At 71.6% G+C, this 56873-nt stretch carries 51 protein-coding genes (1 of these 51 running past the window's edge); 16 read left to right on the top strand and 35 right to left on the bottom strand.

Annotated elements, in window-relative coordinates; translation table 11 throughout:
* From STSP_RS21780 to STSP_RS21750, 7 genes are all read right to left on the bottom strand, one after another.
* Positions 1-155, bottom strand: the start of a protein-coding gene (locus STSP_RS21780) for an acyl-CoA dehydrogenase family protein (RefSeq protein WP_067280663.1). Its footprint begins 1021 nt before the window's first position; only the first 155 of its 1176 coding nucleotides appear in the window; its start codon is at positions 153-155; the stop codon falls past the left edge of the window.
* 110 nt (positions 156-265) lie between these two features.
* Positions 266-1507, bottom strand: coding sequence for a CaiB/BaiF CoA transferase family protein (locus tag STSP_RS21775; protein ID WP_078067394.1), 1242 nt, complete (start codon positions 1505-1507; stop codon positions 266-268).
* Between the two features lie 376 nt (positions 1508-1883).
* The gene (locus STSP_RS21770; RefSeq protein WP_067280660.1) at positions 1884-3524 is read right to left on the bottom strand and encodes a glycoside hydrolase family 13 protein; all 1641 of its coding nucleotides are present in this window, start codon (positions 3522-3524) and stop codon (positions 1884-1886) included.
* Positions 3525-3675: 151 nt separating this feature from the next.
* Positions 3676-4608 (bottom strand): carbohydrate ABC transporter permease, encoded by a 933-nt coding sequence (locus tag STSP_RS21765; RefSeq protein ID WP_078067393.1) that lies wholly within the window; start codon positions 4606-4608, stop codon positions 3676-3678.
* Positions 4605-5585, bottom strand: coding sequence for a carbohydrate ABC transporter permease (locus STSP_RS21760; protein WP_067280657.1), 981 nt, complete (start codon positions 5583-5585; stop codon positions 4605-4607). Before STSP_RS21760 ends, STSP_RS21765 begins: the two co-directional genes overlap by 4 nt.
* A 106-nt stretch (positions 5586-5691) precedes the next feature.
* Positions 5692-6987 carry an ABC transporter substrate-binding protein gene (locus tag STSP_RS21755; protein ID WP_067280654.1) on the bottom strand — a complete coding sequence of 432 codons (1296 nt, stop codon included), beginning with the start codon at positions 6985-6987 and terminating at the stop codon, positions 5692-5694.
* A 234-nt stretch (positions 6988-7221) separates the two neighbouring features.
* Positions 7222-8295, bottom strand: coding sequence for a LacI family DNA-binding transcriptional regulator (locus STSP_RS21750; RefSeq protein WP_067280652.1), 1074 nt, complete (start codon positions 8293-8295; stop codon positions 7222-7224).
* Positions 8296-8411: 116 nt separating this feature from the next.
* Between STSP_RS21750 and STSP_RS21745 the strand changes: the two genes are divergently transcribed.
* Complete coding sequence (locus STSP_RS21745) at positions 8412-8891, top strand: DUF6098 family protein (protein WP_067280650.1); 480 nt, start codon at positions 8412-8414, stop codon at positions 8889-8891.
* A 171-nt stretch (positions 8892-9062) separates the two neighbouring features.
* Here STSP_RS21745 and STSP_RS21740 read toward each other — a convergent pair whose 3' ends face one another.
* The 7 genes from STSP_RS21740 to STSP_RS21710 all read right to left on the bottom strand — a co-directional run bounded on the left by STSP_RS21740 (position 9063) and on the right by STSP_RS21710 (position 13661).
* Positions 9063-9290: a DUF6480 family protein gene (locus tag STSP_RS21740; RefSeq protein ID WP_067280648.1), complete on the bottom strand. Its 228-nt coding sequence runs from the start codon at positions 9288-9290 to the stop codon at positions 9063-9065.
* Positions 9291-9343: 53 nt separating this feature from the next.
* A complete protein-coding gene (locus tag STSP_RS21735) occupies positions 9344-10309 on the bottom strand; it encodes an LLM class F420-dependent oxidoreductase (protein ID WP_067280646.1) in 966 nt (321 codons plus the stop codon).
* Between the two features lie 126 nt (positions 10310-10435).
* A complete protein-coding gene (locus STSP_RS21730) occupies positions 10436-10654 on the bottom strand; it encodes a DUF5133 domain-containing protein (RefSeq protein WP_067280643.1) in 219 nt (72 codons plus the stop codon).
* A gap of 360 nt (positions 10655-11014) precedes the next feature.
* Positions 11015-12049 carry a non-homologous end-joining DNA ligase gene (ligD, locus tag STSP_RS21725; RefSeq protein ID WP_067280641.1) on the bottom strand — a complete coding sequence of 345 codons (1035 nt, stop codon included), beginning with the start codon at positions 12047-12049 and terminating at the stop codon, positions 11015-11017.
* Positions 12046-12810: a DNA polymerase ligase N-terminal domain-containing protein gene (locus STSP_RS21720; RefSeq protein ID WP_078067391.1), complete on the bottom strand. Its 765-nt coding sequence runs from the start codon at positions 12808-12810 to the stop codon at positions 12046-12048. The genes ligD and STSP_RS21720 overlap by 4 nt, the downstream gene beginning before the upstream one ends.
* A 52-nt stretch (positions 12811-12862) precedes the next feature.
* Positions 12863-13051 carry a hypothetical protein gene (locus STSP_RS21715; protein ID WP_067280639.1) on the bottom strand — a complete coding sequence of 63 codons (189 nt, stop codon included), beginning with the start codon at positions 13049-13051 and terminating at the stop codon, positions 12863-12865.
* A gap of 76 nt (positions 13052-13127) precedes the next feature.
* Positions 13128-13661 (bottom strand): type 1 glutamine amidotransferase domain-containing protein, encoded by a 534-nt coding sequence (locus STSP_RS21710; RefSeq protein WP_067280763.1) that lies wholly within the window; start codon positions 13659-13661, stop codon positions 13128-13130.
* A gap of 187 nt (positions 13662-13848) precedes the next feature.
* Between STSP_RS21710 and STSP_RS21705 the strand changes: the two genes are divergently transcribed.
* On the top strand, positions 13849-14061 hold the full coding sequence (locus STSP_RS21705; RefSeq protein ID WP_067280631.1) for a DUF6381 family protein: 213 nt from the start codon (positions 13849-13851) through the stop codon (positions 14059-14061).
* A 653-nt stretch (positions 14062-14714) separates the two neighbouring features.
* Positions 14715-17216: a SpoIIE family protein phosphatase gene (locus tag STSP_RS21700; RefSeq protein ID WP_067280629.1), complete on the top strand. Its 2502-nt coding sequence runs from the start codon at positions 14715-14717 to the stop codon at positions 17214-17216.
* A gap of 70 nt (positions 17217-17286) precedes the next feature.
* Here STSP_RS21700 and STSP_RS21695 read toward each other — a convergent pair whose 3' ends face one another.
* Positions 17287-20217 (bottom strand): HAMP domain-containing protein, encoded by a 2931-nt coding sequence (locus STSP_RS21695; protein ID WP_067280626.1) that lies wholly within the window; start codon positions 20215-20217, stop codon positions 17287-17289.
* A gap of 446 nt (positions 20218-20663) precedes the next feature.
* On the opposite strand from STSP_RS21695, the gene STSP_RS21690 reads away from it, so the two are divergent.
* On the top strand, positions 20664-21725 hold the full coding sequence (locus STSP_RS21690; RefSeq protein WP_078067390.1) for a SigB/SigF/SigG family RNA polymerase sigma factor: 1062 nt from the start codon (positions 20664-20666) through the stop codon (positions 21723-21725).
* Here the strand turns inward: STSP_RS21690 and STSP_RS21685 are convergent.
* A complete protein-coding gene (locus STSP_RS21685; protein WP_232789744.1) occupies positions 21673-22161 on the bottom strand; it encodes an ATP-binding protein in 489 nt (162 codons plus the stop codon). The two genes, STSP_RS21690 and STSP_RS21685, sit on opposite strands and share 53 nt — an antisense overlap.
* Before the next feature lie 106 nt (positions 22162-22267).
* A complete protein-coding gene (locus STSP_RS21680) occupies positions 22268-22627 on the bottom strand; it encodes an STAS domain-containing protein (protein ID WP_232789743.1) in 360 nt (119 codons plus the stop codon).
* 241 nt (positions 22628-22868) lie between these two features.
* Between STSP_RS21680 and STSP_RS21675 the strand changes: the two genes are divergently transcribed.
* The 4 genes from STSP_RS21675 to STSP_RS21660 are packed head-to-tail and all read left to right on the top strand — an operon-like array spanning position 22869 to position 26292.
* Positions 22869-23039 carry a hydrophobic protein gene (locus STSP_RS21675; RefSeq protein ID WP_067280622.1) on the top strand — a complete coding sequence of 57 codons (171 nt, stop codon included), beginning with the start codon at positions 22869-22871 and terminating at the stop codon, positions 23037-23039.
* A 10-nt stretch (positions 23040-23049) separates the two neighbouring features.
* Entirely contained in the window at positions 23050-24582 is a 1533-nt protein-coding gene (locus tag STSP_RS21670; RefSeq protein ID WP_408646342.1) for an FAD-dependent oxidoreductase, read from the top strand.
* Positions 24583-24634: 52 nt separating this feature from the next.
* Positions 24635-25120: a hypothetical protein gene (locus STSP_RS21665; RefSeq protein ID WP_067280616.1), complete on the top strand. Its 486-nt coding sequence runs from the start codon at positions 24635-24637 to the stop codon at positions 25118-25120.
* On the top strand, positions 25117-26292 hold the full coding sequence (locus STSP_RS21660; protein ID WP_067280614.1) for a zinc-dependent alcohol dehydrogenase: 1176 nt from the start codon (positions 25117-25119) through the stop codon (positions 26290-26292). The genes STSP_RS21665 and STSP_RS21660 overlap by 4 nt, the downstream gene beginning before the upstream one ends.
* On the opposite strand, the gene STSP_RS21655 is transcribed toward STSP_RS21660, so the two are convergent.
* From STSP_RS21655 to STSP_RS21630, 6 genes are all read right to left on the bottom strand, one after another.
* A complete protein-coding gene (locus STSP_RS21655; RefSeq protein WP_078067389.1) occupies positions 26210-27601 on the bottom strand; it encodes a glycosyltransferase 87 family protein in 1392 nt (463 codons plus the stop codon). The two genes, STSP_RS21660 and STSP_RS21655, sit on opposite strands and share 83 nt — an antisense overlap.
* Entirely contained in the window at positions 27598-29052 is a 1455-nt protein-coding gene (mptB, locus tag STSP_RS21650) for a polyprenol phosphomannose-dependent alpha 1,6 mannosyltransferase MptB (RefSeq protein ID WP_107441366.1), read from the bottom strand. Before mptB ends, STSP_RS21655 begins: the two co-directional genes overlap by 4 nt.
* 167 nt (positions 29053-29219) lie before the next feature.
* Positions 29220-29555, bottom strand: a complete 336-nt coding sequence (locus STSP_RS21645) for a hypothetical protein (RefSeq protein WP_067280611.1) — start codon at positions 29553-29555, stop codon at positions 29220-29222.
* A gap of 27 nt (positions 29556-29582) precedes the next feature.
* Entirely contained in the window at positions 29583-30866 is a 1284-nt protein-coding gene (locus STSP_RS21640; protein WP_157902880.1) for a hypothetical protein, read from the bottom strand.
* Between the two features lie 30 nt (positions 30867-30896).
* Entirely contained in the window at positions 30897-32384 is a 1488-nt protein-coding gene (locus STSP_RS21635) for a PepSY domain-containing protein (RefSeq protein ID WP_157902879.1), read from the bottom strand.
* 155 nt (positions 32385-32539) lie between these two features.
* Positions 32540-33607, bottom strand: coding sequence for an RNA polymerase sigma factor (locus STSP_RS21630; protein ID WP_078067388.1), 1068 nt, complete (start codon positions 33605-33607; stop codon positions 32540-32542).
* Positions 33608-33733: 126 nt separating this feature from the next.
* Here STSP_RS21630 and STSP_RS21625 point away from each other — a divergent pair, with 126 nt between their 5' ends.
* On the top strand, positions 33734-34180 hold the full coding sequence (locus tag STSP_RS21625; RefSeq protein WP_067280607.1) for an SRPBCC family protein: 447 nt from the start codon (positions 33734-33736) through the stop codon (positions 34178-34180).
* A 55-nt stretch (positions 34181-34235) separates the two neighbouring features.
* Here STSP_RS21625 and STSP_RS21620 read toward each other — a convergent pair whose 3' ends face one another.
* From STSP_RS21620 to STSP_RS21600, 5 genes are all read right to left on the bottom strand, one after another.
* Positions 34236-35453, bottom strand: coding sequence for a glycoside hydrolase family 6 protein (locus tag STSP_RS21620; RefSeq protein ID WP_067280605.1), 1218 nt, complete (start codon positions 35451-35453; stop codon positions 34236-34238).
* 180 nt (positions 35454-35633) lie between these two features.
* A complete protein-coding gene (locus STSP_RS21615) occupies positions 35634-36785 on the bottom strand; it encodes an XdhC family protein (protein ID WP_067280604.1) in 1152 nt (383 codons plus the stop codon).
* Between the two features lie 290 nt (positions 36786-37075).
* Positions 37076-39460: a xanthine dehydrogenase family protein molybdopterin-binding subunit gene (locus STSP_RS21610; RefSeq protein ID WP_067280595.1), complete on the bottom strand. Its 2385-nt coding sequence runs from the start codon at positions 39458-39460 to the stop codon at positions 37076-37078.
* Positions 39461-39462: 2 nt separating this feature from the next.
* Positions 39463-40062, bottom strand: a complete 600-nt coding sequence (locus STSP_RS21605) for a (2Fe-2S)-binding protein (protein WP_067280593.1) — start codon at positions 40060-40062, stop codon at positions 39463-39465.
* On the bottom strand, positions 40062-40961 hold the full coding sequence (locus tag STSP_RS21600) for an FAD binding domain-containing protein (protein ID WP_067280590.1): 900 nt from the start codon (positions 40959-40961) through the stop codon (positions 40062-40064). The genes STSP_RS21605 and STSP_RS21600 overlap by 1 nt, the downstream gene beginning before the upstream one ends.
* A 280-nt stretch (positions 40962-41241) precedes the next feature.
* Here STSP_RS21600 and STSP_RS21595 point away from each other — a divergent pair, with 280 nt between their 5' ends.
* Both STSP_RS21595 and STSP_RS21590 read left to right on the top strand, forming a co-directional pair.
* Entirely contained in the window at positions 41242-42972 is a 1731-nt protein-coding gene (locus STSP_RS21595) for a PucR family transcriptional regulator (protein ID WP_067280588.1), read from the top strand.
* A gap of 140 nt (positions 42973-43112) precedes the next feature.
* Positions 43113-43901: a hypothetical protein gene (locus STSP_RS21590; RefSeq protein WP_067280747.1), complete on the top strand. Its 789-nt coding sequence runs from the start codon at positions 43113-43115 to the stop codon at positions 43899-43901.
* A 160-nt stretch (positions 43902-44061) separates the two neighbouring features.
* Here STSP_RS21590 and STSP_RS21585 read toward each other — a convergent pair whose 3' ends face one another.
* Both STSP_RS21585 and STSP_RS21580 read right to left on the bottom strand, forming a co-directional pair.
* Positions 44062-44265 (bottom strand): hypothetical protein, encoded by a 204-nt coding sequence (locus STSP_RS21585; RefSeq protein WP_067280585.1) that lies wholly within the window; start codon positions 44263-44265, stop codon positions 44062-44064.
* Positions 44262-45098 (bottom strand): L-histidine N(alpha)-methyltransferase, encoded by an 837-nt coding sequence (locus STSP_RS21580; protein WP_067280744.1) that lies wholly within the window; start codon positions 45096-45098, stop codon positions 44262-44264. Before STSP_RS21580 ends, STSP_RS21585 begins: the two co-directional genes overlap by 4 nt.
* A 121-nt stretch (positions 45099-45219) precedes the next feature.
* On the opposite strand from STSP_RS21580, the gene pdxR reads away from it, so the two are divergent.
* Positions 45220-46734, top strand: coding sequence for a MocR-like pyridoxine biosynthesis transcription factor PdxR (pdxR, locus tag STSP_RS21575; RefSeq protein WP_067280581.1), 1515 nt, complete (start codon positions 45220-45222; stop codon positions 46732-46734).
* Positions 46735-46827: 93 nt separating this feature from the next.
* Here pdxR and STSP_RS21570 read toward each other — a convergent pair whose 3' ends face one another.
* The 5 genes from STSP_RS21570 to STSP_RS21550 form a co-directional block, all read right to left on the bottom strand.
* Positions 46828-47319 (bottom strand): nucleoside deaminase, encoded by a 492-nt coding sequence (locus tag STSP_RS21570; RefSeq protein WP_067280736.1) that lies wholly within the window; start codon positions 47317-47319, stop codon positions 46828-46830.
* Between the two features lie 727 nt (positions 47320-48046).
* Positions 48047-49006: a glucose-6-phosphate dehydrogenase assembly protein OpcA gene (opcA, locus tag STSP_RS21565; RefSeq protein WP_067280577.1), complete on the bottom strand. Its 960-nt coding sequence runs from the start codon at positions 49004-49006 to the stop codon at positions 48047-48049.
* Positions 49003-50538 carry a glucose-6-phosphate dehydrogenase gene (zwf, locus tag STSP_RS21560; RefSeq protein WP_067280574.1) on the bottom strand — a complete coding sequence of 512 codons (1536 nt, stop codon included), beginning with the start codon at positions 50536-50538 and terminating at the stop codon, positions 49003-49005. Before zwf ends, opcA begins: the two co-directional genes overlap by 4 nt.
* A 454-nt stretch (positions 50539-50992) precedes the next feature.
* Positions 50993-51634 (bottom strand): bifunctional 4-hydroxy-2-oxoglutarate aldolase/2-dehydro-3-deoxy-phosphogluconate aldolase, encoded by a 642-nt coding sequence (locus STSP_RS21555; RefSeq protein WP_067280562.1) that lies wholly within the window; start codon positions 51632-51634, stop codon positions 50993-50995.
* A 623-nt stretch (positions 51635-52257) separates the two neighbouring features.
* A complete protein-coding gene (locus STSP_RS21550; RefSeq protein WP_067280559.1) occupies positions 52258-52644 on the bottom strand; it encodes a hypothetical protein in 387 nt (128 codons plus the stop codon).
* A gap of 325 nt (positions 52645-52969) precedes the next feature.
* On the opposite strand from STSP_RS21550, the gene STSP_RS21545 reads away from it, so the two are divergent.
* The 4 genes from STSP_RS21545 (at position 52970) to STSP_RS21530 (ending at position 56856) form a co-directional block, all read left to right on the top strand.
* Positions 52970-53344: a hypothetical protein gene (locus tag STSP_RS21545; protein WP_067280556.1), complete on the top strand. Its 375-nt coding sequence runs from the start codon at positions 52970-52972 to the stop codon at positions 53342-53344.
* 180 nt (positions 53345-53524) lie between these two features.
* A complete protein-coding gene (locus tag STSP_RS21540; RefSeq protein WP_067280553.1) occupies positions 53525-54115 on the top strand; it encodes a carbonic anhydrase in 591 nt (196 codons plus the stop codon).
* A gap of 23 nt (positions 54116-54138) precedes the next feature.
* Complete coding sequence (locus STSP_RS21535; RefSeq protein WP_232789742.1) at positions 54139-55674, top strand: SulP family inorganic anion transporter; 1536 nt, start codon at positions 54139-54141, stop codon at positions 55672-55674.
* A 216-nt stretch (positions 55675-55890) separates the two neighbouring features.
* Entirely contained in the window at positions 55891-56856 is a 966-nt protein-coding gene (locus tag STSP_RS21530) for an acetylxylan esterase (RefSeq protein WP_067280548.1), read from the top strand.
* Positions 56857-56873: the final 17 nt, after the last annotated feature.

Here is a 56873-nt window from a genome sequence, read left to right as displayed (position 1 = left end):
GCGAAGTGCGCGTTCTCGAACCACTCGCCGATGTGCGGGCGCACCCGGTCGGCGAGGAACTTGGCGACGGTGGCCTGGATCTCGCGCTCCTCGTCGGAGAGGACGGAGGCGATGTCGAGCAGCTCGAGGGGGTCCTGCAGCGGCTTGCCGCTCATGGTGGGCTCCTAGTGATCAGGGTTGGGAGATCGGGTGGGTTGGTTCGGTCGTGGCGCGCCAACGCTGACGACGCTGACGACGCTTCGAACGGTCAGGTGACCGCTCCGTGTCACGCGGAGGCGTGGTCGGACGGTTCGGACAGGTCGGACGGGCCATGCAGGATCTGCGCGGTGTGCTGGCCCAGGCCGGGCGGGGGCAGGCGGTACTGCGCGGGTGTCCCGCTCAGCGTGATGGGGTGCGCGACCTGGCGGGACGGCCTGCCGCCTTCTCCGTCGGCCGCCGCGGGGATGTCGACGATCCCGGGAAGGCCGAGCTTCTGGGCGAAGGCGAACGCCTCGTCGAGGGTGTTGACCGGTCCCGCGGGCACCCCGGCGGCCAGCAGGACGGCCGCCCAGTGGTCGGCACCTGCGGCGCTCAGCCGCTCGGTCAGGATGTCCCACAGCTCGGCGCGGTGGGCGACCCGGTCGGAGTTGGTGCGGAAGCGGTCGTCGAGAGCGAGGCCGGGATCCCCGACGACCTCGGCGAGCGCCGCGAACTGCCGGTCGTTGCCGACCGCGAGGGCGAGCGGACGGTCGGCGGTCGGGAGGGTCTCGTACGGGGCAATGCTCGGGTGCGCGTTGCCCATGCGTCCCGGGACGACACCGGCGACGGCGAATGCCGACGCCTGGTTGACCATGGCCGACAGCAGCGAGCCGAGCAGGTTCACCTCCACGAGCTGTCCCTCGCCGGTGGCGTCCCGGTGCCGGAGGGCCGCCAGGATGCCGAGCGAGGCGTGCAGTCCGGTGATCACATCGACCAGGGCCACGCCTGCCTTCACCGGCTCCCCGTGCACGTCCCCGGTGACGCTCATCAGGCCGCCGACGGCCTGCACGAGCAGGTCGTATCCGGGGATCGCGGCGCCCGCGCCGCTGCCGAAACCACTGATCGAGCAGTAGATCAGCTCCGGGTGCCGGGCACGGAGCTCCTCGTGGCCGAGCCCCAGCCGCTCCATCGTGCCGGGACGGAAGTTCTCCACGAGTACGTCGGACTCGGCGATCAGGGCGCGGGCCTGTTCGAGCCCCGCCTCGGTCGTCAGATCCAGGACGACGGACCTCTTGTTCCGGTTGACGCTCAGGAAATAGGTCGATGTGCCGTCGTGGTCCGCCGGCGGGTGCCAGGCCCGGGTGTCGTCCCCTGTCTCCGGCCGCTCCACCTTCACCACGTCCGCGCCGAGGTCGGCGAGCAGCATGGTGGCATAGGGCCCCGCGAGAACCCGGGAGAAGTCGGCGATGCGCAGACCGTCCAGCGCACCCCGCCTTCCTCCGTCGACTGCGCCGCCCCATCCGCCCGGCGCGTTGTACTGGGTGCCCACGCGCCCTCCTCTCTGCACTCGGTTCGGTGACCGGAAACGGGCGACCGGAATCCGATATGGCTCCACCACCCTGGCCTTACCGCGGATCGCCGGTCAACGACCAGCTGACGCATCTTTGTGCGCGGAATGCGTTCCATTCGCTGAGGTCAGAGGTGGTAGCGCCACTGCCGAGGGACCAGCTGTCGCGGGCGTGACGCGTCGCCAGGCTGGATGACGGAGCATCAGAGCCGGCCGAGGCCGCGGGACGCCTCGTCGGCGGCGAACATCGCCTCCGACGGGCTCTGCGCCGGAGCCGGAGCCGGTACGTCAGCCGAACCGGGAGCCGTTCTCGTCGCCTGCTGCAGCTGCTCCGTGGCGAAGTACGGGCCCCCGCCCGTTACATGATCTGGTCGCGCTGCAGCCAGACCGTGGTGTCCGGGGGCAGCAGCCCGTCGTCGTCCAGCGGGCCTGAGGTGAGGAGAAGGCCGCAGTCCTCGGGGAGAGGGACTGGCTCGTCGGAGAGGTTGACGGCGCACAGCAGGTCCTGGCCGCGTGCGAAGAGGAGGGTGCCTTCTGGGCTGTCCAGCCAGCGGAAATCCTCGCCGTTCAGGCCCGGGGTGGTCCGCCGCAGGCGCAGCGCGGAGCGGTAGAGCCGGAGCATGGAGGCGGGGTCGGCCTCGTTGGCTTCGGCGGTGTAGGACCTCCAGTCCGCGGGCTGGGGGAGCCAGGGTACGGATCCGGGCGGGCCGAAGCCGAAGGGCGGGGTGTCGCCGGTCCAGGGGAGGGGGACGCGGCAGCCGTCGCGGCCTCGGACGGTGTGGCCGGAGCGTTCCCAGGCAGGATCCTGGAGGGCCTCTTCGGGGAGGTCCTCGACTTCGTACAGGCCCAGTTCCTCGCCCTGGTAGATGTAGGCGCCTCCGGGCAGGGCCAGCATCAGCAGGGCGGCTGCGCGGGCGCGGCGGGTGCCGAGGGCCAGGTCGGAGGGGTGGCGCTGGTGACGCAGCGGGGTCGTCACGCCGGTGTGGGCGCGGCCGTAGCGGGTGACGTGGCGGGTCTCGTCGTGGTTGGACAGTACCCAGGTGGCGGGGGCGCCGACGGTGGCGAGGTCGGTGATGCTGCGGTCGATGACCTCCCGCAACCGGTCTGCCTCCAGGGGGCACTTGAGGAAGTCGAAGTTGAAGGCGGTGTGTAGTTCGTCGTCGCGGAGGTAGTCGGCCAGGCGGCCGGGGCGTACGTGGGCCTCGGCGACGAAGACGCGGCGGTCGGGGTAGCTGTCGGCGATGGCTCGCCAGCCGCGGAAGATGTCGTGGACGCCGTCGCGGTCCCAGTGCGGGTGGTCGTCCTGGCCCTCCGCCGTGAGGACGGAGAACTCCGGCAGCCCGAGGTCCGGGAGGGCGGGGTCCTTGTCCATGCCGTGGGCGACGTCGATACGGAAGCCGTCGACGCCGAGGTCGAACCAGAAGCGCAGGATCGAATCGAACTCGGCGCGCACCTCGGGGTTCTCCCAGTTGAGGTCGGGCTGTTCGGGGGCGAAGAGGTGCAGATACCACTGGCCGTCGGCGGTACGCGTCCAGGCCGGCCCGCCGAAGGCGGCGTGCCAGTCGTTGGGCGGCAGGGAGCCGTCGTCGCCCCTGCCGTCGCGGAAGAGGTACCGGTCACGCTCCGGCGAACCGGGCGGGGCGGCGAGGGCCTCCTGGAACCAGGGGTGCTGGTCGGAGGTGTGGTTGGGGACGATGTCCAGGAGTACGCGCAGGCCGAGTCCGTGTGCCTCGGCGATCATCTGCGCGGCTTCGTCGAGGGTGCCGTAGGCGGGGTGGATGTCGCGGTAGTCGGAGACGTCGTAGCCGCCGTCGGCCAGCGGCGATGGGTACCAGGGGTTGATCCAGATCGCGTCGACACCGAGGCGGGCCAGGTAGGGCAGGCGGGAGCGCAGGCCGGCGATGTCGCCGGTTCCGTCGCCGTCGGCGTCGGCGAAGCTGCGGATGTAGACCTGGTAGATGACGGCGTTGCGCCACCAGGAATCGTTCGGCTTGCTCACGTGGCTGGGTTCCTGCCTGTTCGTTGGGCGTGGGGCGACGAAGGGGTTCTGCGGTACGGCGTCGTGCGTGGCCACCCGGCGACGAGCCCGGGCGACGGCCTCTTGGCCAGCGCTTTCCGTTCGGCGCCGGGGGCGGGAGCCACGGCCCGTCTCAGCCCTTGACGGCTCCGCTGGTCAGGCCGCGGACGAAGTACCGCTGCAGGGTCAGGAAGACCAGGATCGGGACGAGCATGGAGAACAGGCCGCCTGCCGTCACGAGCTCCCAGCCCGTGCCCTGCTGGCCGAACAGGTTGTTGGTCGCGATGGTGATCGGCTGCTTGTCGCCGGGGCCCACGAAGACCAGGGCGACGAGCAGGTCGTTCCAGACCCAGAGGAACTGGAAGATCGCGAAGGACGCCAGTGCGGGAGCCGACATCGGCAGGATCAGCCGGTAGAAGGTCTGGAAGTGGCTGGCGCCGTCGATCTTGGCGGACTCGACGACGTCCTTGGGCAGGGTCGCCATGTAGTTGCGCAGGATGTAGACGGCGAGCGACATGCCGAAGCCGATGTGGGCGAGCCAGGCGGCCGGAAAGGTGCCGTTCAGGTTCACGTCGGAGTAGAGCTTGATGATGGGGACGAACGCGACGTAGTTCGGTACGACGAGCAGGCTCACGATGACGATGAAGAGGGCGTCACGTCCCTTGAACCTCATGAAGGTGAAGGCGTACGCGGCGAACGCGGCGATGAGGAGCGGCACGAAGACCGCCGGGAGCGTGATGGCCACGCTGTTGAAGAAGGCCGAGCCGAGGTCCGCCTGCTCGATGGCCTTCGAGTAGTTGCCGGTGGTCAGGTCTGCCAGTCCGCCGGGGTGGGCCAGCAGGGACCACCAGCCGCTGGAGTTCGCGGCGTCCACGGTCCGGAAGGACGTGATGACCACCCCGAGGGTGGGCACGATCCACAGGGCGCAGACGAACAGCACGCTCAGCTTGACCGGGAGCGGGCTGCGCCTGCCGCTCCTGCCGGGCGACGCCTGGGCGCCTCGCCGGGCCGGGCGGAAGCGGCGCGATGCCGCCGGGGTGATCGTTCCGGTCGTCTGGGTGGTCATGCCGGCTCCTCCGCCCTGAAGTGGCGAATCTGGTAGATCATGATCGGCACGATGGCGATGAGCAGCATGACGACGATCGCCGACGCGTAGCCGTAGTTGTAGTTCGTGTAGAGCTGGTTGAAGAACTCCAGGCCGACGACGTTGGTGTTGAAGGCCCCGTTGGTCGTCACGTAGATCACGTCGAAGACCTTCATGACGGTGATGAGGACGGTGACGAAGACCGTGATGACCGTCCCGCGGATCTGCGGGAGGATGACGCGCCAGAAGATCCGCATCTCGCCCGCCCCGTCCAGCCGGGCCGCTTCGAGGGTCTCCGCGGGCACCCCCTTGATGGCCGCGGACAGCAGCACCATGGCGAAGCCCGCCTGTCCCCACAGCAGCATGACCATGAGCAGCAGGCTGTTGCTGTGCAGGGTGCTCTGCTGGAGCCAGGGAACCGGGTCGTGGCCGAAGGCGGTGACGATGCCGTTGAGCAGGCCGGTCTGCGGCTGGCCTGCGGGCTGGGCGGCGTACATGAAGCGCCATACCGTGGCCGAGCCCACGGCGCTGATGGCCATGGGCATGAAGATGATAGTCTTGGCCGCCTTCTCCGCCCTGAAGGACAGGCGGTCGGCCAGCGTGGCGACGAACAAACCCACGACGATGCAGGCTGCGGGGACGATGGCGATCCACAGCAGTGTGTTGAGCAGGGTCTGCCGGAAGGCCGGTGTCTGAAGCAGCTTGACGAAGTTCTCCACGCCGACGAAGCGCGAACCGTCGCTGTTCTTGAAGCTGTTGATGACGGTGATGATCGTCGGGTACACCAGGTAGACCCCGATCGCCGCGACCGCCGGCGCGACGTAGAAATAGGGCTTGATCCGGTTCTCCCAGGGGCCCGGCAGGGCCTCGGCGAGCTTGTTGAGTACCCAGTAGACGACCAGGGCGGCGGCGACGCCCGCCAGCACGGTGAGCACCGTCGAGAGTACTTGGCTGACCACGGCGGTTCCTTTCCTCGAACGTGAGTCGTTGTCGGGTCGGTTCGGCGGCCGCGGAGGGCGGGCAGGACTGTGGCCGCCCGCCCTCCGCGGCGCTACCGCGTGGTGGTCAGCTCACGGGCCAGCTGGCGTCGATGTTCTTCAGGGCGGCGTCCAGCGACTCCTGGCCGGAGATCCAGGCCGTCATTTCCTTCCAGAAGCTGCCGGTACCGACGGCGGTCGGCATCGCGTCGGAGCCGTCGAAGGCGAAGCCGGTGGAGTCGTAGGCGACCTTGGCTATCGACTGGGTGGTCTTCAGCGGGTAGTTGCTGAGCGGGAAGTCCTTGTGCGGCGAGATGAAGGAGGAGCCGTTCTTCGCCGCGGTGGTGCCGACGTCGGTGGCCGCGAGCAGCTTCATGACCTTCCGGGCGGCCGGGCTGTCCTGGTAGATGGAGGCGGTGTCGCCGCCGCCCTCGACGGGGTTGTCGCCGCCCGCCGTGACCGGGGGCAGGCCGAAGACGCCGACCTCGGAGTCCAGGTTCTTCTGCACGGCCTTGGGGAAGAAGCCGGTGATGAAGCTGCCCTGCTGGTACATGTAGCAGCCGGGCTTGCTCTGGAACATGGGGTTGCCGGCGGTGCCGAAGTTGTTGCTGGCGATCGACTTGCGGCCGCCGAGCACGTTGCCGTCGGTGAAGGCGATCTTCTCGAACTGGGCGGCGGCCTGGCGGACCAGCGGCGAGTCGAACTTGATCTTGTGCGAGATCCATTCGTTGTACTTGTCGACGCCGCCGTACTTCAGGACCAGGTTCTCGAACCAGTCGGTGGCGGGCCATCCGGTCGCCGTCGCGGCCTCGATGCCCAGACACCAGGGCGTCTTCCCGTCGGCCTTGATCTTCTCGGTGAGGGCGTTGAGCTCGTCGAGGGTCTTCGGGGCGGTGTAACCGGCGGCCTCGAACGCCTTCTTCGGGTAGAAGACCAGGCCCTTGACGTTCATGCTGACCATCAGGCCGTACGTCTTGCCGTTGACCTTGGCGACGTCCAACGTGCCCGGCGTCATGCTCTTCTGCAGTGCCGGGATGTCGAGGACGTCGTCCAGCGGGGTGACCTTGCCCTTGGTCGCGAAGTCCTTGATGATGCCCGGCTGCGGCAGGAGCGCGATGTCGGGTGCGTCGTTGGCCTGCACCTTCTGCACGATGATCTGGTTGATGTTGTCGACCTTGCGCCACTGGACGGTTATGCCCTGTGCCTTGGCCTCGGGATTCACCTTCGCCTTGAGGCCGTCGATGATCGGCTGGTCCATGCTCGACCAGATCGTGATGGTCTTCTTGTCGCTCGCGCTACTGTCGGAGCCGGACGAGCAACCAGTGGCGAGCAGCGTGAGTGCGCTGAACGCACTCACGGCGAGAACCAGCTTCCGTGTGGGCATGTGTTCCTCCTTGAGCGGTGAGCTGGCGGCACGGGAGCCGACGTCTCGCACCTGAGGCGAACCCGTCTGCCGGCGGCGGGGCCTTGAGGCCAGGGCACCGCAGCGGGTTACTAATACGAATTAGTGGCGAAAAGCTAGCGGTCCCCCATTTCTCGCGTCAAGGAGTTGTTACAGGGGAGTTATCCGTGGATGTACGCGCAGGATGTGCTCGCGCTTCTGCGGGACCGGCCCGACTCAGCCCCGGGCGGACCGGGCCGACCGGGCCGACCGGGCCGGGGCCGCCGTGGAGTCACGCATCACGAGCGGGCAGTGCACCAGGGTGCGCCCGGTCTGCACGGCGGGCCCGCCTGCGGCCAGTTGCTCGGCGGCCAGGCGGCCCATGGCGTCGTACGGCAGCCGTACGGTGCTCAGCGCCGGGTGGATCTCGGCCGCGAGCTGGAACTGGTCGTCGTACCCCATGACCGACACGTCTTCGGGTACGCGGACCCCCGCCTCAAGGAGCGCCAGGATCGCGCCGACGGCCATCCGGTCGTTGCCGCACATGATCGCGGTCGGCAGGGAGCCGCGTCGCAGCAGCTTCCGTGCCAGCGCGTAACCGGAGTCGGCGTGGTAGTTGCCGGGGAGCACGGTGTGACCCCGCGGATCGAGCCCCGCGCCGCGCAGCGCCTGACGGAAGCCGCGCAGCCGGGCTTTGGTGGCCCAGCTGCTGACGGTGCCGGTGAGGTAGGCGATGTCCCGGTGCCCGAGGTCGAGCAGCGCCTGGGTCGCCTCACGGCCGCCGCGTACCTCGTCGGGCAGGATCGACGGGGTGGAGTCGTCCGGGGCGAAGCAGTTCAGGAGGATCGTCGGGACCCGCCCGGCGCCTTCCGGGAGCACCACCGACTTGGTGCCGGACGCGGCGAAGATCAGTGCGTCGACCTGCCGGTCGAGCAGATCGCCGACGAGTTGTGCCGCCTGGCGCTTCGAGGCGCCGGTGTTGACCAGGAGCAGCAGGTTGCCGTGGCGTACGGACACCTCATGTGCCCCCTTGATCGCGGAGGCCGCGAACACGCCGAAGTCCACGTCGTGGCTGACGAAGCCGATGGTCGCGCTGCGCCCCTGACGCAGGCCCTGCGCGGCCCGGTTCGGGCGGTAGTCGAGTTCGGCGACCGCCTGCAGGACCCGCTGCCGGGTCTCGTCGCTGATCGTCTGCCCGGCCGTCCGGTTGAGCACGAAGGAAACGGTCGTCGGCGACACCCCCGCCAGTCGCGCGACATCGCCCTGACTGGGCCTCTTCGCCCTCGGCCGGTGATCTTCATGGGTAGACACGCCGCAAGAGTACGAGACGTCACCTCTCCGTACCGGCCGTACGGTCGGTACGGAGTGCAGTCCGAGGGGACTGGTGATGGGCTGGTGGTGAGGGGCTGACGGAGGAGGTGCGCCATATGACCGGCAACACCGGCCACGATCCGCCCGGGACACCGGCCCTCGACGACATGCCGACGGTGCGGTCCCTGGACGAACTGTGCGATCTGGTGAGCTCCCGGCATGTGTACGTCCGGTGGTCCACCGGTCCGGCGCACGACCTCCAGCGGGAGAACAGCATCGACGAGCTGACCGGGGTCCCCATGCCGGGGCTGTCCGCGAACTGCCTGGTCGCGGAGGACTGGTGGAACGGCCGGCCGCTGCGCCTGTGGGTGGCCAGGCGCCTGTACGACTACTCCCATCTGCGCCGGGACAAGGAGGGCGAGGTCCGGCCGTGGGTGCTGACCGGCGACGAGGTGGCCCGCGGCCCCGACAACGAGCCGCTCGTCCGCAACGCCCGGCCGGTGGGCTGGATCGCCCTGCACGTGATCGACGAGGCGGAGGACGAGGTGGCGAAGGCAGCGGGGCATGACGGGCAGTGGGGGCCCATGCGGCGGTGAGCGCTCCGCTAGGCATGGTGATGAAACCGCGGGCCCGGTGGGGGCTGGTCGCGCAGTTCCCCGCGCCCCTTCCGGGGCGCGTAGCCCGGCGCCAGGCCCGGCGCCAGGCCCGGGGCCTGGCGCCGAGGCTACCGCCAGCCCAAGGCGGGGCTTGAAGTCCGCCGCCGTGGACTACAGCGACAGCGACACCACCATGCCGATCAGGCCGATGGCGATCAGCACGGCGACGGCGATGATCAGTACCGCCGGAGCGGCGCCCCAAGCCTTGCGCAGCCCGACCGGTTCCGGGTAGGCGATGCCGTGGATGCTCTCCTCGCCGGGTGGGGTCTCCTCGGGCGGCACACCTCCGCCGCCCCGCTGTCCGGGCGTGAGGTGCGGTTCGTGGTTCGACGTCGTCATCTCCGGTGCTCCTTTCACACCGTGTTCCACACCATGCGGCGCCTCGCGGGGCGTCACAGTTCGCGGAGTGCGGGCAGCAGTTCCTTCTGCGCCCAGTCCAGATACGGCAGCTGGGACGCGCCGCCGATCTGCACCAGGGCGACATCGGTGAAGCCCGCATCGCTGTAGGGCCGTACGGCCTCGACGAACGCGTCCACCTCGTCCCCGCACGGGATGGATTCCGCGACGTCCTCGGGCCGTACGTAGGTCGTCGCGGAGTCGAAGGACTCGGGGCCCGGAAGTTCCGCGTTCACCTTCCAGCCGCCGCCGAACCAGCGGAACTGCTGGTGGGCCCGCTCGATGGCCGCGTCGCGATCGTGGTCGTAGCAGACCGGCAGCTGGCCGATGCGCGGCTTGCCGGCGCCGCCGTAGCGGTCGAACGCGGCCAGCAGCTCGGCTTTCGGCTCGACGGCGATCACCAGGTCGGCAAGCGATCCGGCCAGTCGGCAGGACTGCTCGCCGGACACCGCGATGCCGATCTCGACAGGCTCGTCGGGAAGGTCCCAGAGCTTGGCGGACTCGACGTCGAAGTGCTCGCCGTGGTGGTTGACGTAGCCGCCGGAGAAGAGGTCCCGGATGATCCCGACAGCCTCGGCGAGCATCTCCTGCCGGACGTCGGCGGCCGGCCAGCCCCCTCCGACGACATGCTCGTTGAGGTTCTCACCGGAGCCGAGGCCGAGCCGGAATCGGCCGCCGGACAGCAGCTGCATCGTGGCGGCCTTCTGCGCGACCACGGCGGGGTGGTAGCGCATCGTCGGGCAGGTCACGTAGGTCATCAGCGGAATCCGCGAGGTCGCCTGAGCAGCCGCCCCGAGCACGCTCCAGGCGTACGGGGAGTGCCCCTGCGCGTCGAGCCACGGAAAGTAGTGGTCCGAGGTGACGGAGAAGTCAAAACCCGCCTCCTCGGCCCGTACCACGTGCTCCACGAGCTCACGGGGGCCTGCCTGCTCGGTCATCATCGTGTATCCGAAATGCACCATGTCGGGCGGGTTCCCGGCGGACGTCCCGGGAAACGGCCTGGCCGGCCCGGGCGGCCCGCCCGGGCCGGGCCATGTCCACGCCCGCCGGCCGTGTCGCGCCCGCCGAGGGCCTGCCCCGCGTCGCGCCTATGCCTCCGCGCGCCGCGCCCGGTCGGCCAGGAGTCTGCGTGCGTGGCTGAGGGCCTGCTGGGGGTCGCGGACGCCGGTGTACACGCAGACCGTGTACTGCAGGTCCTCCAGCCGACGGCGCCATTCCGGTGTCCCGGAGGCCAGCAACAGTCCGTCGGTGAGCCTGTCGTGCTCGGCGACGAGTTCACGCAGGACGTGGAAGTCGATGAGAGGCATGAGACGCCCCTTTCTCGCCGGTGCCGGTTGGGATCGGCACCCGCTCCCAAGATGGTGCAGCCTGTCACTGAAGTGCGCCAGCCGACTCCGGACCGGCGCTCCGAGGCGTGTCTGACCTGGGCTTTTGACCTGGGCTTTTACTATCTCGCGGAATGCCGTGCCGCCTGGGGCGGCATGCCCCCGGGGGTACCGGTGGATCCTGGCCTCGTACTGAAAACAAGTGCCCACGGCGACCAAAGCGCAATCTCCCGGCGCGGGCCGGCCGCACGGGGCGAGTCGTGGGTCGGCCGCACGGGCGCGAGTCCCAAGCAAGGGAGGGATCCCGAAGGAGCGGGTCCCACAGGAGCGGGTCCGGGCCCCCTACGCGGCGGGCCGCTCCCTGACGACCTCGGCGGGCGACTTGTCGGTGCGCAGGCCGAGGAAGCGCGGGTGCCGCAGCATGCCGTCGCGGGTCCACTCCGTGAACGCGATCTGCGCGACCAGCCTCGGCTCGACCCAGCGCGCGGCACGCTCGCGCACCGGATCGCCGAACGGCGAACGGGACGTGGCCAGTTCGTCGAGACGCGCGCGTACGTCGAGGAGCGTTCTGCGGTCGTAGCCGGTGCCGACCTTGCCCGCGTAGCGCAGGCGCCGCCGCTCGTCGTAGTAGCCGATCAGCAGGGCCCCGAAACCGACGCGGGTGCCTCCCGGTTCCGTGAATCCGCCGATGACGAACTCCTGGCCCTGGGAACACTTGAGCTTGAGCCAGTCCGTGGAGCGGCTCGGCACATAGGGGCCCTCGGCGCGTTTGGCGATCAGGCCCTCCCAGCCGCGGCCGCAGGCGTCGGCCAGCAGCTCGGCGCCGTCGGCGCCGTTCTGGTTGCGGTGCGGGGTGAACCGCAGTGGGGGCCGGAAGGTCAGGGCCCGCCGGAGCAGGGACTTCCGGGTGCGCAGGGGCAGGCGCCGGGTGTCGGTGCCGTCGAGCCGCAGCAGGTCGAAGACGAAGTAGGTCACGGTGACCTGGGTGGCCTCGATCTGGCGGCGGTTGGTGAGCTGCATCCGCTTCTGGAGGCGCGCGAAGTCCGTGCGGCCGTGGGAGAACGCCACGACTTCGCCGTCGACGGTGAAGTCCGTGCACTCCTGCGCGGCGAGCGCGTCGGCGATCTCGGGGTACGTGGCGTTGAGCCGCCTGCCGGTCCGGGAGAGGAGGGTGACGCGACCCTCCTCGCGTACGGCCAGCAGGCGCACGCCGTCCAGTTTCCGCTCGAAGATCCAGCCGCCGCCCGGAAAGTGCCTCCGGTCGCTGAGCGTGGCCAGCATGGGGCGGGCGGCCAGTTCGGCACCGGGACCTGCCTCGGCCAGCCGTCGGCGCTGGTCGGCGGGCACCGTGTCCAGGAGGCTGGTCGTGGTCGTCATGTGCGGCGGCTTCGGCGGGGGTTGGCTGTGCTGCGGGCGCGGGTCCCTACGGTGCCGCGGCTGCGGGTGCGTACGGTGCCGGGCTCGTCGGCCTCCTGCGGCGTTTGGGCCCCACTGGACCCCTCAGGCTCGTCCGACTCTGCGACCTGGCGCAGCGTACGACCGGTGAGCACCGAGCGGGCGCGGCGCGGCGCCGATGGCCCGTGGTCTCCGTGGTGGGCGCGCTCGTCGTCGGTCTTCACCAGCAGCCACGCCTCGTCCTCCGGGTCGCCCTCGCCGCCGCGGAAGCGGGTGAGCGCGTATCCGCCGTGCAGCTTCTCGCCGTTCAGTGTGAAGCGGACGTGGCCGCGCCGCAGGGCCTCGTCGAACGGGACGGGCCTCCCGCGGCGGTCGCGGTTGACCGGCCGGTACGTGCCCCGGTCCCACACGATGACCGTGCCGCCGCCGTACTCGCCCTGCGCGATCACGCCCTCGAAGTCGAGGTACTCCAGCGGATGATCCTCGGTCGGGACGGCGAGCCGTTTGTCCTGCGGGTCGTTGGAGGGTCCTTTCGGCACGGACCACGACTTGAGGACACCGTCCACCTCGAGCCGGAAGTCGAAGTGCATGCGTCTGGCGTCGTGGATCTGCGCCACGAAGCGGGGCTCGTCAGCGGGCGCCTCACCGGATGGGCCATCGTGTCCGCGCGGCTCCTTGGTCCGGTCGAAGCGGCGCTTGGCGCGGTAGGTCTTCAGTGCGTCGTGCGCGTCGTTGTCGCCCACGCCTGCTCCTTTCGGACGCCCGCGCTATGCGTACGGCTGTCCGTACGTGTGGTCAGTCGGGCGGTTCGGGGATCGGTTCCTCGTTCGGTCCTGTGTGCGGGCCGGGGCCCGGATCGGGCTGCGGGTGCTCCTCCGGGGGCTCGCGCTCAGGAAGTTCCGGGCCGGGCGGTTCCGGGTCGTGCGGGACCGGTTCCGGCTGCGTGGGAACGGGGCCGGGACCCTCGCGGCGGGGACGTCCCATGACTGGTGCTCCTTCCTGCCCTCCTCCGGCGTGTCAGTCGAGCCGGCGTGGCAGTCGAGTGCGGCGTTTCGGCTGGTCAGGCGCCGAACTCCTGTATGAACGTCGTGCAGAACGCCTTGAGATCGTCCGGCTTGCGGCTGGTGATCAGCTTGGCGGGCCCGGCGTCGCAGACGTTGACCTCTTCGTCGACCCAGGTGGCACCGGCGTTGCGGATGTCGGTCCGCAGACTGGGCCACGACGTCACCGTCCTGCCGCGCAGGACGTCCGCCTCCACCAGGGTCCAGGGCGCGTGGCAGATCGCCGCGACGGGCTTGCCCGCCTCCACGAAGCCCTTCACGAACGCCACGGCCTTCGGGTCCATCCGCAGGAAGTCGGGGTTGGCGACGCCGCCCGGCAGTACGAGTCCATCGAAGTCCTCCACGTCGCTGTCGGCGACCGTCTGGTCCACCGGGAACGTGTCGCCCTTGTCCAGGTGGTGGAAGGCCTGGATCTTTCCGGACCTGGTCGATATCAGCTTCGGGGTGCCACCGGCGTCGATGACGGCCTGCCACGGCTCCGTCAGCTCGATCTGCTCGACCCCCTCCGGGGCCATGAGAAATGCGACCTTCACGGTCATCCCACCTTCGCGTGCCTCTCGCGTGTCCCTCACTTGTCTGTTGCGCACCGGTAGGGACCTGTACGTCCGGGTGCACGGACCGGTTTCCCCTGGGCAGGCCTTTCACACGGGTCGCCCGGGCGTTTGCGGGCGGGGCGCGGGGGCAGCCGCCCACTGACCGCACCACGTCGAAGGACCCGTCATGAACGGCCAGTCAGAATCCGCACGCGTCCGCGCAGAGCATCTGCGTGACAAGGCCGAGCAGCTGCTGCAGCGGGCGCAGCGCTCGACCGACCCCGCGGAGGCCGAGCGCCTGCGCCACGAGGCGAAGAAGCTGCAGGACCAGACCGAACCCACCCTGCGGCACGAGCCGGGGCCGGAAGTGGGTGACCTCCGCGAGGAGTACCCGGAGTAGGTCCGGAACAGGTTCCGGGGAGTCGCGAGTGAAGAGGAGGAAGCCGGGCGGCGCGGGGGCGCGTCGGGGGCAGGCGGCGCGGGCCGTGCGGCTTGGTCCGGGGGCCCGCCCGCACCGTCCGTGGCCTTACGCGAACGCGTCCGGTGGCCGTGGTGGTCCGGGACGGGGCCTGGGCTCGGGACCCGGATCGGGCCTCGGGTCGGGCCGAGGGCCCGGACCCGGCCTCGGGCCCGGCTCGTCGGGCCGGGGCCCCGGCCGCGGGACGGGCGAGATGTCGGGATCCGGCGAGACTGGGCCGGTCATGGGGTGCTGCCTCCCTCCGCACCGAGGTGCGCCTGGAGTACGCGGCGGTGGCCCCGGCACGTAACGGGCCAGCCACGCCTGCTCCGGGCCACCTGGGCAGGGGCCGCGTGCTGCACAGGCCGCGTGCTGCCGGCTGCGTGCGGCCAGTGTGCCGGTGTGCTGGACCGCGGGCGTACCGGGCTGCTGCGGCCCCTTCGTCCCTGCCGCTGCCCCGGCAGGCGCCGCTCAATCATCGGGCGCGTACCGCGCGTCGCCGGGAACTGCTGTGCGAACGGGGTCCGAGTAGAATCCGAGGCGTCCGGCTGTGGCGACCGAGGTGCCCATGGACCTCCTGAAGAGCCGGAGACGTCATGAACCGCCCCGTCCGCGAGCAGGGGCCGTCCCGAGGGCCTGATGCGGGACGGGACGATCTCGCCGCGGCCGTCACCGCCCTCACCGCCGAGGTGGCCGCCCTCCGTACCGAGCTGGCCCGCCGTCATCTGCTCGACCTGGCGGCCGGCGTCCTCATGGCGCAGCTGTCGCTGTCCCCGTCGGACGCCACCGACCATCTGGCGCGGCTCGCCGGGTCGGCTGGTCTGAGCCTGGAGGATCTGGCGGCCGACGTCGTCAACGCGGCAGCGGGCACGGTCGTCGCCGGGAAGCTGTCCGCCGCACCTGCCGGTGCTGCGGACGGCCACAGGGGCGAGCCGACGGACGGCGGTGCGGCGCGCGACCGCGCGGACATGCCGTCCGCCGGCGCGGCACAGACCGCTCGCCCACCGGGTCCGGCCGAAGGCGGTCCGAAAGCACCAAGCACACCACCAGCCACCAGCGGCCCACGTCCCACAGACAGCGCCCGCGACACCGCCGTCGCCTCGGCCAGTCGAGGTCCGGGCCCCGACCACGTGCGCCGGGCGCGGCAGGCGGTTGCCGTGGCGGAGACGCAGGGCCGCATCGGCGCCGTGGCCGACTCCCTGCTCGAGGGTGGGTTGCGGCCGCTGGGCGTGCAGGCCGTGTGGCTGTGGCGCCGTACCGCGAGCAACTGCCTGCAGCTGGTGGGGCATGCAGGGGTCAGCCCGCTGGAGGCCTCGCACTGGCGGTGGCTCACGCCGGAGGCGGCGGGGCCGCTGCACCGGGCGCTGACCGCGGCCGCACCCGCCTGGCTGCCCGCCGGGCCACCGGACGGCGAGCGCCTTCCGGGGCCCCACCGGAACGCGGCCCGGGCCGTCGTACCGCTGCGGCGCGCCGGACTGATCGCCGGCCTGGCGCTGGCGGTCTGGCCAGGGCCCGCCGAGCTGGACGAGACGGTGCGCCGGGCGCTGCCGGGCCTGCTGGAGCCCGCGTCGCGGCTGCTCGATCTGGCCGGCCCCGACCCCGACGACCCGCCGGGGCTTGCCGGACTCCTCGATCTGCTGGCCCATCCGGCGATGGTGCTGCGTACCCGGCCCGCTACCCGGCCCGCCCCGTCGGAACTGGTCGTCGAGCATCTCAACGAGGCGGCGCTGTGCAGCACCGACATGGTGCCGGACCCGGCCGGGCGCCCGTTGGCCCAGGTCTTCCCGTCCGTCCACGCCGAACTGGTGCGGCTGGTCGCGGACGCGCGCGAGCACGCGGCCCCGCAGCGCGCGGTCCAGCTGCCGCCCGGGCACCGGCCCGGCCGTCCGGCACCCCTGCTCGACGTACGGGTCCTGCCGCTGTCCGCCGAGCGCTCGCTCGTGCTCTGGCATGTCAGCACGGACCCGGGTCCGGCGGTCGTACGGGTCGCGCGGCGGCTGGAGAACGTCGCGACGTTCGAGGACGACCTCACCACCGATGAGTCCCGGTGGAGCGACCAGGCGTACACGATCTTCGGGGTGCCGCGGGACGGTCCCCCGCTTCCGCTGCGGCAGCTGGGCGGACGGCTGCATCCCGCGGACGCCGTCCATCTCGAGGAGTTGCTGACAGCGCTGACCAGGCGTCTGGAGGGGGCGCACACCGTCGTACGGGTGCTCCGTGACGACGGCGCGCTCAGGCATGTGCGGATCGCCGCCGAACCCCTCCTGACGTGCGGTGTCCTCACCGGCATCACCGGCATCTACCAGGACGTCTCCGCGCAGCACCACACCGAGGTCGCGCTGAACGCCACCTTCGACCAGCTGACGACCGTGCAGGCGCAGGCCGCGATCCGCCGCCGGCTGGTGGTGGAGCTGCAGCAGGCCATCGTGCCGGAGGTCCCGACCTTCGAGAAGCTGCCGGGCCTGCAGGTCGCCGCGCGGTACCGGCCGGCGGCGGAGGAGTACCAGGTGGGCGGTGACTGGTACGACGTGATGCCGTTGGCGGGCGGCGGGGTCCTGATGGCGGTCGGGGACATCGCGGGGCACGGCATCGACGCCGCCACCGGCATGGTCGCGCTGCGCAACGCACTGCGCGGACTGGCCGTGACCGGCCACTCCCCCGGCCGGCTGATGGCGTGGCTGAACCAGGTGACGCTGCACGCCGACGGTCAGCCCACCGCCACGGCGGTGTGCGCGCTGTACGACCCGGACACGCGGTCGCTGCGCTGGGCGAGCGCGGGCCATCTGCCGCTGCTCCTGCTGCGCGAGGGGCATGCGGACCTGCTGGATCCGCCGCGGAACATCCTGCTGGGCGCCGTGCCCGGCGCCGAATACGCGGAGACGGTGACGCGATTGCTCCCCGAGGACACTCTGGTGCTCTACACGGACGGGTTCATCGAGTCGCACCACATGGGGCTGGACCAGAGCCTGGCACTGCTGCGCCGGGAGGCGGAGCGGCTGGGTCCGGGCGAGGTCGACGAGCAGGCCGACCGTCTGCTCGGCGCCGTGACCGGCGACACGGACGACGACACCAGCCTTGTGGTGGTCCGGGTGCTGTGACGGCGTCGGGACCTCGCACCGGCTCATCGGACTCCGGTCCGGGTGGGGGCTGTGACAGCGCCCGGCTCTCTCACCGCCTCAGCCGGCTCAGCCGGCTCCGGATCCTCGCCAGCAGGTCCCCCGCGTCCACCGGTTTCGTCACATGGTCGTCGGCGCCCGCGGCCAGCGTCTTGGCCCGGTCGCCTGGCATGGCCTTGGCCGTGACCGCGATGATCGGCACGTCGGCGAACCCGGGCATCTGCCGGATCGCGGCGGTGGCCGAGTAGCCGTCCATGCCGGGCATCATCACGTCCATGATGATCAGCTCGACGTCGTCGTGCTCGGTCAGCAGCTCGATGCCGCGCCGGCCGTCCTCGGCCCGGAGCACACGCATGCCCGCGCCTTCGAGGATCTCGGTGAGCGCGAACACGTTGCGGGGATCGTCGTCCACGACGAGGACCAGGCGTCCGGCCAGCACGTCGTCGCCGGGCCGGCGGCCGTCCGCGCGCTCCCGTCCTCCTTCGGTGCCGGTGTCCGGTACGGCGACGGGGCCGCTGCTCACCGGCAGGAAGAGCGTGAAGCAGCTGCCCTCGCCGAGCGTGCTGCGCGCGGTGATCGCGCCGCCGAGGAGCTGGGCGACCTCGCGGCTGATGGACAGGCCGAGGCCGGTGCCGCCGTAGCGGCGGGCCGTAGGGCCCTCTCCCTGCTGGAACGCGCCGAAGATGATCTCCAGATGTTCGTCGGCGATGCCGATGCCGGTGTCGGTGACCCGGAACGCGATCGAGGGACGGCCGCGCAGGGCGGGCGGCAGCTCGTCGTCCGCGGCCTTGTCGACGCACAGCTCGACCCAGCCCTGCTCGGTGAACTTCAGCGCGTTGGAAAGCAGATTGCGCAGCACCTGGCGCAGCCGCGACTCGTCGGTGGTGAGCTCGTCGGGCAGGTCCGGCGCCGTGACGACCCGCAGCTCCAGGCCGCGTTCGCTCGCGACGGGCTGGAAGGCCGCGTCGACGTAGTCGAGCAGCTGGTGCAGGGGGAAGGTCGCCGGGTGGACGGCCATCTTGCCGGCCTCGACCTTCGACAGATCGAGGATGTCGTTGATCAGCTGCAGCAGGTCGGAACCCGCGGAGTGGATCACTTCGGCGTAGTCGACCTGTTTCTCGGTGAGGTTGCCCTCGGGGTTCTGGGCGAGCAACTGAGCGAGGATCAGCAGGCTGTTGAGCGGTGTGCGCAGCTCGTGGCTCATGTTGGCCAGGAACTCCGACTTGTACATCGAGGTGCGGGAGAGCTGCTGGGCGCGGGTCTCGAGTTCCTGGCGGGCGCGTTCGATCTCGAGGTTCTTGGCCTCGATGTCGCGGTTGCGCTCCGCGAGCAGCGCCGCCTTCTCCTCCAGTTCGGCGTTGGAGCGCTGGAGCTCCTCCTGCCGCACGCTGAGTTCGGCGGTGAGCAGCTGGGACTGCTCGAGGAGTTCGTCGGTACGGGCGTGCGCGATGAGCGAGCTGATGTTGACGCCGAGGGTCTCGATGAACTGGTCGAGGAAATCCCGGTGGATGGCCGTGAAGGGGTGCAGCGACGCCAGCTCCAGGGCGCCGATCACCTGGTCCTCGACGACGACGGGCTGCACGAGCAGCGCGGTGGGGTCGGCGTCGCCCACGCCGGAGGAGATGGTGGCGTAGCCGGGCGGCACGTCCTCGATCGCGATGGTGCGGCGGCTCAGCGCGGCCTGGCCGACGAGGGACTGGCCGAGGCGGAAGCTGCGCGGGGCGGTGTCGGGCGCGCCGTATGAGGCGATCATGTCGAGCCGGGTGCCTTCGGCGTCCGTACGGGCCAGGAAGACGGCGCCGTACTGGGCGGAGACCAGCGGCGGCACCTCGTCCATGATCAGCCGGGCGGCGGCGGTGACGTCGCGGGTGCCCTGGAGGAGCCCGGAGATGCGGGCGAGGTTGGTCTTGAGCCAGTCCTGCTCCTCGTTGGCGCGGGTGGTGGCGCGCAGGGACTCGACCATGGAGTTGATGTTGTCCTTGAGGTCGCCGACCTCGCCGGGTGCCTCGACCGTGATCGAGCGCGTCAGATCACCCTGGGCGACCGCGCTGGTGACCTCGGCGATGGCGCGCACCTGGCGGGTGAGGTTCCCGGCGAGCTCGTTGACGTTCTGGGTGAGCCGCCGCCAGGTGCCGGAGACGCCCTCCACCTCGGCCTGGCCGCCGAGCCTGCCCTCGCGGCCGACCTCGCGGGCGACTCGCGTCACCTCGGCGGCGAACGACGACAGCTGGTCGACCATCGTGTTGATGGTGGTCTTGAGCTCGAGGATCTCGCCGCGGGCGTCGACGTCGATCTTGCGGCTGAGATCGCCCTGGGCGACGGCGGTGGTGACCTGCGCGATGTTGCGGACCTGGTTGGTGAGGTTGTCCGCCATGGAATTGACATTGTCGGTCAGGTCCTGCCAGGTGCCCGACACGCCTCGTACGGTGGCCTGTCCGCCGAGGTTGCCCTCGGTGCCGACGTCGCGGGCGACCCGCGTGACCTCCTCCGCGAACGACGACAGCTGGTCGACCATCGTGTTGATGGTCTCCTTGAGCTCCAGGATCTCGCCGCGGGCGTCCACGCGGATCTTCTGGGTCAGGTCGCCGCGGGCGACGGCCGTGGCGACCTTGGCGATCGAGCGCACCTGCGACGTCAGGTTGTCGGCCATGGTGTTGACGCCGGTGGTGAGCTCCTGCCAGACGCCGTCGGCCCTCCGTACCCGGGCATGGCCGCCGAGCAGGCCCTGTCCGCCGACCTCGTTGGCCACGCGGGTGACCTCGGACGTGACCTGGGCCAGCTGGTCGATCATGCCGTTGTAGACGCCCGCGATCTCCCCGAGGAGCCCTTCGGCGTCGTCGGGCAGGCGCGTGGAGAAGTCGCCGTCCCGTACTGCGGTGAGCCCGGCGAGCAGTTTCCGGAGCCCCTCTTCGCTGAGCTGCACCGGCGGGCGGTCAGCGCGCCTGGTGTCTTCGAGGGTGCGGGCCGAAGGTGACTCTTTCATGGCTGACCTCGCGCTCTACTGGCGTCCGGGCCAGAGGGACCTCTCGCCGGGCGGGCGAGGGGCGGCCATGTCCCCACTGTCGCACGTGACCGTCGTACGTGGCGTGGCGCCCGGTGCGGTGCCGGACGGCGCTGCGGGACGGCGCTGCGGGACGCATCGTGCACCGGCCCGCGGGACGCCTGCCAGACGGCTGCGGGACCTATCGCGCACAGGCCCGCGGGGCGCCTCCCGGTCGGCTACGGGCGCGCCCGTCGGTCCGCTGCGGGACGCCCGTCGGTCCGCTGAAGCGCCGCCCACGACGAGCGGTGCCGCCGGTGATCCGCCAGACTGGAAATGGCACGAAATGGAACAAATGCGTTAAATCGCACCAAGCGGTAAAGTGCCGTGCGGGGAGCCCGACGGTCCGCCTCAGCGGGCAGCGCCCGCCATCCGTCGAAGGAGCGCCCATGTCCTCGCTCACTCGCCCCGTCCGTACCCGCGACACTCGCGACACCCGCGACAGAGAACCCCCGGCCGAGACCCCGCCCGCGGCGCCGTCGGCGGCGCCGTCACCGGTCGCGCGCGCCGCCCTGTCCGGCCTGCCGGAGATCCCTGACCTGAGGACCATCGGCGCGATGGACGCGCGGGCACTGTCGGCCTCGCTCTTCAAGCGGCTACGGACGCTGGAGGAGGGCACACCCGAGTACTCGTACGTGCGCAACACCCTCGTCGAGCTGAACCTCAGCCTGGTGAAGTACGCGGCGACGAGGTTCCGCAACCGGCGGGAGTCCATGGAGGACATCGTCCAGGTCGGGACGATCGGCCTGATCAAGGCCATAGACCGCTTCGACGTGCAGCGCGAGGTCGAGTTCCGGTCGTTCGCACTGCCCACGATCGTCGGCGAGATCAAGCGTTTCTTCCGGGACACCAGCTGGGCGGTCCGGGTGCCGCGCCGGCTGCAGGAGCTGAGGATCGACATCGCCAAGGCGGTCGACACCCTGGAGCAGCAGCTCGGGCGCGCCCCGACGACGGCGGAGCTGGCCGAGGGCCTGGGCATCAGCGAGGACGAGCTGGAGGAGGGCCGCCAGGCCGCGAACGTCTACGCGGCGCGCTCGCTCGACGCCCCGGTGGAGAACGACGAGCCGCGCAGCAGGACCACCCACCAGCTCGGCGAGGAGGACCCGGCGCTCGACGTCGTCGAATGTCTGGAGTCGCTGAAGCCGCTGATCGCCACGCTGCCCGAGCGCGAGCGCCTCATCCTGTCGCTGCGGTTCTGCGACGAGCTCACCCAGTCCGAGATCGGCGCCCGGCTCGGCATCTCCCAGATGCACGTCTCGCGGCTGCTGGCCCGCACGCTGGACGTCCTGCGGACGGGCCTGCTGGAGGACCCGGAACCGGACTACCCGGAGGCGGGTCCCGAGCCGGGTCCCGACGGGGATGGGCCGGGCTCGGGCGGAGACACCCGCGAGGCGGTGGTCACCCGCGCGCCCCCGGCACCCGCGACGGAGTCCGCGTCCGCGCGACACTGAGCGGCGGCGCCACCTCGATCCACACGGCCTTGCCGGCCCCCCGTCGCGTGGACCCCCACGTGCGCGCAAGCCGCTCCACCACGACGAGTCCGTTGCCGCCGGGCTGACCCGCGGGCCCCCGCGGACGCCGGCGCGGCGGGACGGGACTGGGGTCGGTGACCTCGATGCGCAGCCGTTCCGGGGTGCAGTTCAGCATCAGCTCTTGAGGGCCTCCGGCGTGCAGGCAGGCGTTGGTGACCAGCTCGGACACGAGGAGCAGGACATCGTCGACCACGGCCTGGCCGTCCTCGTCACCGGCGGGCAGCCACCGCCAGTCCAGGAGGCACTCGCGGCAGAAGTCGCGGCACCGGCCCACCACGCCCTTGGTTCCGTACAGGGCGAGCCGGCGGGTCTGCCCCTGAGTGGGGAGTCCGTCGATCATGGCGCGCTCCGTCATAGCTGCGCTCCGTCACTCCTGCCTGCGCTGGTCACACGCGGACTCCGTCATTCACCGGCCCACCGCGCTCCGTCACTCGCCGGGCTCCATCGCCCGCCGCGCTCCGTCACTCCTGCGGCCGGCCGATCAGTGCCTCGTCGAGGCTGCCGTACAACCGGAAGACAGCGTCGGCTCCGGTGATGTCGAACATGCGGGCCACCGGCGGCCGAAGAGCTGCGAGCTCCAGTCCGACGCCGGCGTCCTGCGCGGCGAGCCGCCCGCGCAGCAAGACGTTCAACCCTGTGGAGTCGCAGAACGTCAGGTCCTTGCAGTCCACCACGATGCGCGTGGCGGCCGTGCTCAGGCCCTCGGTCAGAGCGTCGCGCAGTGCGCCGGCCGAGTCGTGGTCGAGCTCACCGCCGAGAGCCAGGACCAGGGTGTCTCCCTTGACCCTGACATCGACGGTGAAGCGTGCGCCGCCGGTCACTCCACCCTCCGGCTTCCCGTCAACCCCGGCATCATGCAGCCTCTCCTCGTTTTGTCGGAGATGAGTGAAGGACCCTGTCTCACGGCTTCTGTCGCCTTCCCGTCAGGACGGACACCCGGACCAGAACGCCAGTATGAGCATGGCGGAACGCTTGGGCATGCGGCGCGGCAGGCCCATCAAGACAGCGCCGCCAGCAGTAAAGCGGGATTTTTCGGGCAACCGGAGGTGAGGAGGTGCTGACATGATCCCGCTGCTCTTGGTGCTCCTGGTGATCCTGATCCTCTTCGGGGCCGGATTCGCCTTGGACGTCCTCTGGTGGCTCGCACTGGCCCTGCTGATCGTGTGGATCATCGGATTCTTCTCGACCCGTGCGGGCCCGGGAGGCGGACGGACGCGCTGGTACCGGTGGTAGGCGGGCGGCCATGGCTATGACTGCCGCCCTTCCCGGTGTGTACGAGTCGTACTGGATGGCCTCGGCCGCGTACCCGTCCCGTCCTCCGCTCGACCAGGACACGGAGGCGGACGTGGCCGTGGTCGGGGCCGGTATCGCCGGGCTCTGCACGGCCTGGGAACTCGCCCGCAAGGGGCGGAGCGTGGTGGTCCTGGAGGCGTCCCGCGTCGCCGCGGGCGTCACCGGGCACACCACGGCGAAACTGACGGCGCTGCACACCCTGATGTACGACCGCCTGCGCCATACCCGCGGCCCGGACGCCGCTCGGCTGTACGCGCGTTCGCAGTCCGACGCGATCGAGCACGCCGTGGCGGTCGCGGACGAACTCGGCGCCGACTGCGATCTGGAACGGGTCCCCGCGTTCACGTACTGCCAGGACCCGAAGCAGCTGGACGCGATACGGGCCGAGGCGGACGCCGCCCACAAGGCCGGCCTCGAGGCGTCCTTCGTCACCGAGACGGGCCTGCCGTATCCGGTCGCGGGCGCGGTCAGGGTCGAGAACCAGGCGCAGTTCCATCCCCGTAAGTACCTGCTCGCGCTGGAGAGGGATCTCGAGGCGCACGGCGGGAGGATCTACGAAGGCACCCGCGTCCTCAGCCTCGACGAGGGCGCGCCGTGCGTGCTCGGGACCGAGTCGGGGGCCAAGGTCACCGCCTGGGACGTCGTCGTCGCCACCCACTATCCCGTCTTCGACCGGGCGTTGCTCTTCGGCCGTCTCTCGGCGCATCGCGACCTCGTCGTCGCCGGGCCGCTGGCGCCCGAGCGGGATCCCGGCGGCATGTACATCACCCAGGAGGAGAACACGCGTTCAGTACGCACCGCCCCGTATGGGGACGGGCAGCGGCTGCTGATCGTCACCGGCGAGCTCGCCCGGCCAGGGACGGGCGACACGGACCAGCGCTTCCGGAGCCTGGCCGACTGGACGCAGGAGCGTTTCCCGGGTGTGGAGATCACCCACCGCTGGGCGGCGCAGGACAGCGATCCCACGGACACCGTGGCGCTGGTCGGCCCCCTGCACCCCGGCGCCGCGCACGTGTACGTGGCGACCGGGTTCGGCGGGTGGGGCATGAGCGGCGGCATCATGGCCGGCCGGCTCCTCGCGGACCTCGTCACCGGCGAACGGCCGCCGTGGGCGGGCCTGTACGACCCGCGCCGGATGCTGAGCCTGCTGCGCGAGGCCCCGGCCTTCGTCCGGCACCAGCTGGAGACCGGCCGCCACTTCATCGGCGACCGGCTGCGGGCGGTCTCCGTCCAGTCCGTCGACGACATCGCTCCGGGCAGCGGCGCCGTGGTGCAGCACGGCGGGCGGCGCAGCGCGGTGTACCGCGACGAGGACGGGGCGCTGCACGCCGTCTCCGCGCGGTGCACGCACCTCGGCTGCATCGTCGGTTTCAACTCGGCGGAACGGTCCTGGGACTGCCCCTGCCACGGATCCCGCTTCAGTGTCGACGGCGAGGTGCTCGAAGGACCCGCGAACCGGCCGCTCGGCAAGCGCGACGTATGAGCTCGGCAAGCGCGACTGAGCTCGGCAAGCGCAACGTATGAGGAGGACGGACATGCGCATACGCACAGCGGCGTGGGGCGCCGCGGCCGCCGGAGCGGTCGCCGGCACCGCCGCCGTCCTATGCAACCGGGGCGACCACCGGGCCCGTGGCACCGGCGACGGCGGTGCCGAACACGGCCGGTGGCATGTCATCACCGTCGGCATGCCCCGCAGCGAGCTGCTGCCCGGCGGCGTGCTCCCGCCGCCCCTCGACCGCCTCGGAGACGGCGTGGAGATCCGGACCGCCGACGCACCGGGCGGGCGCGGGACCGAGATCGCGGTCCGCGGCCTGGCTCTGCCGGGAGCGGGCCAGAGTCTGCGGCGCATCCTGGGCACCTCCACGGACCAGCGCATACGCCGGACCCTGCGGCAGTTCAAGCAGCTCACCGAGACGGGAGAGGTGCTGCATATGGCGGGCCAGCCGGAGGGGCACCACAAGCCGGGCGGCCTGCTGGTGGCCGTCGGCGACCGGCGCGCCACGAAGGAGGGCTTGCTGTGAAGGCGCTCTGCTGGACCGGCGTCGGGGAACTGGCGGTGGAGACCGTGCCCGACCCGGCGCTGCTCAACGACCAGGACGCGATCGTGCGCGTCACCGCAAGCTCGGTCTGCGGGTCCGATCTGCACCTGATCAATGGTTATGTTCCGGCGATGCGCGCAGGCGACATCATCGGGCACGAGTTCGTCGGCGAGATCGTCGAGGTGGGAGCCGCGGTGCGCAGGCACAGGCCGGGCGACCGGGTCGTCGTCTGCTCCATCGTCGGCTGCGGCCGCTGCTGGCAGTGCCGGGGCGACAACTGGTCGCTCTGCGAGAACTCCAACCCCAACCCCGCGTACACCGAAACGCTGTACGGCCACCCGACCGCCGGGATCCTCGGCTACTCGCACGCCATGGGCGGCTTCGCCGGCAGCCACGCCGAGTACGTGCGCGTGCCGTTCGCCGACCACGGTGCCTTCCCGGTGCCCAACCGGCTCTCCGACGAGGAGGCGGTGTTCGCGTCGGACGCGGTGCCCACGGGCTGGATGGGCGCGGACCAGGGCGGCGTCAAGGAGGGCGACGTCGTGGCGGTGTGGGGCGCCGGCGGCGTGGGGCAGATGGCGGCGCGCGCCTCGTATCTCCTGGGTGCCGAACGCGTGGCGGTCATCGACCAGGTGCCCGAGCGGCTGAAGCTGGCGGCGAGCCACTGCGGCGCGGCGACGATCGACTACTCCCAGACCGATGTGGACGCCGCGCTGCGCGAGTTCACCGGCGGCCGCGGCCCTGACGTGTGCATCGAGGCCGTGGGGATGGAGGCCCACGGCACGGGCCCGCAGTACGCGTACGACCGCGCGAAGCAGGCGCTGCGGATGCAGACGGACCGCTCGGTCGCGCTGCGCGAGGCCATCCACGCCTGCCGCAAGGGCGGAACCGTCTCGATCCTCGGCGTCTTCGGCGGCGTGCTCGACAAGTTCCCGCTCGGTGCCGCGATGAACAAGGGCCTGACCCTGCGCATGGGCCAGCAGCACGGCCAGCGCTACATCCCGATGCTCCTCGAACGCATGGCCGCCAACGAGATCGAGACTGGCTACCTGGCCACGCACCCGATGCCGCTCACGGAGGGGCCGCGCGGCTACCAGATGTTCGAGGAGAAGACGGACGGCTGCCTGCGGGCGGTGTTCCTTCCGCAGCGGTGAACTCGACGCCGTCCGGGGCCGCTTGGCGGTGCCGGGATGAGTCGCGTTCGGTCCTGCCGTCCTGGCGGTCCCGGCCGTCGGCCCCCGCGCGCACCGGAAGCCCGATCAGCAGCCCCAGCGTGATCCACACATACGTGTTGCTGCCGAGGAAGCCGTCGATGCCGGACGCGTCGTCGTACCAGAGCCACACCACGCTGCTGCACAGCACGACGTACACCGTGCCCGCCGTGGCGAGGAGCCGTCGGCGGGCGCGGGTGCCGGGCGCGTGCCGCAGTGCCGCGTCGGCGAGGACCGCGAGGGACGGCAGCAGCCAGACCAGGTGGTGCACCCAGGTGATGGGGCTGATCAGGCAGGCGGCGAGGCCGGTGAGGGCGAAGGCGGCCATGGTGTCGCCGGCGGCGGCCGCGCGGGACGCACGCCGGGCCCAGACGCACAGGACCCCGACCGCGGCCAACGCCCAGACGACGCGCTCCGGTTCGGCGGGCTCGGCGAGCCGGGCGAGGACGCCCTGCAGCGACTGGTTGGACACATAGGCGAGCTGCCCGATGCGGTCGGTGTCGCGTACCGCCTCGGTCCAGTAGAAACGGGAGGCGTCGGGCGCGGCCCAGGCGGCGAGCGCCGTCGCACCGGCGGCGACGGTCGTGGCGACGGCGGCAGCGCGGGGCCGCCGCGCAAGCACCAGCAGGCCGATGAAGAGTGCGGGCGTGAGCTTGACGGCCGCCGCGAGACCGATGCCGACGCCCGCCCACCGGGCCCATCGGGTGCGTCCGCTCGTCAGCAGCCAGGCGTCGCCCAGCACGAGGGCCAGCAGCAGCAGATTGACCTGCCCGAAGCTGAACGTGTCCCGCACCGGCTCGAAGAGGGCCAGCAGACACGCCAGCACCGCGAACCCGAACCACCCGTGCCCGCCGTGCCGCCGCAGGACGGGCCCCGCCAGCACGTACAGCACGGCCAGGGCCGCAGCGATGTTCAGCAGCAGTCCGACGGCGATGGCGGCATGCAGGCCGAGCAGCGCCATGGGCAGCATGGTGACCGCCGCGAACGGCGGATAGGTGAAGCCGTACGTGCTGCCCGGGAGCCGGTAGTCGTAGATGCCGCCGCCGTGGTGGACCCAGTCGCTGACCGTGCCGTAGTAGACGCGCAGATCGAACCAGTCGCGGTGCAGGGGCACGGTGGCGAGGAAGACGCCGACGGCGGTGGCGAGTACCAGAACCAGCAGGCGGCGGCCGCTCTCCGTGCGCGGCGCACGCAGGCTGAGAGCGCCCCGTATGCGTGCCGGCCCGGTGGTGTCCTGTCCGCGCGTGCTCATACGGACGGTTCCGGCTCGCGGCGCCCGGGCAGTCCCGTCGGCTGCCCCGTGGACTGGTGCCGGCGCCCGGCCTGGTGGACCTGCCAGAGGACGACCACCGCGAGCGCGCCCCCGGACACGGCGAGCGCCAGCTGCTGGGTGTCGATGGGGCCGCCGCTCGGCAGGGCCGCCAGAGCCAGGACTCCGCTGAGGGCGGCCACCCTGCGCCGTACGGAACTGCTGGGCGCCGCCGCGGCGATGAGGAACAGACCCCACAGGACGTACCAGGGGCGGATCGCGGGACCGAGGACGGCGATGGCGGCCAGGCTGAGCCCGACGGCGTAGACCGGGGCGGGCCGTGGGCGGCGCAGCCATATGACGAGCAGGGCGATCAGCGTCGCGACCATGCCGATCCCGTGCCAGGCCGGCGCGGCGAAGCGGGCGAGGTCGCTGCCGGCGTGGTGCAGGAGATCACCGGTGACGCGGCCCAGGACGCTGGTCAGCGCCCAGTTCTGCGGCGAGACGGGGGTTTTCAGAGCCCCGATCCAGCCGTATCCCGTACCGGCGACGGCTGTTGCGGCGACCGTGGTCGCGAGTGCGGCCGCCGCGGTCGTCAGCGCGGCCCGCAGCACCCGTCTCCGTTCGGTGCGGCCGCGCACCCGCAGGGCGACGACGGCCAGCAGGCCGAGCGCCGCGGGTGCCTTGACCAGGGCGGCGAGCGTCACGAGTACGGCGCCCAGGATGAACCACCGCCCGCTGGCGGCGACGAGCCCGACACCCAGCAGCCCCAGCATGACCGCGTCGTTGTGCGCCCCGGCCACCAGATGCAGCAGCACCAGCGGGTTGAGCGCGCCGAGCCAGAGCGCGGCGGCCGGGTCGGTGCCGCAGTGCCGGGCCAGCCTGGGCAGCGCCGCCGCCATCAGCGCCACGCCCAGCAGCGCGACGAACCGCATGCCCATCACTCCGGCGGGCACCTGGGCGCGGGTGAGATCGGCGGTGACCTCGGCCAGGCCGAGGAAGACCGGGCCGTAGGGGGCCCCGGTGTGCCGCCAGATGGGCGCCACCTCCGACACCAGCGGTCCGCCGAGCCGGGCGGGCCCGTACGCGTACACGTCGATGTGCGCGTCCACCATCGCGCCCTGCGCGAGATAGCTGTACACGTCGCGGCTGAACAGGGGCGGCGCCAGGACGAGCGGGGCGGCCCACAGGGCGAGCACCAGCAGCAGCGAGCGGGGCGTCGGCGGCTCGGGACCGCGTATCTCACGGCCCATCAGGACCCATGCGGCGATCAGCAGGACGACGCCGAAGTACACGCCGACCAGCCCCAGCGCGGCGCCGGCCGCCGACGGCGACAGCGCATCGCCCACCGGCAGCGCCCCGGCCGTCTTGCCGCCGGCCGCGAGGACCGTGGAACCGATCAGTCCCAGCAACCGGCAACGGCGGAAGTCGACGGAGGAGGGTACGAGCGGCACCCGGGCAGCCTGGCAACGGCGGGTGACGACGAGGCGGCGCGCACCTCTCGCCCCGGAGACCACGGCGTGTCCGGCGTCTTACGGAGACGGGAACCGGCGTCTTGCCGAGACGGGAGAGGGACGGAGCCCTGTCCTGCCGGACGCAGCCGGCAGGACAGGGCGGGGCGTCAGCGCGGACGCCTGGTCGCCAGCCAGAGGCAGATGCCGGGTGGCAGGGCACCGCCCAGGCCCGCGATGAGGGCCGCGGTCGCCACCGGCTCACTGATGGTGGGCAGCACTCCGCTCACCACTCCCATGGTGGTCGGCACAGTGAGCTCGCAACCCTGCTCGGTCATGAGGGAGCCCCCGCCCTCGACACCCAGCCCGTAGCCGTTTTCCATGCATTCCTTGGTCCCGAGGACATCGGCTCCCAGCCAGAGCAGGGCGGACAGCACCGCGCAGAGGAGCGCCCCGGTCAGTCCGATGATCCGGAGTTTCTGGGCCTGGTTGTCACCTCTGGCCATGCGGGTCATCCTCCTAGAATCAGGACGTCAACGGTTGGCGGGGCAGTCGTACGTGCCGTTGGACTTGTACGTGGGCTCGCCGCCCCGTACCCAGTCCGCGCAGCTCGGCACGCGCCAGCCGCGGTCCTTGTTCACCAAGCGCTGGGTGTCGGAGCCGTACCGATCGTAGTTCAGGCCCATGCAGGAGCTGCCGGGGTCCATTCCGACGTCGTTGCAGTCGTTGCTGAGCTTCTGGGCGTCCATGCCATACGGAGAACTGGATTTTGCTCCCTTCTCCGCGGCGATCCAGAAGTAGTACTGCACGCCGGCACTGAGCTTCTTGGGGTAGCCGACACCGACGGAGAAGTCGAGCTTCTGGCAGGAGTCGGTGGTGTCGTCCCAGTCCCAGTACGGGACGGAGCCGCTCGGGAACGTCCAGCCGTACTTCACCGCGTTCCACTTGAACCCGGTCGACCATCCGGCCCAGAACTGCGTGTAGGCGCTGTCCGCGCAGTACGGGCGGGGAAAGACGTCCACCAGATCGTAGTTGTACAGCGAAAGGTTGTGCTCGTAGCCGAAGTCGTCACCGAACGCGGCGAGGTCGCTGGAGGAGTACCAGCGAAGGTAGTGCCGGAAATGGCGCGGCATGTCTGTCGGTGACTCGTACGGATTGTTGTAGGCCTGCATCTTCCCGTACCAGGGTGACCATGGTTTACCGATGCTCGCCGGGGCGGTCGCCTGGTCCTGGCTCTCGCCCTGTTCGGCGGCAGGTTCCTTCCGGCTCTCCTCGACGGCGGCCTCCATCGCCGCCCGGCGGCCCAGCAGCGTCTCCCGGTCAAGGGTGGCTTGGGCGGCCTCTTCCAGGGTGCCTGCGGGCAGGCTGTCCACGGTTGCGGCGTCCGAGTCGAAGACCTTGGCCTCGGCGAGCAGCGGGTCGAGTGCCGCGAGCCGGGCCGCGGGCACCTCGCCGTCCACGACGACGAGGAAGACCAGCGGCTCCACGCCGAACTCGCCGATCACACTCTTGCGCATGCTTTCTATGGCCTGGTCGGCGGGGACACCGGGACCTGGCTGGTCGCCACCGCCGATCTCGCCGGTGTAGCGCAGCAGCAGCGGCTGGAGCCCGGTGAGAGCGACCTTCAGCTCGTCGAGTGTCTGCGGTACGGCGAACAGCAGCCGCGTCACCTTCGGCTGGACCTGCGGGGTCGTCAGCGTGGTGGCCGTTGGGGACGGCTCGTCGGTCTGTGCGGTCGCCGCGGCGGCGGGCAGCAGCGTGAGGGACAGGCAGCCGGCCATGGCCGCAGCCCACATCGTCAGAGAACGGGTTTCCATGTGTGTTTCTGCTCCGGTTGGTTGGCGTAGTCAGCTCTTGGCACGGGACAGGACATCGCCGGTGCGGGCGTCGATCTCGACGCGCTCCACGTCCGGCATCTCGGCCCCGGGGCGGCCGGTGAGACCGCGGTCGACGGTGACCGTCCAGCGGTCACCGTTCCAGGTGTCGGCCACGGCGGTGGCGGTGCCCCGGTCGTCGCCGATCGCGGCGCGGGCCGCACGGACCGCCTCGTCGCGACCGACGCCGAAGGCGGAAGCCCTCTCGGCCGCCGCGCCCTGGGCGGCCGACAGGTACGTCACCGCTCCGGTACGGCGGTCGATCTCGACCGTCACCCGGTGCGCACCGGCGTGACCGTCCTCGCCGACCGGGCGCCACGTCAGGAGCGTCAGGGCGTCACCCTCCAGGTGGCTGACCGGCTCCTCGGCCACCAGCTCCCAACTCGCATCCCACACGGCGACATTGCGCTGGACGAACTCCTGCGCGGCGGCACGGGTCTCGTCCGGGCCGAGCCGTACGTCCCCGCTGGTCGTCGGGGTGCCCACGAGGTCGACCAGCGATCCGTCGGCGGCCTGCCGGTACTCGACCCCCTCGGCGGTCTCGACGGTCGTGAGCGGCTCGCCCGCCGGGCCCTGCGTGGTGCTCGTGCCGACCGGGGTCAGGGCAGCGGTGGTGGTGAACTGCGGCGTGGCGAGGGGCCGGCTGTTCAAGGCCTCGCCCTCGCCCGCCGGCTTGAGCTTGACCGAGCCGGGACTGGCCACGGCGCCCCGGATCACGTAGCGGTCCCAGCCGCCCGCAGAGCCTTCCTTGGTCACCAGGTCGGTACGGGCCCGGGCGAGCGCGGTCGACACGCTCACACCGGTGGTGGCGTGGTAGGAGAAACGGCTCCAGAAGTAGTTGCCGGAGTAGTTCGTCGTACCGGGCGAGGTGCCGTACGCCGTCGCCGGATACATGACCAGACCCGAGAAGCTGATGGCCGAGTCGATCCCGCGGGAGACCGCGACCTCGTTGAAGTTCCCGAGCTGCCCGGACTGGGAGGTGTAGCAGCCCGCGAGGATCAGCAGCCGCATGTCGTCGACATCGGCGTACGGCAGGTACTCGGTGAAGAACCGCAGGTTCGCGTAGATCGGCAGCACGTCCTGCGTCCGGCCGGCCGCGAGGATCGCGTCCTGGTCGTCCGAAGGCCCCTCGTCCGTCTGGAAGACGCCGCCGTTCGAGTGTCCGAACAGGGCGAAGACGCCCGAGTCCAGCCCGTCCGTCCACGCGTCGTCCGCGCTGCGCCCTGCGGTGTGGCTGGTGCCCGCGTAGCCGGCCGAGCGTGCCGCGTCGCGGAACGCCGTGGCGCTGAGCCGGGTGTCCAGGCCGTCGTTGAACCGCCTGCCGAGGCTCGTCTCCTCGACCACCGCCGCATGAGCGGGCAGGCTGCCGACCGTGCCGGCACTCAGGGCGCAGGCCAACGCGATCGGTATCGCGAGCAGTGCACGGCGACGAAGGCGCCTGCCGTGGCTTGTGTGTCCCATCAACTCTCCGCTTCTTGTGCCGCACCAGGCGGTGAACCGGGTGCTGTCACCTGCTCTACGGAGTCGGGTGGCAGCTCCCTCGCGAAGAAGCGCAAGTTTTTTCACGTACGCGAGGACGGGGAAAGGGGACCCGCGTACGGGGGGGCCGGACCAGGTCAGTCCAGCGGCAGGGGCGTCGGACTCGCCGGGGACACGACGCCGGGCACACCGGGTACGGCGACGCTCGGCAAAGCATCACCCGGCTCGACCGGTACGGGAAGCGGGGGCACGGAAGGCACGGACGGCACAGCGGGCACGTTCGGCAGCGACGGCAGCTCTGCGGCGGGCACGCCGGGCACCGGCTGTTCCGGCACGGACCCGTCCCCTTCCACCGGACCGTCCCCCCGCCCCGGTGCGCCGACCGGCTTGCTCGCCGGCTCCGGAAGGGCGGGCACGCCCACGAGCTCCGCAACAGAGTCGGCGGCCGAGGTGGTCGAGGGCCGCGCGCTCGGCTCCTCGGGGGACGACACGAACACGGCATCTGACCGCCGCTCGCGGTCGGGGCGGGGAAGGAACCCCTCGTCCGTCCCTGGAGGCGACACCAGGACGAGCCCCGCGATCACGAGTGTCCCCGCGGACGCCAGCACAGCGGTCGGCACGGCCGCCGGCGTGCCCCCGTCCAGGCGCGGGCGCCCCCGCCACACCCAGACGGTGACAACGGCCAGCGTCGCCGCCAGAGCCTCTCGCAGCGTCCGCCGCGCGCGGCCCAGCAGGGATTCGGCGGCCTTGTAGGTCAGCCCCATCCGCTGCGCGACCTGCGCCACATCCAGGTCCTGCGCCTTCAGCCGCAGCGCCTCCAGCTGTTTCTCCGGCAGCCCGCTCCCCTGGCAGGCGAGCCACCTCGCCTCCGCGCGATCGCACACGGCTTCCTCGTGCGGTACGGCGCTGGGGGCTGCCAGCACCGAGCCGACCCGTCGGCGTATGCCCGTGTCCCGGTTGAGCTGCCGGTGCTGATCGATGCACAGGCGTACGGTGACGGCGGTCAGCCACGCCCCGAGCCGAGCGCCGTCCAGGTACGGGCGCTCCGCAGCCCTCGCCATGGCCTCGTGCACCGCGTCCTCGGCGTCCTGCGGGCTGGTCGACCGCCGCCGCGCCACCGTCAGCAACTGCTCGCGATGGCTCCAGATCTGCTGCCACCGGTCGGCAGGCACCCCGGACCGCCCGGAATCCGGAATCTGACACATCTGTACACCCTCGCCCCTTCGACCTGGATCAGCTCGGGCGGCAATGTAACCCGAGACCGTCCGGCGGCGGTCCCCCAGGGCACGCCATCCGACAGGCGGCACGCGCCCCGCGCCTACCATCACGCAATGGCCCTCTTCCGCATCGAACGGGTTACGCCCCTTTCCCCCGCCGAGGCATGGCACCGCCTCACCGACTGGAAACACCATGCGGACGTGGTCCCGCTGACCCGCGTCACCGTCACCACACCGCCGCCCACCCGCGCGGGCACCCGTTTCGTGGCCCGCACCGGCGTCGGACCGGCCGCGTTCGACGACCCGATGGAGGTGACGGTCTGGCAGCCTCCGGACCCCGCCGAGCCCGGCGGCCCAGCCCGCTGCCGCCTGGAGAAGCGCGGCTCGTTCGTCACGGGCTGGGCCGAGATCGAGGTCCACCCGAGCGGGGCGGGTTCCCGGGTCGTCTGGGTCGAGGAACTGCGGGTACGCCCGCTACCGCCGTTCCTCGACCCGCCGCTGGCCGCGTCCGCGCGCCTGCTGTTCGGCCGGGCGGCGGACGGCCTGCTGCGGCGCCCCTGATCACGGAGGACGGACGAAGGGGCTCTGTGGCGGTGACGACCACTGGGGACCGGGATCAGTCCTCCGGCAGCAGCGGCGGGGTCGCGAGCCGCACCAGTTCCAGGGCCTGTTCGGGGAACCAGTCCCCCGCGCGCGGGGCCACCATCCCGCGCTCCGGGTCCTCCGGACCCGCCGTCCCGCGCAGACACAGGCCGTCCGACTCACCGGGGATCTTGATCCACAGCCTCGCGTCCTGCAGCGGATCGCCGGTGCGCAGGGTCGGGCGGGCGCCGAGGCCCCGGTCGGGCGGGTTGCACCACTCCTGAGGGTCCGTGTACTTGCCGGCGGGCGGTGTCCACGGGCCCTGGCCGTTGCGGCTGGAGTCCGTGACAAAGTGCTTCATACGGGATGCGGGCGTGTCCACGTTCTCGTCGAGCCACGCCTCGGCCTCGGCGCGCGGCCACCACTGGTCGGGGCACTCGGCGCTGTCGCCGCCTTCCGCGACATGGGCGAGGCAGGACGAGATCAGCTTGCCGTACCAGGAGGTGGCGGCGTCGGTGGTGTAGTTGGAGACGTTGGTGAAGAAGCCGGTGGCACGCGTGACACCGCCCTCGACCAGGCGCGGCACGATGGAGTTCACCGAGTGCCAGCCGGGATGCCCCGTGTCCAGGTACACCCGGGTGCCGGACAGCGGCTCGAGCTTGTCGACGGCGTAGTTGACCTCTGTGTACCGGGCGGCGGTCAGGGTGCCCTCCGCGTCGTCCTGGCCGCAGTCGGCGGGCAGGAGCGCCAGCGAGTCCGGTTCGAGGACCACGATGGCCCGGTGGCCGCCGATACCGCGGGCGACCGCGTCGATCCACGCCTTGTACTCGGCGGTGTTCGCGGCCCCGCCCGCCGAGTAGTTGGAGCAGTCGCGGCCGGGGACGTTGTAGAGCGCGAACACGGGCGTCGCGTCGTCGCGTCCGGCGTCGCGCACGACGCCGCGGGCGAGCCGCTCCACCTCGGCCGGGCTCTGGTCTCCGAACCAGACCGCCTGCGGGGTGTTGGCCATCGCCACGATGCCGGCCGCCTCGCGGTCCCGGCCGGCGCGGACGAGGTCCAGGGCCTGGAGGTAGGCGTCGGGGTTGGCGTCCGGTACGTAGAGGCGGGGGCCCCTGGAGCCGGCTGCCGATTCGGCCGCGGCGGGGGCCGGTTCGGCTGCGGTGGCTACCGGTCCGGTCAGCAAGGAGGCCAGAACGACCGACAGGGCGGCCAGTGCGGCCGGGACGCATCTCGTACGTCTGATGGGTCTCATGGTGGGGTTAACTCCTGGTGCGCAACGGTCACGAGGGACTTGCGGGAGCGCTCCCACACGAGACTGGTCGAGCGGCATGCGCACGTCAATACGGGTGCATCAACTGAGGTGCACGAGGTGCACCGCCACAGGTGAGGGAGAAGGGGTCCGCCGCCTCCGCGAACGGACCCTACCGACGCCTCAGGCGACGGATCCGATCCGCCGCGCCGTCGCCTTTGGCCCGTCATGGTGAATCGGCGTGTGCGCCCCGGTCAGCGAAACGCCGCTGCCGCCACGCCGGTTGGCGACGATCTCCGCGGCGATGGACAGGGCGGTCTCCTCCGGCGTACGCGCACCGAGATCCAGCCCTATGGGCGAGCGCAGGCGGGCGAGCTCGAGTTCGGTGACGCCGGCCTCCCGCAGACGCTCGTTGCGGTCGAGGTGCGTACGCCGCGAGCCCATCGCCCCGACGTACGCGACCGGGAGGCGCAGGGCCAGTTGCAGCAGCGGGATGTCGAACTTCGCGTCATGGGTCAGTACGCACAGCACCGTACGGCCGTCGACCTGCGTCGACTCCAGGTAGGTGTGGGGCCATTCGACGACGACCTCGTCGGCCTCCGGGAAGCGCGCCGGGGTGGCGAAGACCGGCCGGGCGTCGCACACGGTCATCCGGTAGCCCAGGAACCTGCCGATACGGACCAGGGCCGACGCGAAGTCGATGGCGCCGAACACGATCATGCGGGGCGGTGGAACGGACGACTCGACGAGCAGCGTGATCGGTGCTCCGCACCGAGAGCCCTGCTCTCCGATCTCCAGCGTGCCGGTACGGCCCGCGTCGAGGAAGGCACGGGCCTCGTCGGCCGCGGTGCGGTCCAGTCCGGGGTGCCCGCCGAGCCCGCCCTGGTACGAGCCGTCGCCGCGTACGAGCAGGGGGCGCCCCCGGAGTTCGGCCGGACCCGAGACGATCCGGGCGACCGCCGCCGCCTCTCCTGCCGCGGCGGCGGACAGCGCGGACGCGAACACCTCCCGGGCGGGAGCGTCCGCACGTACCGGGGTGACGAGGATGTCGATGACGCCGCCGCAGGTCAGGCCGATGGCGAAGGCGTCGTCGTCGCTGTAGCCGAAGCGCTCGAGGACGGTCTCGCCGTCCTCGAGCGCCTGGCGGCACAGCTCGTAGACGGCGCCCTCCACGCAGCCGCCGGAGACCGAGCCGATCGCGGTGCCGTCGGCGTCGACGGCGAGCGCGGCGCCGGGCTGGCGGGGGGCGCTGCCGCCGACGGCCACGACGGTGGCGACGGCGAAGTCGCGCCCCTGGGCAACCCATCGGCTCAACTCGTCAGCGATGTCCAGCATTCGGGTCTCCTGTTCCCGTTGTGGGCAGGCGTTCCCCACCGTTGTGGGCAGGCGCTCCCCCACCGTTGTGGGCAGGCGTTCCCCACCGTTGTGGGCAGGCGTTCCGCAGGGCGGAACGGGTGGGCACAACCCACGACGGAGGGTGCCCCTGGGGCTGGCGGTACCTCCGTCGGGGTTACCCAAGCGGGGAGGCATTACCCGCCGTCGGGGTGCCGCTGCGCCCACCCGTGCCGCCCCAGCGGCACGATTGCCCGCAGCGGGAGGCGGCGCGCGGCGGCGCCGTGGCGCGGCTACGCCGTGCCCGTCAGGTGCTCCGGCCGCACCGGCGTCCGGTCGAGCGCCAGCCCCGTCGCGGCGCGGATCGCCGCGAGGACCGCCGGCGTCGAGGAGAGCGTCGGCGCCTCGCCGACCCCCCGCAACCCGTACGGCGCATGCTCGTCGGCGAGTTCGAGCACGTCGACGGGGATGGTCGGCGTGTCGAGGATCGTGGGGATCAGGTAGTCCGTGAAGGACGGGTTCCTGACCTTCGCCGTCTTCGGGTCGACGACGATCTCCTCCATGACCGCCATGCCCAGCCCCTGCGTCGTACCGCCCTGGATCTGACCGACGACGGACAGCGGGTTCAGCGCCTTGCCGACGTCCTGGGCGCAGGCCAGTTCGATGACCTTGACCAGCCCCAGTTCCGTATCGACCTCGACGACGGCCCGGTGAGCAGCGAACGAGTACTGGACGTGCCCGAAGCCCTGCCCGGTGCGCAGGTCGAACGGCTCCGTCGGCCGATGCCGCCACACCTCCTCGACCTCGACGGCCTCGCCCTCCAGGACGTCCGCCAGATCGGCGAGCGCCTCGCCTCCGTCGGTGACGACCTTGCCGCCCTCAAGGAGGAGTTCGGCGGTGGCCCACGCCGGGTGGGACGACCCGAACTTGCGCCGTCCGATCTCCAGGACCTTCTCGCGGACGAGTTCGCAGGCGTTCTTGACCGCACCGCCCGTGACGTATGTCTGACGGGACGCGGACGTCGAACCGGCGCTGCCCACCTGCGTGTCCGCAGGCTGGATCGTCACCTGTGTGACCCCCAGCTCGGTGCGGGCGATCTGCGCGTGGACGGTGACACCGCCCTGGCCGACCTCCGCCATCGCGGTGTGCACGGTGGCGACGGGCTCGCCGCCCACCACCTCCATGCGCACCCGCGCGGTGGAGTAGTCGTCGAACCCCTCGGAGAAGCCGACGTTCTTGATGCCGACCGCGTAGCCGACGCCCCGTACGACGCCTTCGCCGTGGGTGGTGTTGGACAGGCCGCCGGGAAGCTGCCGGACGTCGGCGCCCTCGGTGGTCACCCACTGGCGCTCGGGCGGCATCGGCATCGCCTTGACGCGGCGCAGGAGTTCGGCGACGGGCGCCGGGGAGTCGACGACCTGCCCGGTCGGCATGAGGGACCCCTGCTCCATGGCGTTCAGCTGCCGGAACTCCACCGGGTCCATGCCCAGCTTCGCGGCGAGCTTGTCCATCTGCGCCTCGTACGCGAAGCACGCCTGGACCGCGCCGAAGCCGCGCATGGCGCCGCAGGGCGGGTTGTTGGTGTAGAGGGCAACGGCCTCGATGTCGACGTTGTCGACGACGTACGGTCCGGCGCCCAGCGAGGCGGCGTTGCCGACGACCGCCGGGGACGAGGAGGCGTAGGCGCCGCCGTCCAGGACGATACGCGCCTTCAGGTGGGTCAGCTTGCCGTCGCGCGTGGCCCCGTGCTCGTAGTACAGCCTTGCCGGGTGGCGGTGGACGTGGCCGAAGAAGGACTCGAAACGGTTGTAGACGATCTTCACCGGCTTGCCCGTGCGCAGCGCCAGCAGGCACGCGTGGATCTGCATCGACAGGTCCTCGCGACCGCCGAACGCGCCGCCGACGCCGGCCAGCGTCATACGGACCTTGTCCTCGGGCAGGCCGAGGACGGGCGCGATCTGGCGGAGGTCGGCGTGCAGCCACTGGGTGGCGATGTAGAGGTCGACGCCGCCGTCCTCGGCGGGCACGGCAAGACCCGACTCCGGGCCGAGAAACGCCTGGTCCTGCATGCCGAAGACGTACTCGCCCTCGACGATCACGTCGGCCCGCCGTCGGGCCTCCGCCACGTCGCCGCGCAGGATGGGCTGGCGGTGGACGATGTTCGGGTGCGGGACGTGGGGGGCGTGGTGGTCGGCGCGGCCCGGGTGGAGCACGGGCGCGTCCGGCGCGGTGGCCGACGCCTCGTCGGTGACGACGGGCAGCTCGCGGTACTCGACCCTGATCTTGGCGGCGGCGCGGCGCGCGGTCTCCGGATGGTCGGCGGCGACGATCGCGACCGGCTCGCCGTGGTGGCGTACGCGGCCGTTGGCGAGCACGGGAGTGTCCTGGATCTCCAGGCCGTAGTTCCGCACGTCCGTGGGCAGGTCGTCGTACGTCATGACGGCGTACACACCGGGCTGGGCGAGCGCCTCGCTCGTGTCGATCGACACGATCTCCGCGTGCGCGACCGGCGAGCGCAGAATGTGGCCCCACAACATGTCCTCGTGCCACATATCGGACGAGTAGGCGAAATCCCCGGTGACCTTGAGGGTGCCGTCCGGGCGGAGCGTGGACTCGCCGATGCCGCCGCTGGTCCGTGAGCCCTGCGTGAGGTTCGTGGGCGTGCCGGTGGTCCCCATGGTCAGGCCCCCTCGGACTGCCGGGCGGCCGCGAGGCGGACCGCGTCCAGGATCTTCTCGTAGCCGGTGCAGCGGCAGAGGTTGCCGGACAGCGCCTCGCGGATGTCCGCGTCGGACGGGTTCGGGTTGCGCTCCAGCATCTCGTCGGCGGCGACAAGGAGACCGGGCGTGCAGAAGCCGCACTGCACGGCACCGGCGTCGATGAACGCCTGCTGGATGGGGGCGAGTTGCGCACCCTCGCCGGTCGCCGAGTCCGTCGGCCGCGCCTCCCACCGCCGGGCCGCGTCCAGCGACGTACCGGCCGTACCGCAGGAACCAGGATGTGTGGCGCAACCGCCCCCCGCCGCGCGCTCCTTGGCGTAGTCGGCGAGCCCTTCCACCGTCACGACGTCCCGGCCCTCCACCTGCCCCGCCGCGACCAGGCACGCGCACACCGGCACCCCGTCCAGGCGGACCGTGCACGAACCGCATTCGCCCTGCTCGCAGGCGTTCTTGGAGCCGGGCAGGCCGAGGCGCTCCCGCAGCACGTAGAGCAGGCTCTCGCCCTCCCACACGTCGTCGGCCTCCTGCCGGCGGCCGTTCACGCGAAACGTCACACGCATTACGCAGCGCTCCCCTTCCGAAAGGCGGTGGGTTCAGTACCGCGGTACGACTCCCAGGTCCAGGTCAGGGTGCGGCGAGCCATGACGCCGACCGCGTGGCGGCGGTAGCTCGCGGTGCCGCGCACGTCGTCGATCGGATTGCAGGCGGCCGCGCACAGGTCGGCGAACTGCTTCGCGACCGACGGGGTGATGATCTTGCCGTTGTCCCAGAAGCCGCCCTCGTCGAGCGCCGCGTTCAGGAACTCCTCGGCGGCCTGGGCGCGGATGGGGGTGGGCGCCGCCGAACCGATCCCGGTACGGATGGTCCGCGTTTCCGGGTGCAGCGCGAGCCCGAAGGCGCACACGGCGATGACCATGGCGTTGCGGGTGCCGACCTTCGAGTACTGCTGCGGCCCGTCGGCCTTCTTGATGTGGATGGCCCGGATGAGCTCGTCGGGGGCGAGCGCGTTGCGCTTCACGCCGGTGTAGAACTCGTCGATCGGGATGCGCCGGGAGCCGCGTACCGACTCGACTTCGACCTCGGCGCCCGCGGCCAGCAGCGCCGGATGGGCGTCGCCAGCCGGAGACGCGGTGCCGAGGTTGCCGCCGACGCCGCCGCGGTTGCGGATCTGCGGGGACGCCACGGTGTGCGAGGCGAGCGCCAGGCCCGGCAGCTCGGCCCGCAGGTGCTCCATGATCCGCGTGTACGGGACGGAGGCGCCCAGCCGGACGGTGTCCTCGCCGACCTCCCACTCGCCCAGCTCACCGATGCGGTTCAGGTCCAGCAGGTACTCGGGCCGCCGGTGGTCGAAGTTGATCTCGACCATCACATCGGTGCCACCCGCGATCGGCACGGCCGTGAGGTGCTCCGCCTTGGCGGCGAGCGCCTCCTCCCAGCGTGCGGGGCGAAGGAAGTCCATGGTGGCTCTCTTCTACGAAACCTACGAATCTACGGGTCTACGGATCTCTACGAATTCGGCTCGTGCATGTGGTGTTCACGCGGATCGAGGTCAGTACACAGCGCTGTACTCCGCCGGGGTCAGTCACGGAAACCATGAAGGAGTTGGCTGGCCGGAGCATCGTTCTTGTAGATTCGTATGAACGGCGATCCCCGGTAACACCGTCGTCTTCGTCCGGAAACGACGACCGACCGGCACGCACCACGAGCACCATCGAGAAAGATCGGCGGCGACGAGAGACATGCGCCTGCGCGCACTGCTGGACACCGACGCGCTGGGGCTGCGGCTACTCGGCGGCGAGAGCGAGCTGGACCGCACCGTACGCGGCGTGATGACGACGGACCTGCGGGACCCCAGCCGCTATCTCTCCGGCGGTGAGCTGGTGCTCACCGGCCTGGCCTGGCGGCGCGGCGCCGAGGACTCCGAGCCGTTCGTACGGATCCTCACCGGCGCCGGGGTCGCGGCGCTGGCGGCCGGCGAGGCCGAGCTCGGCGCCGTCCCCGACGATCTGGTCGAGGCCTGTGCGCGCCACCGCCTGCCGCTGTTCTCGGTCAACGAGTCCGTGGCCTTCGCCACGATCACGGAGCATGTCGTACGCCAGGTCTCCGGCGAGCGCGCGGGCGACCTGGCGGCCGTGGTGGACCGGCACCGGCGGCTGATGACACCCGGCCCCGGAGGCGGCGGCCCGGACGCGGTGCTCGATCTGCTCCGCTCCGACCTGGACCTGCGCGCCTGGGTCCTGTCCCCGACCGGTCGGGCCATCGCGGGCTCGAACAACGGCGGGCCCGCGTCTGCACCCGACGTACGCGCCAGGCTTGCGGCCGAGCATCTGGCGGCCGTCCGTACCGGGCGGCGCGGCCCGTACCGGGTGACGGTGGGCACCACGACGTACTCGTTGTTCCCCGTCCGCAGCTCGGGGCACCGTCCCACGACGGCCACCGGTCCGGGCGCGGCGGGCTCGCGCGACGTGCGCGAGACCGTGCTGTCCGACTGGCTGCTCGCCGTCGAGGCCGACGCCGGGGACTGGCCCGACGAGCGCCTCGACCTGCTGCACGGCGTCACCCAGCTGATCGCGGTGGAGCGGGACCGGCGGGATGCGGCGCGCACGGTGCGGCGCCGGCTCGCGCAGGAGGTCCTCGAGCTAGTGCAGGCCGGGGCGGCTCCGGCCGAGATCGCGGCGCGGCTGCGGGTGGCCGCGCCCGTGCTGCTGCCCGGGCTCGGCGTGGCGCCGCACTGGCAGGTGGTCGTGGCGGGCGTCGAGTGGGAGGGCGGTGACGTCGAGGGCGGCCCTGTCGCCCAGGCGCTCCTCGAGGAGATCCTCGTCGACCCCCTGTCGGCCGGGCCCGAGCCGTCCGACCGTATCGCCGTCGCGCACACGGGTACGGAGGCGATCGCGCTGGTGCCGCTGCCCTCGGTGGCCACCCAGCACGACGATGGGGGTACCTCCCATGCCCTTAAGGCAATGGGGGACGAGGCGGGGCTGGCCGCGGAGAGCCTGCTGGAGGCCGTACGGGAGCCGCTGTCGGCGGGCCTGGCCGACGACGGGCGGCTCACGGTCGGCGTCAGCGCCGCCGTGCACTCGGCGGAGGGACTGCGCGGCGCCCTGGAGGAGGCCCGGCACGCCCGCCGCGTCGCGGCCGCCCGGCCCGGCCGGGTGTGCGCCGCCGGCCACCAGGAGCTGGCGTCGCACGTCCTGCTGCTGCCGTTCGTGCCGGACGACGTGCGCCGCGCGTTCACGGCCCGCCTGCTGGATCCGCTGCGCGACTACGACCGGCGCCACCGCGCGGAGCTCATCCCCACGCTGGAGGCGTTCCTCGACTGCGATGGCTCCTGGACCCGGTGCGCCACGCGCCTGCACCTGCACGTCAACACGCTGCGTTATCGGATCGGGCGAATCGAGCAGTTGACGGGCCGTGACCTGTCGCGCCTCGAGGACAAGCTGGACTTCTTCCTAGCGCTACGCATGAGCTGAGGCGACGGGCGGCAGCGGGATCCCCCAACCGCCCCCGCACTTTGTGAAATCCTTCACCCACCCCCTTGGCCGGGCACTCGGATTCATGCTGAGATTCCGCCACGACTCAACAGCTCAATGGTGTGCTCGGGGAGGGCAACGTGGCGCATACCGCCATGTCTGGTATCGGAACGACTGCAGGGGACGATCCACTCCAGACCGCGGTATGGCGGCTGCGCTCGCGCGCCTGCTGGACCGATGCGGCCGCCCTGCTCGAACCACACGCCGCCGACGACGCCCACGTCGCGTTGCAGCGGGTCGCGCTCCTGGTGGAGCAGTGCCTGTACACCGAGCAGGGATGGGCCGAGGCCGAGGACGCACTGCGTACGGCCGAGGCGCTGGCCCGCGACGACGACGAGCGGGGGGCGGCCGCGTGCGAGCGCGGGCACCTCGCCTACGCCGCGACGCTGCTCGGGGTGCGCGACCGGGCCGACGAGGCGCGGGCCGCGCTGGGGCGGGCCGCGGCGCTCATCGCCCCCGGCGCGCCGACACGGGCTCTGCTCGACTTCCGGCGGGGGCTGATCGCCGAGAACCTCGCGGGTTCCCCGCAGGCCGCCCGCGCCGCCTACCGCCGCGCCCACGCGGGGGCCACCGCGCACGGCGACACGCTGCTGCTGTCCTTCACCTGGCGCCATCTGGCCGGACTGGCCCTACGCGAAGGCGAACTGGCCGAGGCCCGCCACGGCTTCGCCGAGTCCCTCCGCATCCGCGAGGAGCTCGGCTACCTGGTCGGCACGGCTCCCGCGCTGGCGTCCCTGGCCGACGCGGAGTCCGAACCGGAGGCGTCCCGACTACGCGCGGAGGCGAAGCGCCTCTTCCGGCTGCTCGGCGGCGTGCCGACGTGGCTGGCGGCCAAACTCAGCCCGTCTGGGGGCACCTCCCAGCGTTAGCTGGGGGAGTTTGAGGACGAGCCAGCATCGCGGCCCTTAATTCAGCCCGTCCGGACGCTTCACCATCCAGCCCGTCCGGCGTTTGAGGACGAGCCCGTTAGGGCGACAGGGGGTCTGGGGGGCGAAGCCCCCCAGCGGGGTCCAGGGGCAGCGCCCCCGGTTACGGGAAGGGGCGGGGTGGGGGAATAGGTACGTCGCGGTCGGCCGCGGCCTTGATTTCGTCGCGAACGCGCACGAGGTCCCGGTCCTCGACGTCCGCGCTTCCGTACAGCCGACGCCTCGGGTGCGGCCGGCGGCGATGGCTGGGCTCCAGACCGCAGGCGAGGAGCACCAGCAGGCCCAGGGCGACGAGTACGGCGGTCATGACGCGCGCCCCCTTCCCGGAGTTCCCGGGTTCAACCCGACGGCCTTGAAGAACGAGTACTGAAAGGTGCCGCCGTCGGCGGCCCGGTGCAGGTCGGCGATGCCACGGTCCCAGTCGCCCCGCGTGGTGAGCCCCGCGGCGAGCGCCTCGTCCCGAACGGATTCGATCATGGCGATGAAGGTGTTCCGGGTGAAGCCCTCGACCAGCGCGGGCCTGGTCCCGTCGGCGTACATCGTCCGGGGGCTGACGACCACGTCCGCGTATCCGGCGCCGGTCAGCAGCGGCTGCAGTCGCCGCCCCAGCAGCGCGTCGCCGCCGGCGGCGGACTGCAGCCGCACCTGGTGGCCGACTGCGGCGCGGGCGTAGGAGCTGTCGGGGTGGAAGAGGACCGAGCCGTGGTCGCCCTCGATCGCGGTGACGGTGCCGCCGGGGCGCAGCACGCGCCGTAGCCCGGCCAGTGCCCGCTCCGGGTCCGGCAGGTGTTCCAGGACGAAGCACACGAAGACGTGGTCGAACTCGGCGTCGGCGAACGGCAGGTCGCACAGGTCCGCGCGGACCCAGTCCACCCGCGCCCACGGGGCCCGGGCCGCCAAACGGGCGCGGGCCTGCGCCAGTGACGCCCCGGAGACGTCGAGCGCGACGAAGTGCGCGCCGGGGCTGCCCGCCGCCAGGTGCACCGTCTGGGCGCCCGTGCCGCAGCCGGCCTCCAGTACCCGGCTGCCCGCCGGATACGCGGTGCCCGCGTGCAGCAACTGCGCCAGCGTGTCCGCCTGATCGCCCAGACGGCGCGTCTCGCGTGCCGTGTAACCGTGCACGTAACCGACTGTGGTCACCGTCCGCACCCCGCCTTCGTCATCGCCGCCGTCGGCAGCCCGTGACGTGCGAGGACGTCCACCTGCCGCGGAGTGCTCCGCCGTTGTGTTCATGCCCCCACCCTGCTGCCACAATGGCTCGGTGGACAGGTCCAAAGATGACGCTCTCAACAGGACCAAAACCCCTGGGTCCGACTTCCTGCAGCTGAACATCGGCGACGCTCCGGCGGGCGGGCGCGCCGAGTGGCTGGCCGGGCGGCTGCGGCGCGCGATCGCGGACGGCCGTCTGCCCGTGGGCAGCAGGCTGCCCGCGACCCGGGTCCTCGCCGGCGAACTGCGTGTCTCGCGGGGTGTGGTCACGGAGGCCTACCAGCGGCTGATCGAGGACGGGCACATCGCCGGGCGCGGCCGCAACGGAACGGTCGTGGTGGCCGCCCCTGTCGGGACGACGACCGCCACGCTCTCCCCGCCGCCCGCTGCTCCCCCGGCGCCCGGCGCCCCGTTCTCCGGCGCGCCCGGCCCCGAGGTGTTCGAGACATTGCGGGCGACGCCTGCGAGGATCGATCTGTCGCCGGGTGTCCCGGACCTCACCGCGTTCCCGCGGGCGGCGTGGCTGCGGGCCGAACGCGCCGTCCTGAGGGACCTCTCGGCGTCCGACTTCGGATACGGCGACCCTCGCGGCACTCCGGCGCTGCGGCTCGCCGTCGCCAACTGGCTCGCCCGCAACCGCGGCATCAAGGCCGACCCCGGCGATGTGCTGATCGTCGCCGGCACGGCCCAGGCGTTCGGGCTGGTCGCGCGGGTGCTCCGGCGCGACGGCATCGAGGCTGTGGCGGTGGAGGACCCGGGTTCGCTCGGCGCCCGCCAGCAGCTGGGCAGCGAGGGGCTGCGCACTCCACCGGTACGGGTGGACTCCGCGGGCGTCCGCGTCGACGAACTCCGCGCCACGGGCGTACGCGCCGTTCTGTTGACCCCGGCCCACCAGTTCCCGACCGGGGTCGTACTCACCGGCGAACGACGGCGCGAACTGATGGACTGGGCCCGTTCGGGCGGGCTCGTCCTCGAGGACGACTACGACTCCGAGCACCGCTACGACCGCCCTCCGGTCCCCGCGCTGCAGCCCATGCTCCCCGAGCACGTCTGCTACGCCGGGAGCGTTTCCAAGCTCCTCGCGCCGGCCCTGCGTACGGGATGGGTGGTCGCGCCGGCCCGGTACCGCGAGGCCCTGGTGACCGCCAAGCGCTTCACGGACCTCGGCAACGCCGCACTGCCGCAGCTGGTCCTGGCGCGGCTGATGGAGTCGGGCGAGCTGGAGAGCCATCTCCGGCTGCTCCGCAAGCGCCACCGCCGACGCCGCGACGCGATGATCGAGGCGATCGGACGGCACCTCCCGCAGGCGGTCGTGCACGGCGCCGCGGCGGGCCTGCACCTGACGGTCACGTTCGACGACGAGTTCGACGACACCGACCTCGCCGCCGCGTCCCTCACGCGCGGCGTGAAGGTGCAACCACTCTCATGGCACACCCGACTCCCCCATCGGCCCGGACTCGTTCTCGGTTATGCCGCGACCACGACGACCCTCATCGGTGAGGGTGTGGCGGCCATCGGAGACGGGCTGCGCAGCCTGTCCGGACCCGTTCCTCGTACGCAGGCATGATCGGCCGGCTAGCGGGCACCCGACCATCAGCCCCGCCGCGTCTCCCCCTCGCGGCGGGGCATTCTTCCGCCTCGGTCACGACGACAGACGCCCTCACAAGGCGCCGCGAAAACGGGCGTGGAAGCGGCGGTGCAGTGCCCGCACCTCCTCCGCGAGCTCCGGAACCGGGCCCTCCACCATCACACCAGGGGCGATGTCCTGGATCGGCAACGTCCGCACGGGAGGCTCGGGCACCCCCAATTCGGCGCTCCACGAGGCAAGTTGCTCTGAGGAACTCGCGTACACGATGCGGCCAAGACCCACCCAGGCGTGCGCGGCCGCGCACATCGGGCAGTGCTCGCCGGAGGTGTAGACGGTGGCGGCCGCCCGTTCCTCCGGCGTCATGTGCGCCGCCGCCCACCGGGCGAGCGCGAACTCCGGATGCCGCGTACGGTCGCCGGACGCCACCCGGTTGTGGTCCTCACCCAGCACGGTCCCGTCCCCGCCGACCAGCACGGAACCGAAGGGTTCGTCGCCCTCCTCGAGTGCTTCGGCCGCCAGCTCCCCACAGCGGCGCAGGTACCGCACGTCGCCATCCGTCACCATCACGGCCTCCCCTGCAATGTGATCGTCAAGCAAACACCAGGCCGGCCGTCCCGTCGCTCTGCCTGGGAGTCGCAGCACCAGGATGCGCAACACCAGGAAAAGCAGGGAGTGGTTGCGGCACGATTCCTGGCTGATCATCGCATCATGAGCAACCAAGCCCCACTCGAGACCAACAGGACGAAGGACACACAACACGAGCAGACCGCGAAGAGCCGAGTGACCCCACTCCGCTCGCTCAACGGACGCATCCACACACCCTTGGGCGACAGCCGCGGCCCCGGCAGCCCCGCACGGAGTGATGCGGGCCGTGCGGGCTGACGGCGACAGCGACAGCGGGTCGGCGGCCGACTGCGTGAGCGTATAGGGGTGCGGGGACGCGAGTGGCGGAGGTGCCCTGCGTCCCCGGGATCCATGGGCGCCTGGGGCGTGGGTGAGGGGCGGCGCCCATGGGCCGGGCCTCGTACTCCCTGAGGACTTCCCCCCGGGCGGCGTTTCAGGCCCGTGCTGACCCGGACCCCCGCCGCGTACAAGCAGATAGACGCCCGCATCGACACCGAGAACATCGAGTAGCCCGGAGGGAGCCGAGTCGTGCGGCCGGGTTCGCGGAAAGCGGCCGCTGCCCCTACCGCTGCTGCCGCTGCCGCGCCGACGGTCGGCCGGAGCCGCACGCACGCCGCCGCGGCGACCACCCGGGCCGGAACCTTCGGCACAGCGCGCGCCGCCCCGGTCACGACGCGGCGGCCGCCCCGGCTGTGCCGCCCGGCGGACCGAGCTCCGTCACCGTGGTGTGCAGCGCGGCGCAGTACGCCTCGTCCGGGTCGAGCCGGCGCAGCTCCTCCGCGATCAGTTCTGCGGTCGTACGCACCTTCAGCGCGAGGACGCGGCTCGGCTGACCGGGAATGGACAGCCGGGCCACCGGGCCTGCCGGGCGGTCGATGTGGATCTCGCCGTCGGCGGTCCGCAGCCGGACCGCGGTGATGACGGGGCCGTCGGTGACGACCTTCTCGACCGGTACGCCGAGCCGGTTCACGAACCAGCGGGCCAGCAGTTCGGCGCTCGGGTTCTCCGCCTCGCTCTCCACCACGGCGGAGGTGACCGCCGCACGTGACTGGTCGAGGGCGGCGGCGAGCATGGAACGCCACGGGGTGAGCCTGGTCCACGCCAGGTCGGTGTCCCCGGGCGCGTACCCGGCGGAGCGCGCTTCGAGCTCCTGCAGCGGCCGCTCGACCGCGTACGCGTCGGTGATGCGCCGCTGCGCGAGCGCGCCCAGGGGATCCTTGGCGGGCACGGCCGGGGCGTCCACGGGCCACCACACGACCACGGGCGCGTCGGGCAGCAGCAGGGGCAGCACCACTGAGTCCGCGCGGTCGGTCAGCTCGCCGTGCAGGCGGAGCAGCACCGTTTCGCCGGCGCCCGCGTCGGTGCCCACCCGCACGTCGGCGTCCAGGCGCGTGCCGTGGCGGTCGCGTGGGGAGCGGGCGTGGCGCTTGATGACGACGAGGGTGCGCGAGGGATGCTCGCGGGACGCGTCCGTGGCCGCCTTCAGGGCGTCGTACGCGTTCTCCTCGTCCGTGACGATGACGAGCGTGAGCACCATGCCCACGGCCGGGGTGCCGATGGCGCGGCGGCCCTCGATGAGCGCCTTGTTGATCTTGCTGGCGTTGGTGTCGGTGAGGTCGATCTTCATGGCCTGCGCCAGCTCCGTCCGTCTCGTGCGAGCATCTCGTCCGCCTCCCTGGGGCCCCAGGTGCCCGCCGGATACTGTGCGGGCTTGCCGTGTGCGGCCCAGTACTCCTCGATCGGGTCGAGGATCCGCCAGGATTCCTCGACCTCCTCGGTGCGCGGGAACAGGTTGGCGTCACCGAGGAGAAGATCCAGGATCAATCGCTCGTACGCCTCCGGGCTGGACTCCGTGAAGGACTCGCCGTAGGCGAAGTCCATCGTCACGTCGCGCAGCTCCATCGACGTGCCGGGCACCTTGGAGCCGAACCGCACGGTGACGCCCTCGTCCGGCTGCACCCGGATGACCAGCGCGTTCTGTCCGAGTTCCGCGGTGGCGGTGGTGTCGAACGGCGAGTGCGGGGCGCGCTGGAAGACGACGGCGATCTCGGTGACGCGGCGGCCGAGGCGCTTGCCGGTGCGCAGGTAGAACGGCACCCCGGCCCAGCGGCGGTTGTTGACCTCGAGCTTGATCGCCGCGTAGGTGTCGGTCTTCGACTGCGTGTCGATGCCGTCCTCCTGCAGATAGCCGATGACCTTCTCGCCGCCCTGCCAGCCGGCCGCGTACTGTCCTCGCACGGTGTACGCGCCCAGGTTCACCGGCAGCTCCACGGCCTTGAAGACCTTCAGCTTCTCGGTGACGAGCGAGGGGGCGTCGAAGCCCGACGGCTCCTCCATCGCGGTCAGCGCCATGAGCTGGAGCAGGTGGTTCTGGATGACGTCGCGGGCGGCGCCGATGCCGTCGTAGTAGCCGGCCCGGCCGCCGATGCCGATGTCCTCGGCCATCGTGATCTGCACATGGTCGACGAACGAGCGGTTCCAGATCGGCTCGAACATCGTGTTGGCGAAGCGCAGCGCCAGGATGTTCTGGACGGTCTCCTTGCCCAGGTAGTGGTCGATCCGGAACACCTCGTCGGGCGCGAACACCTCGTGCACGATCGCGTTGAGCTCCTTGGCGGACGCCAGATCATGCCCGAACGGCTTCTCGATCACCGCGCGGCGCCAGGACCCCGCGGGAGCGTCCGACAGCCCGTGCTGCTTCAGCTGCTCGACGACCGTGGGGAAGAACTTCGGTGGTACGGAGAGGTAGAAGGCGAAGTTGCCGCCCGTCCCCTGCGCCTTGTCGAGGTCCTCGATCGTGGCGCGCAGCCGTTCGAACGCCGTGTCGTCGGAGAAGTCGCCAGGGATGAAGCGCATCCCTTCGGCCAGCTGCTGCCACACCTCCTCGCGGAACGGGGTGCGGGAGTGGTGTTCGACCGCGTCGTGCACGATCTGGGCGAAGTCCTCGTCGGCCCAGTCCCGGCGGGCGAAGCCGACGAGGGAGAAGCCCGGGGGCAGCAGACCCCGGTTGGCCAGGTCGTAGACGGCAGGCATCAGTTTCTTGCGGGACAGATCGCCCGTGACACCGAAGATCACGAGGCCGGACGGTCCCGCGATGCGCGGGAGCCGCCGGTCCAGCGGATCGCGCAGAGGGTTCTCCCAGCCGCTGGTCTCTGACATGAGGTCAGGCCTCCTTGGGGCGAGATGTTCGAGTGCCGTGGCTGCCGCTGCCGCGGGCTGCTGCCGGTCACGGCCGGGCGGGCCGCCGTGGCCGGCGTCCGCCGCCGAGACGTGCGTTCCTTACGTCCAGGTTGCGCCCCCGCGCACGGATCGGCGTCACGTTCACCCTGATTACCCTCGCCGATCGTCTCGGGGATCGCCTGCGGGACCGCTCTGGTGGGGTGCCGGGTCCCTGCTCTGCCGGGTCCCTGCTCCATGTGACTGTTCCCGGTGAGACGAGGTGCATCACGCGCTCTCCGGCCTGCGGATTCTCCGTGTCAGCCGACTCTCCGTGTCAGCGGATGCTCCGTGTCAGCGGATGCTCCGTGTCAGCGGACTCCCCGTGTCAGCGGACTCCCCGTGTCAGCGGATTCCCCATGTCAGTGGATTCTCCGTGCTCGGGACGGCGCCGGTGTCATGCCGTGCTGCCGGAGCGGCAGGCCCGCACATAGCGGCGCGCACGGTGGCGCAGGGCCTCGAGGTCGCCGCCGTGAGCGGCGTCGCCGACGAGGGGCGGGCCCACGCCCACGGCGACGGCTCCGGCAGTGAAGTACTCCTCGGCGGCACCGACGTCGACTCCGCCTGCGGGTACGAACGGCACGTCCGGCAGCAGCTCGCGCACGGCGGCGAGGTAGTGCGGGCCGCCGAGGGATGCGGGGAACAGCTGTACGGCGCCGGCGCCCAGCCTGATCGCGTGGACGGCCTCTGTAGGGGTCAGCGCGCCCGCGAGGACCGGCACTCCGGCCAGCGCCGAGGCCGCGACCGCCTCGGTGACGGCCGGGGTGACGACCCAGCCGGCTCCGGCGTTCCGGGCACGGCGCATGTCGTCGGCCGTGAGCACCGCGCCCGCGCCGATCACGATGTCGGGACCGAGGCGGGCCGCGGCGCGCGCGATGACGGCCAGGGCGTCCGCAGTGTGGAGCGAGATCTCGATGAGCGCCACGCCCTCGTCGGCGAGGGCCAGCACAGTGTTCAGCGACGCCTCGGCGTCCCTGCCGTGCACGATCGCGACAAGACGTTCGGCGCGCAGGACCGAGCGGAGACGGGCGGTGTCCATGACGCTCCAGGGAGACGGGCGGGTGGGGGTGGTGGCCAGATCTGCGGTGGTAGCGGCGTTCGCACGTCTGCGGTGGTAGGCGGCGGCCCGAGGCCGGCCGCCGCGAATCGGCCGGAGGAGCGCGGGGAGAGCCCGACGATCACGTCGTACGCCATCGGTCGCGGCCGCAGGTACGAGCTCGCAGCCGGGCCACGCGCCGTCGTCGTGCCGCCGAGCATGATCGCCGTCTCACAGAGCACAGTCGACGCGCCTGCCGCCGCGCGCAACCGCGCCACCGCGGGCAACCGCGCCACCGCGGGCAACCGCGCAACCGCGCGCCGCGGGCAACCGCGCAACCGCGCCGCCGTGGGCAATCGTGCCGCTGGGCGGCACGGGTGGGCACAGCGGCACCCCTCTGCCTAGGGCAACGCCCCTCCCCCCAGGCGACCACGACGGTGTCACCGAGCACGAGGCTGCAGCCCGCAGGGCTCCCCTTCGACACGGCCGCGGCCGACGTCTGCCGCTTCCGGAGCGGGTCTACCGGGAGACAGGCCGATCGCACACGCACGTCCGCGTGCCGACCGGCCCACCCTCGACCGTGCCCGAGCCATCCGGTCCGGGCGACGGGCGACGAACGCCCGCCCTCACACCGCGAAGCGGCCCCTCACCCAGCGGATGACCGCGTGCACCGTCTCGTCGTCCAGGGCCGCCAGCACATGGATCGCGGCGGTGTCGCCCGCCTCGGGCGGAACGCCGGCCGCGGTGAGGGCCGTGTGGAGGTCCACCACGCGCTGGTCCGGGGCCGCGAGACGCTGATCCCTGGCCGCCAGTCGCTGGTCGTCCGTCTCGAGGGGCGAGTCCGGGTCGAGCGGAGGGGCCGCCGTGCAGCTGCACGGATCGGGTGCGGCGAGCAGATAGCCGCTCGCCGCGTCCGCGCCCGCGCCCTCGGCGGGGGCGGGCTGGGAATCGGCGTCGCCCGCGCACGCCGGCAGCGTCGTCGAGCGCGAATCGGCCAGCTGACCAAGAGACATGACGCCTCCAGAGGGGGAGGAAGGACTGCATCGGACTGTGCCGGGGAGGAGTGCCACAGTAAATGTCCCGGTTGCCCAATTGGCGCCCAAGTCACCCGAACGTCCCAATAGACGTTTCGTCCGATCAATGCCCGACTTAAGAGAATCGACCCACAGATCGCACGCATCCCCTCGCCAGGCCCTCACGGGAGGGAAACCTTTCGGTAACCATTCGGGCGTGATGCCGGGTTACAGTGCTAATCCTCCAAAGGAGTTACAGCACTCGCGCACGCCAACATCGCCGTTGCGGCCGGTGCAGTCGCAGACCCGACCGGGAGCTGAGCTGATGTCACAAGGTACGGCGTTCCGTGCCCTGTTCAGCGTGCTCGCCGGCGTCCTGTTCGCACTCCAGCTGTTCAGTCCCTCCACTCCGGCGGCCACCGGTCACGAAAGGCACATCGCCTCGACCGACGCCGAGCTGGTCAGGGCCGCCAACTGCGGTGACGCCCACCCCGTCGAGACCGTCGCGCACCCCGTGTACGCCCGTGACCGGCAGCGCGCCGCGCAGTTCTCGACGCAGGGCCCTCCGCACGGCGTGGAGTCGCGTGATCCCGCCGCCTCGGCGGTGCCGGCGTCACGCGTCCCCGCTGGCACCTCCCACCGTCTGCCAAGACCGGCGACGGGCAGAACTCCCGCGGTACTCCAGGTCTTCCGCTGCTGACAGGACCGCGGTCAGGAGCGAGCCCGGGACGGTTCCCGTCGCCACATCCGGCACACACCATGCCGCTCTCACCCCCGTGCGCCCACGTGCGCCGCACGGGGTCGCTCCCTCCTGCCCGTCGCCAGTGACACCCCGTACTCGTACGACGACGCGCCTTCCGGCGCGCTGGAGGCATTCCCCATGCAGCCCCTCATCGATCACGCACGCTCCTTCCGGCAGCAGTCCGCTGCCCGCTCGGAGGAGTTCGCGCGCCTGGCGCAAGGCCAGTCGCCGCAGGCCCTGTTCATCACCTGCTCCGACTCCCGAGTCGTCCCGGCACTGATCACCGGGGCCCGGCCCGGCGAGCTCTTCGAGCTGCGCACCGCGGGCAACATCGTTCCCCCCTACGCATCCGAACACCCGACCGGCGAGGCCGCCACCATCGAGTACGCCGTGGAGGTGCTCGGCGTCTCGGACGTGGTCGTCTGCGGCCACTCGCACTGCGGCGCCGTCGGCGCCCTGGTGCGCGGCGACGACCTGACGTCCGTGCCCGCGGTACACGACTGGCTCACCCGGGCCACACCGCGCCCGGACGGCACCCAGGACGACCCCGCCGTGGCCGAGGCGGTGCAGCACCACGTGCTGGCACAGATCCTGCGACTGCGGTCCTACCCGGGCATCGCCCGGCGCCTGGACAGCGGCCGACTGCGGCTGCACGCCTGGTTCTACGAAGTCCACACCGGAACCGTGCTCGCACACGATCCCGACACCGACGCCTTCACTGCCCTGTGAGCGCGCCCATGGATTCCTCGCACATGAACACCCCCCACAAGAACACCCCCCACATGGACACCTCCCCTACTGCATCGACCGGCCGCCCGCGCAGCCGCCTCACCGCGCCCGGCTCCTCCTGGCGGCAGGACTTCACCGCCTCGCTCGTCGTGTTCCTCGTCGCGCTGCCGCTGTGCGTGGGCGTGGCCGTCGCCTCCGGTGTACCGGCCGAACTCGGCCTCGTCACCGGCATCGTGGGCGGCATCGTCACCGGCATGCTGCCCGGCAGCAGCCTGCAGGTCAGCGGCCCGGCCGCCGGGCTCACCGTGCTCGTCTACGAGGCGGTGCGGGCGTACGGGGTGCCCGTACTCGGCGTCATCGTCCTGATCGCGGGCCTGCTCCAGCTGCTCATGGGCGGGCTGCGGCTGGGCCGCTGGTTCCGGGCCATCTCCGTCTCCGTCGTCGAGGGCATGCTGGCGGGCATCGGGCTCGTCCTGATCGCGGGACAGCTGTACTCGCTGGCGGACACCGAGGCCCCGTCGTCGGGCCTGGCGAAGATCGCCGGGCTGCCGGGGATGTTCGCCGACGCGGTCGCGTCGCCGCAGGCGCGGACCGCGCTGTGCCTCGGCGTCGGCACCATCGCGGTGCTGGTGCTGTGGAAGAGGCTGCCGAAGCCGGTGCAGGTCGTCCCGGCACAGCTGGCCGCCGTCGGTCTTGCCACGCTCGCTTCGGCGCTGCTCGGCCTGCCCGTTGCCAAGGTCGAGGTGCAGGGTCTGATCGAGTCCATTCAGCCGCCCGGCCTCGGCGAGTTCGGGGAGCTGGCGAGCATCGGAGTGATCGGCACGGTGCTCGCGTTCACTCTGATCGCCTCCGCTGAGAGCCTGTTCAGCGCCGCCGCCGTGGACCGCCTGCACGACGGTCCGCGCACCCAGTACGACAAGGAGCTGATGGCGCAGGGCGCGGGCAACGCCGTGTGCGGGCTGCTCGGCGCGCTGCCGATGACGGCGGTCATCGTGCGCAGCGCGGCCAACGTCCAGGCGGGCGCACGGACGAAGGCGTCGCGCGTGCTGCACGGCGTATGGCTGCTGCTGTTCGCCGCGCTGCTGCCTGCCGCGCTCGGCGTCATCCCCGTCGCGGCACTCGCCGCCGTCCTCGTCCACGCGGGCTTCAAGCTGATTCCGGCCCGTGAACTGGCCGGTCTGTGGCGCGAGCACCGCGGCGAGGCGCTGATCCTGATCGTCACGGCCCTGTCGATCGTCTCGGTCAGCATGTTCGAGGGTGTGCTCATCGGTCTCGCCCTGGCAGTCGTCAAGACGGCCTGGGAGGCCTCTCACGTCCGTCTCGAGGTCGTCGACAAGGGCGCAGGGCCCATCCAGGCGTACCTGACGGGCAACGCCACGTTCCTGCGGCTGCCGAGGATCCTGGACACCCTGGAGTCGCTGCCGCAGGACCGCCCGGTCGAGCTGCACCTGACCGGGCTGCACCACCTCGACCACGCCTGCCGCACGGCCCTGGAGAACTGGGCCGAACGGCACAGCGGAGCCGGCACGGAGCCGGTGAAGGTCACGTCACCGGGCTGACGCACGACTCGGGCCACCGGGCCGGGCGGTACGCAACGGCGCGTACTGTCCGGCCCATTGGGCTACACGGATGTTCGTACGGGACGTCGTAGGGTGCGCCGTTGACGACGATCCATGCGTCCGTGCCGGAGAAAGCGCTTTCGCACCTCTTCTCCAGCCGGGCCGCACCTCGTACCGTGTGATCATCCCGCTTCTCGAATAGCAAAGGCGGCCCGCATGGCCCTGTTCGACCTGCCTCTCCACGAGCTGCGCACCTACCGCACCGCGTCGGTCGCACCCGACGACTTCGACGCGTTCTGGGCGAAGACCCTGGAAGAGGCGCGTGTCCACGATCTGGACGCCCGTTTCGAGCCGGTCGAGACCGGTCTCAAGAACGTCGAGGTGTTCGATGTGACGTTCGCCGGTTTCGGCGGGCATCCCGTCAAGGGCTGGCTCACGCTGCCGACCGGGACGACGGAGCCGCTGCCGGCGGTCGTCGAGTTCGTCGGCTACGGCGGCGGCCGCGGGCTGCCCCACACGCACCTGCTGTGGGCCTCGGCCGGCTTCGCGCACCTCGTGATGGACACCCGGGGCCAGGGCAGCGGCTGGTCGGACGGCGCAACACCGGACCCGGTGGGCAGCGGCCCCGCTCACCCGGGCTTCATGACCCGGGGCATCGAGGACCCCGAGAGCTACTACTACCGGCGGGTTTTCACGGACGCCGTACGGGCGGTCGAGGCCGCGCGTTCCCATCCGCTGGTCGACGCCTCCCGTACCGCGGCCGTGGGCGGCAGCCAGGGCGGCGGCATCACCCTGGCCGTCGGCGGGCTGGTGCCGGACCTCGCGGCGATCGCTCCGGACGTGCCATTCCTGTGCGACTTCCCGCGCGCGACGACGATGACCGACCGCGATCCGTACCGGGAGGTGGGCAGGTACCTCAAGGCCCACCGCGGCCGCACCGAGCAGGTGATGCGTACGCTCTCCTACTTCGACGGCGCGCACTTCGCGGCGCGCGGCCGCTGCCCGGCCCTGTTCTCAGTCGCCCTGGAGGACCAGACCTGCCCGCCGTCCACCGTGTTCGCGGCCTTCAACGCCTGGGACCACTCCGACAAGGAGATAGCGGTGTACGACTTCAACGACCATGAAGGGGGCGGCCCGTTCCAGCAGGCGGAACAGCTGCGGTGGCTGCCGGCGCGGCTGTGACACACCCGGCCCCGGCG

Source organism: Streptomyces jeddahensis (genome assembly GCF_001642995.1).
In the GTDB taxonomy this organism is placed as follows: domain Bacteria; phylum Actinomycetota; class Actinomycetes; order Streptomycetales; family Streptomycetaceae; genus Streptomyces; species Streptomyces jeddahensis.
Note: the sequence above shows the minus strand (reverse complement) of the source record. Positions and strands in the feature narration are given on the sequence as shown.

Bases quoted from the DNA above. Each gene is read 5' to 3' on its own strand.
- STSP_RS21765 (WP_078067393.1), bottom strand. From the start codon at position 4,608: ATGACCACCCAGACGACCGGAACGATCACCCCGGCGGCATCGCGCCGC.
- STSP_RS21755 (WP_067280654.1), bottom strand. From the start codon at position 6,987: ATGCCCACACGGAAGCTGGTTCTCGCCGTGAGTGCGTTCAGCGCACTC.
- STSP_RS21745 (WP_067280650.1), top strand. From the start codon at position 8,412: ATGACCGGCAACACCGGCCACGATCCGCCCGGGACACCGGCCCTCGAC.
- STSP_RS21740 (WP_067280648.1), bottom strand. From the start codon at position 9,290: ATGACGACGTCGAACCACGAACCGCACCTCACGCCCGGACAGCGGGGC.
- STSP_RS21735 (WP_067280646.1), bottom strand. From the start codon at position 10,309: ATGGTGCATTTCGGATACACGATGATGACCGAGCAGGCAGGCCCCCGT.
- STSP_RS21730 (WP_067280643.1), bottom strand. From the start codon at position 10,654: ATGCCTCTCATCGACTTCCACGTCCTGCGTGAACTCGTCGCCGAGCAC.
- ligD (WP_067280641.1), bottom strand. From the start codon at position 12,049: ATGACGACCACGACCAGCCTCCTGGACACGGTGCCCGCCGACCAGCGC.
- STSP_RS21715 (WP_067280639.1), bottom strand. From the start codon at position 13,051: ATGGGACGTCCCCGCCGCGAGGGTCCCGGCCCCGTTCCCACGCAGCCG.
- STSP_RS21705 (WP_067280631.1), top strand. From the start codon at position 13,849: ATGAACGGCCAGTCAGAATCCGCACGCGTCCGCGCAGAGCATCTGCGT.
- STSP_RS21700 (WP_067280629.1), top strand. From the start codon at position 14,715: ATGAACCGCCCCGTCCGCGAGCAGGGGCCGTCCCGAGGGCCTGATGCG.
- STSP_RS21695 (WP_067280626.1), bottom strand. From the start codon at position 20,217: ATGAAAGAGTCACCTTCGGCCCGCACCCTCGAAGACACCAGGCGCGCT.
- STSP_RS21690 (WP_078067390.1), top strand. From the start codon at position 20,664: ATGTCCTCGCTCACTCGCCCCGTCCGTACCCGCGACACTCGCGACACC.
- STSP_RS21685 (WP_232789744.1), bottom strand. From the start codon at position 22,161: ATGACGGAGCGCGCCATGATCGACGGACTCCCCACTCAGGGGCAGACC.
- STSP_RS21675 (WP_067280622.1), top strand. From the start codon at position 22,869: ATGATCCCGCTGCTCTTGGTGCTCCTGGTGATCCTGATCCTCTTCGGG.
- STSP_RS21670 (WP_408646342.1), top strand. From the start codon at position 23,050: ATGGCTATGACTGCCGCCCTTCCCGGTGTGTACGAGTCGTACTGGATG.
- STSP_RS21665 (WP_067280616.1), top strand. From the start codon at position 24,635: ATGCGCATACGCACAGCGGCGTGGGGCGCCGCGGCCGCCGGAGCGGTC.
- STSP_RS21655 (WP_078067389.1), bottom strand. From the start codon at position 27,601: ATGAGCACGCGCGGACAGGACACCACCGGGCCGGCACGCATACGGGGC.
- STSP_RS21645 (WP_067280611.1), bottom strand. From the start codon at position 29,555: ATGGCCAGAGGTGACAACCAGGCCCAGAAACTCCGGATCATCGGACTG.
- STSP_RS21640 (WP_157902880.1), bottom strand. From the start codon at position 30,866: ATGGAAACCCGTTCTCTGACGATGTGGGCTGCGGCCATGGCCGGCTGC.
- STSP_RS21635 (WP_157902879.1), bottom strand. From the start codon at position 32,384: ATGGGACACACAAGCCACGGCAGGCGCCTTCGTCGCCGTGCACTGCTC.
- STSP_RS21630 (WP_078067388.1), bottom strand. From the start codon at position 33,607: ATGTGTCAGATTCCGGATTCCGGGCGGTCCGGGGTGCCTGCCGACCGG.
- STSP_RS21625 (WP_067280607.1), top strand. From the start codon at position 33,734: ATGGCCCTCTTCCGCATCGAACGGGTTACGCCCCTTTCCCCCGCCGAG.
- STSP_RS21620 (WP_067280605.1), bottom strand. From the start codon at position 35,453: ATGAGACCCATCAGACGTACGAGATGCGTCCCGGCCGCACTGGCCGCC.
- STSP_RS21615 (WP_067280604.1), bottom strand. From the start codon at position 36,785: ATGCTGGACATCGCTGACGAGTTGAGCCGATGGGTTGCCCAGGGGCGC.
- STSP_RS21610 (WP_067280595.1), bottom strand. From the start codon at position 39,460: ATGGGGACCACCGGCACGCCCACGAACCTCACGCAGGGCTCACGGACC.
- STSP_RS21605 (WP_067280593.1), bottom strand. From the start codon at position 40,062: ATGCGTGTGACGTTTCGCGTGAACGGCCGCCGGCAGGAGGCCGACGAC.
- STSP_RS21600 (WP_067280590.1), bottom strand. From the start codon at position 40,961: ATGGACTTCCTTCGCCCCGCACGCTGGGAGGAGGCGCTCGCCGCCAAG.
- STSP_RS21595 (WP_067280588.1), top strand. From the start codon at position 41,242: ATGCGCCTGCGCGCACTGCTGGACACCGACGCGCTGGGGCTGCGGCTA.
- STSP_RS21585 (WP_067280585.1), bottom strand. From the start codon at position 44,265: ATGACCGCCGTACTCGTCGCCCTGGGCCTGCTGGTGCTCCTCGCCTGC.
- STSP_RS21570 (WP_067280736.1), bottom strand. From the start codon at position 47,319: ATGGTGACGGATGGCGACGTGCGGTACCTGCGCCGCTGTGGGGAGCTG.
- opcA (WP_067280577.1), bottom strand. From the start codon at position 49,006: ATGAAGATCGACCTCACCGACACCAACGCCAGCAAGATCAACAAGGCG.
- zwf (WP_067280574.1), bottom strand. From the start codon at position 50,538: ATGTCAGAGACCAGCGGCTGGGAGAACCCTCTGCGCGATCCGCTGGAC.
- STSP_RS21555 (WP_067280562.1), bottom strand. From the start codon at position 51,634: ATGGACACCGCCCGTCTCCGCTCGGTCCTGCGCGCCGAACGTCTTGTC.
- STSP_RS21550 (WP_067280559.1), bottom strand. From the start codon at position 52,644: ATGTCTCTTGGTCAGCTGGCCGATTCGCGCTCGACGACGCTGCCGGCG.
- STSP_RS21545 (WP_067280556.1), top strand. From the start codon at position 52,970: ATGTCACAAGGTACGGCGTTCCGTGCCCTGTTCAGCGTGCTCGCCGGC.
- STSP_RS21540 (WP_067280553.1), top strand. From the start codon at position 53,525: ATGCAGCCCCTCATCGATCACGCACGCTCCTTCCGGCAGCAGTCCGCT.
- STSP_RS21535 (WP_232789742.1), top strand. From the start codon at position 54,139: ATGAACACCCCCCACAAGAACACCCCCCACATGGACACCTCCCCTACT.
- STSP_RS21530 (WP_067280548.1), top strand. From the start codon at position 55,891: ATGGCCCTGTTCGACCTGCCTCTCCACGAGCTGCGCACCTACCGCACC.